Origin of the sequence: Pseudomonas huaxiensis (assembly GCF_003231275.1) — a bacterium.
Classification (GTDB): Bacteria; Pseudomonadota; Gammaproteobacteria; order Pseudomonadales; family Pseudomonadaceae; genus Aquipseudomonas; species Aquipseudomonas huaxiensis.
In genome coordinates, this window is sequence record NZ_QKVL01000001.1 from 57,029 (window position 1) to 112,897 (window position 55,869).

The following is a 55,869-nucleotide window of genomic DNA, read 5'->3' on the forward strand; positions in this document are numbered from 1 at the left end:
AAGAGAAACTCAGGGTCGCCTGCACGATCAACGGCGCCATGCAGTTGGGCAGCACCGTGATGAACATCAGTCGCGGCAGGCTGGCACCGGCCAGGCGTGCGGCGGTGACGTAGTCGCGGTTGAGTTCGCCCATCACCGCCGCGCGGGTCAGGCGCACATAGGACGGCAGCGAGACGATGGCGATGGCGATCACCGTGTTGACCAGGCCAGGGCCGAGGATGGCGACGATCGCCACCGCCAGCAGCAGCGACGGCAGGGCCAGCATCACGTCCATCAGGCGCATGATCGAGGCGCCGAGGGCCTTGGGAAAGAAGCCCGCGAGCAGGCCGAGGATGATCCCCGGGATCAGCGAGATGACCACCGATGACAGGCCGATCAGCAGCGACAGCCGCGAGCCCTGGATCAGTCGCGACAGCAGGTCGCGGCCGAGTTCGTCGGTGCCGAGGATGAACTGCCAGTTGCCGCCTTCGAGCCACACCGGCGGGGTCAACAGGAATTCGCGGTACTGCTCGCTGGGGTTGTGCGGCGCGACCCAGGGCGCGAACAGCGCACAGAAGACGATCAGGCACATGAACAGCAGGCCGGCCACTGCGCCCTTGTTGCGCGAGAAGGCGTGCCAGAACTCTTTGTACGGCGACGGATAGAGCAGGCTCTGGTCGATGGGGCTGGAGGCATTGACGGGTGTTGGCGCGGGAGTATTCATGATGAGGGCCTCAGCGCTGGTGACGGATGCGTGGATTGACCAGGCCGTAGAGGATGTCGACGACGAAGTTGACCAGGATGACCAGGCAGGCGATCAGCAGAATGCCGTTCTGCACCACCGGGTAGTCGCGGGCGCCGATGGCTTCGATCAGCCACTTGCCGATGCCCGGCCAGGAAAAGATGGTTTCGGTAAGGACCGCGCCGGCCAGCAGCGTGCCGACCTGCAGGCCGAACACGGTCAGCACCGGGATCAACGCGTTGCGCAAACCGTGGACGAACACCACCCGCGCCGGCGACAGGCCTTTGGCCCGGGCGGTGCGGATGTAGTCTTCGCGCAGCACTTCGAGCATCGAGGAACGGGTCATCCGCGCGATCACCGCAAGCGGGATGGTGCCCAGCACGATGGCCGGCAGGATCAGGTGCATCAGGGCGTCCTTGAACGCGCCTTCTTCGTCGCTGAGCAGGGTGTCGACAAGCATGAAGCCGGTCTTCGGCTCGATGTCGTAGAGCAGGTCGATGCGCCCGGAAACCGGGGTCCAGCCGAGGTTGACCGAGAAGAACATGATGAGAATCAGGCCCCACCAGAAGATCGGCATCGAATAACCGGTGAGCGATAGCCCCATCACCCCGTGGTCGAAGATAGAGCCCCGCTTGAGCGCGGCGATGACCCCGGCCAGTACGCCGAGAGTGCCGGCGAACAGCAATGCGGCCAGGGCCAGTTCGAGGGTGGCGGGGAACAGCGCGAGAAACTCGTTCCATACGCTTTCGCGGGTGCGCAGCGATTCGCCCAGGTCGCCCTGGGCCAGCTTGCCGACGTAGTCCAGATACTGCTCCGGCAGCGGCTTGTTCAGACCCAGCCGCTCCATGGCCTGGGCGTGCATTTGCGGGTCGACCCTGCGCTCGCCCATCATCACTTCCACCGGGTCACCCGGGATGAGTCGTATGAGCGCGAAAGTCAGTAGCGTGATGCCGAAAAATGTCGGGATCAGCAGTCCCAGACGCCGGGCAATGAAACTAAACATCTTCTGGTGTTCCTCGTCAGCCGGTCAGGCGGGCCGCCTTTGCCGTTGTAAGGCTGTGGGCGGCATTATTGTTCTGGCTTTGTACGAAAAGTGCCTGCGCGACGCTCGGCGACTTTTTGTACAAAGCCTACTTCACCAGGGTGGTAGCGAAGTTATTGTTGGTCAGGGGGCTGATGATGTAGCCCTCGACGTTCCGACGCATGGCCGTGAACATCTTCGGATGGGCCATGGTTATCCACGGCCGGTCCTCATCGTACACGGCCAGCGCCCGGTTATAGAGCGCCTCGCGCTGTTGCGGGTCGGTCACCTGGCGGGCCTGGGTGATCAGCGCCTGGAATTTTTCGTTGCACCATCGAGCATAGTTCTCGCCATTTTTGGCTGCCTCGCAACTGAGCAGCGGGGTGAGGAAGTTGTCCGGATCGCCGTTATCGCCGGCCCAACCGGTGGACACCATGTCGTGCTCACCGTTCTTCGCCCGGCGCAGCATTTCCGCCCATTCCATGACCCGGATCTCGACCTTCAGGCCGATCTGCGCCAGGTCGGCCTGGAGCATTTCCGCGCTGAGCCGCGGGTTGGGATTGGTCGGGCCGCCGCCGTTGCGGGTGAACAGGGTCAGTACCGTGCCTTCCGGGACACCGGCCTCCTTGAGCAATGCCCGGGCTTTGGCGAGGTCGCGGGGCGGGTTGCGGTTGTCGTGGTTGTAGCCCATCAGCGTCGGGGGATAGGGATTGACCGCCAGCAGCGCGTTGCCCTTGCCGAACAGTTGATCGACGTGGGTTTGACGGTCAAAGGCGATATCGATCGCCTTGCGCACCCGCACATCGCTCAGGTAGGGGTGCTGGGTGTTGAAGGCGATATAGCCGGTGACCAGCGACTCCAGTTCGGCGACCTTGAGCATTGGATCGGCCTTGAGCGCGGGCACGTCGTCGGGCTTTGGATAGAGCGCGATCTGGCATTCGTTGGCGCGCAGTTTCTGCACGCGCACGTTGTTGTCATTGGCGATGGCGAACACCAGCGTCTCGCTCGGCGGCGCGCCACGGAAGTAGTCGGGGTGGGCCTTGTAGCGGACCTGCGCGTCCTTGTTGTAGCGCAGCAAGACGAAGGGGCCGGTGCCGACCGGTTTGCTGTTGAGGTCGCCGGTCTTGCCGGCCTTGAGCAACTGGTCGGCATATTCGGCGGAATAGATGGAGGTGAAGGCCATGGCCAGGTCGCGAAGAAACGGCGCTTCGGGGCGGGTCAGGGTGAAGACCACGGTGTACTCATTGGCCTTTTCCACGCTTTTCAGCAGTTCGCGAAAACCCATGCTCTCGAAATAAGGGAAGCCGATGCTGGTCTTGTCGTGCCACGGGTGGTTGGGGTCGAGCTGGCGCTGGAAGCTCCAGAGCACATCGTCGGCGTTCATCTCGCGGGTCGGGGTGAACCAGTCGGTATGGTGGAATTTCACGCCCCGGCGCAGGTGGAAGGTATAGATCAGGCCGTCGTCGCTGATGTCCCAGCGTTCGGCCAGGGCCGGCTGGATATCGGTGGTTCCGGGTTTGAAGTCCACCAAGCGGTTGAACAGGGTTTCGGCGGCGGCGTCGGCAGTCACCGCGGTGGTGTACTGGGCCATATCGAAACCTTCCGGGCTGGCCTCGGTGCAGACCACCAGCGGCTTGGCACAGAGGCTTGCCGAGGTGCTCAGCAACAGGGCCGCCAATGCGACCTGAAGGGAAGAGGGATTCATGCAGGCTCCTTTTCTCGGTTCCCGTCTGCGCCCCGGCCGGTGTCGTGGCCGGGGCGCAGGATTGCTCAGAGAATGTCGAAGGGGATGGTGGTGACGACGCGCAGTTCGTCCGCGTTGCCATCAATCTGCGCCCGGCTCGCCCGGTGCGCGCTGTAGGTGGCACGGACGCTGGTGTCTTTAAGCGCGCCGTCCTGCACCGCATAGCTCACGCCAATGCCCCATTCCTCGTGGTGTTCGCCATCGAGCTTGCGTACATCGTAGCCGCTGCCGCGGTAGTGGGTCCCGTCGATGCCCCAGCCGCGGGCGTTGTAGAGGTTCAGGCGCGCTCCCGGAATGCCGTAGGGGGCCAGGTTGAGCACGTAGCTGAGCTGCACGGATTTCTCGTTGGGGCCGTTGAAGTCGGAGTACAGCGAGTTGGCCAGGAAGATCCCGTTGGTGTCGTGCAGGTAGTCGAAGTACTCGTTGCCGTTCACTTGCTGCCACGACAGGCCGAGGGTGTGGGCCTTGTGCGTCAGGGCGAAGGACAGGCTGAACGTGTCGTTGTCGATCGGCCCCTGTTTGCCGCGGCCCTGGTCGCGGGTGCCGTAGTAGTTGAGGCCGGTGGTCAGGCCCAGCGCGGCGGTGTCGCCCAGGTCGTGGGAGGCTGCGACGTAGTACTGGTTCCAGATGTCTTCGACATTGGCGAAGTACAGGCTGGTGGTCAGGCTTCTCATGGGTTGGTAGGTGAGGCCGGCCATGCTGACCCGGTCGGCCCGGACACCGATGGCCGAATATTCCGTGGTGAATTTGCTCTTGCCCTGTTCGGTTCGGCTCGAGACGCGCTCGAAGCGGCCGAGGTCGAACGACAGGTTGTGGAATTCCGCGCTGTGCAGGCTGACACCGTCGAAGCTCGACGGCAGTGCGCGGTTGCCGATGGCGGCGATCACCGGCGTGTTCACCGTGTGGCGGCCCGCCGTCAGGGTGGTGTGGGAGAAGCGGGCCTTCAGGTTGGCCAGGCCGATCTTGCTCCACTGGCCGATGACATCGCCGTCACTGTGGGTCAGGGTGCGGTTGTTGGGGCCGGCCACCGCAGCGCGGCCTCGCTCAAGGGCAATGGCATTGTAGCCCGCCACCTGGACGCCGAATCCCACGGGGCCCTGGCTGAAGCCCGAGCTGTAATCGAGAATGGTGCCCTGCACCCAGTTATCGCGGCTGTGGCTGTCGTGGCGGGTGCCGTCGCTCTTGTAGTAGCGGAACTGCGGCCCTTTGGTCGCGCGCTCGCGGGAGTACCAGTTGCGGGTCGAGCCGGAGAGGCTCTGTCCTTCGAAGAACCCGCTGGCTTCGGCCTGTGCGTTGTTCTCCTTGAGGGTGAATGGCAGGTAATCGTGGCTGAGGGATTCGGCCCGGGCCTGATTGGCCAGGCCGCAGAAAGTAAGAGCGACGATGGAGATGGAAAGTGCTTTCAAGGCGATGCTTCCTTTTGTTCTTGTAAGAGCACCGGCGAGTCTTGTGGACCCACTGGTCATTGCACGGGATCGGGCCGGGTAGGCCTTGATCCGGCGAGGACCGGCATCACTCGATGCCAACATCCAGGAAGGTGGTGCGACCGAACGGGCTCACCAGGTAATCCTTCACCTTCGTGCTTACCGGCTGGCTGACCGTTGAGTGGGCGACGGGGGTGATCGGCACTTGCTGCTTGAGGTAGTGCTGGGCCTGGCGGTACAGCTCGGAGCGCTGCTCGCGGTCGGTGACCGACTTGGCCTGTTTCACCAGGGCGTCGTATTGCGGGTCGCACCACATGGAGTGGTTGTGGCTGCCGATGGCGTCGCAGCTATAGAGCGTGCCGAGCCAGTTATCCGGGTCGCCGTTGTCGCCGGTCCAGCCGATCAGAATGGTGTCGTGCTCGCCGTCCTTGGCGCGCTTGAGGTATTCGCCCCATTCGTAACTGACGATTTTCACCTTGAGCCCGAGCTTGCCCCAGTCGTCCTGGAGCATCTGCGCCATCAGCTTGGCGTTGGGGTTGTAGGGGCGTTGTACCGGCATGGCCCAGAGGGTGATTTCGGTGCCTTCCTTGACCCCGGCATCGCGCAGCATCTGGCGCGCTTTTTCCAGGTCGTGAGGGGGATCGGCGATGGTTTCGTCGTAGGACCATTGGGTTGGCGGCATGCTGTTCGCCGCGACCTGCCCGGCGCCCTGGAACACCGTCCTGATGATCGCTTCCTTGTCCACCGCCATGTCCAGGGCCTGGCGCACTTCGAGTTGGTCGAACGGCTTTTTCTGGGTGTTGTAGGCGATGTAACCGAGGTTGTAGGCGGGCTTCTCGATCAGGTTGATGGTCTCGTCGCGGCGCAGGGCCTCAAGGTCGGCGGGGCGCGGGTGGATGGTCACCTGGCATTCGCCCTTGCGCAGCTTCTGGACACGCACCGACGGGTCGGTGTTGATGGAGAAGATCAGGGTGTCGAGCTTCACCTTCTCCGGTGCCCAGTAGTCCGGATTGCCGCGGTAGCGGACCTGCGCGTCCTTCTGGTAGCGGTTGAACACGAAAGGCCCGGTGCCGATCGGCTTGTGGCTGATGTCCGCCGGCGTGCCGCGGCTGAGCAGTTGTTCAGCGTACTCGGCCGAGAGGATCGACGCGAAGCTCATGGCCAGGTTCTGGATCAGCGAGGCATCGACCTGATTGAGGGTGAAGACCACGGTCATCGGCCCGGTTTTCTCGACCTTGGCGATGGTCTTGTCCAGGCCCATGGCGCTGAAGTAGGGGAACTCGGTGCCGTAGGCCATGCGGAACGGGTGGGTTGTGTTGAGCATGCGGTTGAAGGTGAACAGCACGTCGTCGGCGTTGAAGTCGCGGCTCGGGGTGAAGCCTTTGTTGCTGTGGAATTTCACGCCGGGGCGCAGGTTGAAGGTGTAGATCAGGCCGTCGTCGGAGATGCTCCAGTCGGTCGCGAGCGCGGGCAATACGCCGGTGGCGCCGCGCTCGAACTCCACGAGGCGGTTGTACAGCGGTTCGGCGACGTCATTGTCGGTGCCGCTCTGGTACTGCGCGGAGTCGAACCCGGACGGGCTGCCTTCGGAACAGAACACCAGATTGCCCTTGTTGCCGTCGGTCATGCCGAGAGGCGAATGAACCAGCACGCCGGCACCAAGAAGGGCGGCGAAGAGGGAGGTCAGGCGCATGGGTATCCCCTTGTCTTGTCGTTGTCGTTGGAGTTTTCCGCGACACATGGCGAGCCTTCGCTCACGTGCTGCGGCGCCAGTCCCACGGTAAGGGCGGGAAAGGACGACGACGAGTGACACAGGGCGCAAATTGGGGTGGGACGTTTCTGAGTGGTTTGACGAAATTTCAGTGGCTTGGTGGCGAACTATCCACGGGGAGTGTGTTTGGCGCGGCAACCATTCACCTGAACGGTCGCGATGGGCCGCAGGGCGGCCCTTGGAACGCGTTTATGGCTTCACGCTGACGCCATAGAAATCATTGAGCGCAAACGGACTGATCTTGAAATCCTCCACCGACTTGCGCATCGGTTGGTAGACCGTGGAGTGGGCGATCGGGGTGATCGGCACCTGGTCCTTGAGGATGTGCTGGGCCTGTTTGTACAGCTCGATGCGTTTGTTCTGGTCAGTGGTGGTCTTGGCTTGCTTGACCAGCTTGTCGTAGTCGGTGTTGCACCAGTGGGAGAAGTTGTTGCCGTTGACCGCGTCGCAGCCGTACAGGGTGCCGAGCCAGTTGTCCGGGTCGCCGTTGTCGCCACTCCAGCCGATCAGCATGGCGCCGTTCTCGCCGTCCTTGGAGCGCTTGATGTACTCGCCCCATTCGTAGCTGACGATGCGCGCCTTGATGCCGATCTTCGCCCAGTCGGCCTGGAGCATTTCGGCCATCAGCTTGGCGTTGGGGTTGTACGGTCGCTGGACCGGCATGGCCCACAGAGTGATTTCGGTGCCTTCCTTGACCCCGGCTTCCTTGAGCAGTTGTCGGGCTTTTTCGGGGTTGTATTCGGTGCCCTTGATGGTCTCGTCGTAGGACCACTGGGTCGGCGGCATGGCGTTGACCGCCAGTTGTCCCGCGCCCTGATACACCGAGTCGATGATCTGCTGTTTGTTCACCGCCATGTCCAGCGCCTGGCGCACCTTGAGCTGGGCCATTGGGTTGGGCTCGTTGCTGCCCTTGATCTTGTCCATCACGTTGTAGGCGATATAGCCGAGGTTGAAGCCCGCCTGGGACGGCATCTGCAGGTTCGGGTCGGCCTTCAGGGCTTCGAGGTCGGCGGGGCGCGGGAAGAGGGTGACCTGGCACTCGTTCTTCTTCAGCTTCTGCATGCGCACCGAGGCGTCGGTGGTGATGGCGAAGATCAGGTTGTCGATCTTCACCTCGTCCGGGCTCCAGTAGTCCTTGTTGCCCTTGAAGCGGATCTGCGCGTCTTTCTGGTACTTGCTGAACACGAACGGGCCGGTGCCGATCGGCTTCTGGTTGAGGTCTGCGGCCTTGCCCTGCTTGAGTAACTGGTCTGCGTATTCGGCGGACTGGATCGAAGCGAAGCTCATGGCGATGTTCTGGATGAATGCGGCATCGACGGCGGCGAGGGTGAACTTCACGGTGTGGTCGTCGACCTTCTCCACCTGCTTGATGTTTGCGTCCATGCCCATGTCGGTGAAGTACGGGAACTCGGTGGGGTAGGCCTTGCGGAACGGCATGTCCTTGTCGAGCATGCGGTTGAAGGTGAACAGCACGTCGTCGGCGTTGAATTCGCGGGTTGGCTTGAAGTAGTCGGTGGTGTGGAACTTGACCCCTTCGCGCAGGTGGAAGGTGTAGGTCAGGCCGTCATCGGCGACGTCCCAGCTCGTTGCCAGAGCGGGAATGACCTTGGTGCCGCCGCGCTCGAACTGGGCCAGGCGGTTGAACATGGTTTCCGAGGACGCGTCGAAATCGGTGCCGGTGGTGTACTGCGCAGGATCGAAGCCGGCGGGGCTGCCTTCGGAGCAGTAGACGAGATTACTGGCAGCTTGCGCGGCGGGCGTGGCGGCGAGCAGGCCTGCGCCGACCAGGAACGGAATGACTGCGGTTTTCAGCATGGTGGCCTCATTGTTGTCATTTTTTTGAGCGGACGGCCTCGTGAGCCGACCTGCGGATATTTATGCCAACGATTGAGGATAGCTGTTTGGTGGGAAAGTGAAGTGAAGGGGCGGGGGGCAATGCCGGTCAGTCAAACCTGTTGAGGCCCTTCGCGAGCAAGCTCGCTCCTACACTGCTCGCGAAGGGCTGCAAAACAGCACCAACAGGATTATCTGACTGGCATCAGGCCGGGAGGCTTTTTTGCTTTGGGGGCCTCATCACAGGGACCGGCCTTGCACCGGTCCCCGTAGATAACCCCGTTTAAGGCATCTGCACTTCAATAGTGCCATCCGCGCTGATGCTCACCTGCGCAGTGCCGGCCTCGACCTGCGGCGACGGTGCGGCTTCGGCATCCATGCTGGCCTTCATCATCATCGGCGCACGCATGTACGGCTGTGGATAGCCGCTGCTGTTGAGGTTCAGGCTGACCACTTTGTAGCCTTTGCCGCCCAACGCTTCGGTGGCGATCTGGGCACGGGCCTTGAAGGCGTCGACCGCATCCTTGAGCAGCTCATCTTCGCTGGTCTTGCGTGTTGCTGGCGCAACGGCGAAGTCCATGCCGCCCATTTTCAGGGTTTGCAGCAGCTCGCCGGTAAGGCCGGAGAGGGCCGGGAAGTTGCCGCTTTCCAGGCGCAGTTCGGCGCGCTCACGCCAGCCGGTGATCTTCTGGCCTTTGTCGTCGTAGATCGGGTAGGCGTTTCGGCTACCCTGGCTGATCTTCACGTCCTTGGCCTGACGGGCCTTTTCCAGCGCCTTGTTCAGCGTGGTGGTGATCTCGGCGGCGAGTTTCGCAGGGTCAGTGTTCTGTGCTTCGCTGTACAGGGTCACGACCATCAGGTCGCGGGTCACTTCCTTGCTGGCTTCGGCACGCAGCGATACCTGGTTGTAACGCGGTTCTTCCGCCAGAACGGGAAGGCTGGCCAGGAGACTGGCGGCCAGCAGGACCTTGGCGCTACGGCTGGGGGTATGCATGGATAACTCCTTGAAAAATGGGCGTGGCCGATACGATCCTGTGCCACGCAGACCCTGTCTGACCTTGAAAATAGCAGCAAGGTTCCAGAAGGCCATCATTTATGCCGGTGTGGCGAGTTGCCGCATTGCTGCAGACCAGGGCGTCGCTTGGGTATACTCGCGGCGGTTTACCTGGAGCACTCATCAGGAGAGCTCATGCTCGCCCCCGAAAAAATGCTGTCCGCCACCCGCCAGAACCTCTGGCGTCTGACGCTTGTCCGCACCCTGGTACTGGCCGCGCAGGCCGGTTCGGTCGGGGTCGCCTACTGGACTGAACTCCTCCCGCTGCCCTGGCTGGCCCTGAGCGTCACCCTCGGGTTTTCCATGGTGCTGTGCCTGGTCACCGCTCTGCGTCTGCGCGCCTCGCTGCCGGTTACCGAGCTGGAATACGCGGTGCAACTGGCCTGCGACCTGTTGATCCACAGCGCCTTGCTGTATTTCTCTGGCGGATCGACCAACCCCTTCGTTTCCTATTACCTCGTACCGCTGGCAATTGCTGCGGTGACGTTGCCGTGGGTCTATTCGCTGATCCTCTCGGGCATCGCGCTGGTGGCTTACACCCTGCTGCTGATGCAGTTCTATCCGCTGGAAACCTTCCCCATGGCGCGGGAGAAGATGCAGATCTACGGCATGTGGTTGAGTTTCGCCCTGGCCGCGGCGGTGATCACCTTCTTCGCCGCGAAGATGGCCGAGGAACTGCGCCGTCAGCAGCAGTTCCAGGCCCAGCGCCGCGAAGAAGGGTTGCGCGACCAGCAACTGCTGGCCGTGGCCACCCAGGCCGCGGGCGCTGCCCACGAACTGGGCACGCCGCTGGCGACCATGAGCGTGCTGATCAGCGAGATGCGCCAGGACCATACCGACCCGTTGTTGCAGGAAGACCTCGGCGTGCTCCAGGAACAGGTCAAGCAGTGCAAGTACACCTTGCAGCAGTTGGTGCGCGCCGCCGAAGCCAACCGGCGCATGGTGGTGGAGGATCAGCCGGTGACCTTCTGGCTCGACGAATCGCTCAATCGCTGGCACCTGATGCGCCCCGAGGCCAGCTACCGCTTCCAGCGTCTTGGCCAGGGCGATGTGCCGCGTCTGGCGCCGCCTCCGGACCTGACCCAGGCCCTGCTGAATTTATTGAACAACGCCGCGGATGCTTGTCCCGATGGGCTGGAAGTGCACCTGGATTGGGATGCTTCCGACATCGTCATCAGCATCCGCGACCACGGCCCCGGCGTCCCGGTGGCCATCGCCGAACAGATCGGCAAACCCTTCTTTACCACCAAGGGCAAGGGCTTTGGCCTGGGCCTGTTCTTGAGCAAGGCCAGCGTGACCCGTGCTGGCGGCTCGGTAAAACTCTATAGTCACGAAGAAGGCGGTACGCTCACTGAGCTACGCTTGCCGCGTGACGCGCGAGGAGATGTGTGATGAGTGATGAAATCCAGGTTGAAGGTGAAGAACTGCCGCACCTGCTGCTGGTCGACGACGACGCGACCTTTACCCGGGTGATGGCCCGTGCCATGAGCCGCCGCGGTTTCCGCGTCAGCACCGCCAGCTCTGCGGAGGAAGGATTGGTGCTGGCCCAGCAGGACATACCGGACTACGCCACGCTGGACCTCAAGATGGAAGGCGACTCCGGCCTGGTGCTGCTGCCCAAACTGCTGGAGCTTGATCCGGAAATGCGCGTGGTGATCCTCACGGGTTATTCGAGCATCGCCACTGCGGTGGAGGCCATCAAGCGCGGCGCCTGCAATTACCTGTGCAAGCCGGCGGACGCCGATGACGTGCTGGCGGCGCTGCTGTCCGAGCACGCTGATCTGGACAGCCTGGTGCCGGAAAACCCGATGTCGGTGGACCGCCTGCAGTGGGAGCACATCCAGCGCGTGCTGGCCGAGCATGAAGGCAATATCTCCGCCACCGCCCGTGCCCTGGGCATGCACCGGCGGACCTTGCAGCGCAAGCTGCAGAAGCGGCCGGTTCGACGCTGATCTTTTTTGGGGCTGCGCTGCGGCCCCAAAAATCTGCCTATTTCCTGCAATTCATCCGGAAACCCCCGTCCCTGACGCCTGTGCTGGCGTATTATTAGCCACCTAACGACAGGCCACGGAACTCCCCCGCATGCTCGCCCTTTTCATCCAGACGCTGAACATCACCGCCCCGGTGTTCGCGATGCTGTTCATGGGCGTGCTGCTGCGCCGCATCAACGCGATCAACGACGGCTTCATCCAGACCTCGTCGGCCCTGGTGTTCAACGTCTGCATGCCGGCGCTGCTGTTTCTCGGCATTTACCACGCCGACCTCGAAGCCGCAGTCAAACCCGGCCTGCTGCTGTACTTCATCGCCGCCACCTTAGGCAGTTTCGCCTTGGCCTGGCTGATTGCCATCTGGCGCTGTCCCCGGGAAGATCGCGGCATCTACACGCAGGGTGCGTTTCGCGGCAACAACGGGGTAGTCGGGTTGGCGCTGGCGGCCAGCATGTACGGCGACTACGGTATCTCGCTCGGCGCGATCCTCGCCGGGCTGGTGATCCTGCTCTACAACTCGCTGTCGTCGGTGGTGCTGGCGGTGTACAGCCCGACGGTCAAGTCCGATCCGTGGAGCATCCTCAAGAGCATCCTGCGCAATCCGTTGATCATCAGCGTGCTGGTGGCGACGCCTATGGCCTACGCCAAGGTGCCGTTGCCCAACTGGCTGCTGACCTCGACGGACTACCTGGCTCAGATGACCTTGCCGCTGGCGTTGATCTGCATCGGCGGGACGCTGTCGCTGGCCTCGTTGCGGGTTAGTGGCCGGATGGCGGTCAGTGCCAGCCTGGTGAAAATGGTCTGGCTGCCGCTGATATTCACCTTCGGCGGCTGGCTATGCGGCTTTCGCGGGGCGGAACTGGGCATCCTGTTCCTCTATATTGGCAGCCCGACCGCGGCGGCCAGTTATGTAATGGCCAGGGCGGCCAATGGCAATCATGAGTTGGCGGCGTCGATCATCGTGATTACCACCCTGGCGGCTGCGCTTACAACCAATATCGGAATCTTCCTCTTGCAGTGGGGAGGATGGATCTAGATTCTCCGGGTACAACAATTCCAACACAGCCTCTTACGTCTGAGGACACTTCATGCAAGACCAGATCACGCCCGAGCGTTTACACCGCGGGCTGAAAAACCGTCATATCCAACTGATCGCCCTGGGCGGGGCGATCGGTACGGGCCTGTTCCTCGGCATCGCCCAGACCATCCAGATGGCCGGCCCGTCGGTGCTGCTGGGTTACGCGATCGCCGGCATCATCGCCTTCTTCATCATGCGCCAGCTTGGCGAAATGGTCGTGGAAGAGCCGGTATCCGGGACGTTCAGCCACTTCGCCCACAAATACTGGAGCCCGCTGGCTGGCTTCATGTCGGGCTGGAACTACTGGGTGCTCTATGTGCTGGTCGGCATGGCCGAACTGACGGCGGTGGGCATCTATGTCCAGTACTGGTGGCCGGACTTCCCGACCTGGGCCACGGCGGCGATCTTCTTCGTCGTCATCAACCTGATGAACGTGAGTCAGGTGAAGGTCTACGGCGAAATGGAGTTCTGGTTTGCCCTGATCAAGGTCGTGGCCATCCTCGGCATGATCGGCTTTGGTGGCTACATGCTGTTCAGTGGTACCGGTGGCCCGGATGCCAGCGTCGCCAACCTCTGGCAACACGGCGGCTTCTTCCCCAACGGCGCCACTGGCCTGATGATGGCCATGGCTGTGATCATGTTCTCGTTCGGTGGTCTGGAACTGGTGGGTATCACCGCTGCCGAGGCCGACAATCCGCGCCACAGCATTCCGCGCGCCACCAATCAGGTGATCTACCGCATCCTGCTGTTCTATATCGGCGCCCTGGCCGTGCTGCTGGCGCTGTACCCGTGGCAGAAAGTGGTGAGTGGCGGCAGCCCGTTCGTGATGATCTTCCACGACCTGGACAGCAATCTGGTGGCGACCGTGCTCAACCTGGTGGTGCTGACTGCCGCGTTGTCGGTCTACAACAGCTGCGTGTACTGCAACAGCCGCATGCTGTTCGGCCTGGCGACCCAGGGCGATGCGCCGAAGAAACTGCTCAAGGTCAATGCCAAGGGCGTTCCGCTGGCGGCGCTGGGCATCTCCGCGCTGGCCACCGGCCTGTGTGTGCTCATCAACTACTACATACCGCGTGAGGCCTTTGGCCTGTTGATGTCGCTGGTGGTGTCGTCGCTGGTGATCAACTGGGGGATCATCAGCATCACTCACCTGAAATTCCGCAAAGCCAAGGCTGCCCAGGGTCAGGAAACCTTCTACAAGAGTCTCGGCTACCCACTGACCAACTATCTGTGCCTCGCCTTCCTGGCGTTCATTCTGGTGGTGATGTGGATGACCGAAGGGATCCGTATCTCTGTCGAGTTGATCCCGGTCTGGCTGCTGGTGCTGTGGGGCGCTTACAAGCTGACCCGCGGCCGCAAGACCGCCAAGGCCTGACGGTCTTCGGGAGGTGATCGATCAGCCTGGCTGTTGCCAGGTGTCGATCACTTCCTGCGCCGCGCGGAACGCGTCGATTGCCGCCGGCACACCCGCATAGACTGCGCAATGCAGCAACGCTTCGCGAATCTCGTCCACCGTACAGCCATTGTTCAAGGCACCACGCACGTGGCCCTTGAGTTCCTGAGGGCACTTGAGCGCAGTGAGCGCGGCCAGGGTGATCAGGCTACGGGTTTTCAGCGGCAGGCCTTCGCGGCTCCAGACGCTGCCCCAGGCGTGTTCATTGACGAACTCTTGCAGCGGCGCGGTGAACTCGGTGGCGTTGCCCAGTGCACGGTCGACGAAGACGTCGCCCATCACCTGGCGGCGAACCTGTTCGCCGGTTTTCTTCGTATCGCCCATCTTGTTTTCCTTAGTGTTGGCGGCGCCAGGCGCGCAGGGTGGTGTAGAGCAACACGGCCCCCAGCGCTGGCAGGACATAGAACAACATCAGTTGCTCCAGGCGGTTGGCCAGCGGCATGCCGGTGGTGAAGGCCACCACGTGCAGACCATAGGCCAGATACAGGCAGAGAAACACCAGACCTTCGGCGCGTGTGATCCGGTACCCGGAATAGAACACCGGCAGGCTCAAGGCGGCGACGCCGAGCATCACGGGCAGGTCGAAGGCCAGGGCGTTGGGCGAGATCGACAGCGGTTCCGGGGTCAGCACGGCGGTCAGGCCGAGTACACCCAGCAGGTTGAACAGGTTGCTGCCGATCACGTTGCCCACGGCGATTTCCCGTTCACCGCGAATAGCTGCGATCAACGAAGTCGCCAGTTCCGGCAGCGAGGTGCAGACGGCGACAACGGTCAGGCCGATGATGCGTTCCGACAAGCCAAGGTCTGTGGCGACTTCCACTGCCGCTTCCAGCAGCAGGTGCCCGGCCAGACTGAGCAGACCTAGACCGATGGCCATCAGCATCAGGGTGCCGCCCCAGAAGCCCACGCCTTGCTGCGGCTGATGCCCCGGCGCGTGGTGGATGCGAGTGTGGTGGCGTGACTGGCGCCACAGGATCGCCAGATACGCCACAAGCCCGAGCAACAGCAGTGCGCCTTCCCAGCGTTCGAGCGCTTCGTTCAGCGCCAGCACGTACACCAGCAGGCTGGCGCCGATCATCAACGGGATATCCAGGCGCACCAGTTGCCGCGACACACGCAGCGGAATGATCAGTGCGGCCAGGCCAAGGGTGACGAGAATGTTGAAGATATTGCTGCCGATCACACTGCCCACCGCCACATCGGGGGCGCCGGTGTAGGCGGCTTGCAGGCTGACGGTCAGTTGCGGCGCGCTGCTGCCGAACGCCACCAGGCTCAGGCCAATGATCAGCGGGCGCACTTGCAGGCTGGCGGCCAGGCGCAGGGCGCCGCGCACCAGCAGCTCGGCGCCGAGCACCAGCAGGATAAGGCCGCTGCACAGTTGCAGCAGGCTGAAGGTGGGTAAAGCGGCCAGGTTGAAAATGATCGGGCTCCGAAAACAGGATCAGTCGCTGAGGCTTTGTACCCGGACGCGCGCCGTTCCGCTACGGATCATGTCCAGCTTCTGCGCGGCGGCCTTCGACAGATCGATCAGTCGGCCGCGGGTATGCGGGCCGCGGTCATTGATGCGGACCACGACAGAGCGTTCGTTTTTCAGGTTGGTGACCCGCACCCGGGTGCCGAAGGGCAGGCTGCGGTGCGCGGCGGTCAGGCCGTGCTGGTCGAAGGGTTCGCCACTGGCAGTGCGTTTGCCATGATGGCGGGAACCATAATAGGAAGCGGTGCCGGTTTCATCGTAGCCGCGCGGGTCGATGTCATGGCTGGCACAGCCGGCGAGCAAGGTGAACAGCGCGAGGGCGCTGAGGGGACGCCACATGTGGGTCTGGTGCTCCGTGTAGGGCTGATCGCTGGCAAGCCAGCTCCCACAAGTCCTGTGGGAGCTGGCTTGCCAGCGATGGGGCCGCATCGCGGCCCCGCTTGAAAGAATTACCCTTCGAGCTTGCTCTTGAGCAATTCGTTCACCTGTTGCGGGTTTGCCTTGCCTTTCGAGGCCTTCATGGCCTGACCGACAAAGAAGCCGAACATCTTGCCGCGCTTGGCTTCATCCGCCGCCCGGTACTGCTCGACCTGCTCGGCGTTGGCGGCCAGCACTTCGTCCAGTACCTTCTCGATCGCACCGCTGTCCGTCACCTGCTTCAGACCGCGCGCTTCGATGATCTGGTCGGCATCGCCTTCACCGGCGGCCATCGCTTCGAACACGGTCTTGGCAATCTTGCCGCTGATGGTGTTGTCGCGGATGCGTTGCAGCATGCCACCCAGTTGCTCGGCGCTGACCGGCGCCTGGTCGATCTCGACACCCAGCTTGTTCAGCAGGCTGCCCAGTTCCACCATGACCCAGTTGGCCGCCAGCTTGGCGTCGCCACCAATGGCCGCAACCTTCTCGAAGTAGTCCGCCTGCTCACGGCTGGAAGCCAGCACGTTGGCATCGTAGGCCGACAGACCGTACTGGCTCTGGAAACGCTCGACTTTCTGTGGTGGCAGCTCCGGCAGGGTGGCGCGAATGCCTTCGAGGAAGGCCGACTCGATCACCACCGGCAGCAGGTCCGGATCGGGGAAGTAACGGTAGTCGTTGGCTTCCTCCTTGCTGCGCATGGAGCGGGTTTCGTCCTTGTTCGGGTCGTACAGGCGGGTTTCCTGGGTGACCTTGCCGCCGTCTTCGATCAGGTCGATCTGGCGCTGGATTTCGCTGTTGATCGCGCGCTCGATGAAGCGGAACGAGTTGACGTTCTTGATCTCGCAGCGAGTGCCGAACTCGACCTGGCCTTTCGGACGGATCGAGACGTTACAGTCGCAACGCAGCGAACCTTCGGCCATGTTGCCGTCGCAAATGCCCAGGTAGCGCACCAGCGCGTGGATCGCCTTGACGTAGGCCACGGCTTCCTTGGCGCTGCGCATTTCCGGCTCGGATACGATTTCCAGCAGCGGCGTGCCGGCACGGTTCAGGTCGATGCCGGTAAAGCCGCTGAAGTCTTCGTGCAGGCTCTTGCCGGCGTCTTCTTCCAGGTGCGCGCGGGTGATGCCGATGCGCTTGACGGTGCCGTCTTCCAGAGCGATGTCCAGGTGGCCCTTGCCGACGATCGGCAGCTCCATCTGGCTGATCTGGTAGCCCTTGGGCAGGTCAGGGTAGAAGTAGTTCTTGCGCGCGAACACGTTGTGCTGGCCAATTTCGGCGTCGATGGCGAGGCCGAACATGCAGGCCATGCGCACCGCTTCCTGGTTCAGCACCGGCAGTACGCCGGGCATGCCCAGGTCGATCAGGCTGGCCTGGGTGTTCGGCTCGGAACCGAACGTGGTGGCGCTGCCGGAGAAAATCTTCGACTGGGTGGCGAGCTGGGTGTGAATCTCCAGCCCGATAACAACTTCCCATTGCATGTGTCTGTCCCTCAGAAGCCGTTAGGTGCGCGAGTGTGCCAGTCAGTCACTTGCTGATAGCGGTGCGCGACGTTGAGCAGGCGGCCTTCCTGGAAGTACGGCGCCAGGAGTTGCACGCCCACCGGCAGACCGTCGACGAAACCGGCCGGCATCGACAGGCCCGGCAGACCGGCCAGGTTGGCGGTGATGGTGTAGACGTCTTCCAGGTACGCGGCGACTGGATCGGCGTTCTTGGCGCCGATCTTCCAGGCCAGGTTCGGCGTGGTCGGGCCAAGGATCACGTCGACGCCTTCGAAGGCGGCCATGAAGTCGTTCTTGATCAGGCGACGGATCTTCTGGGCCTTCAGGTAGTAGGCATCATAGTAGCCGGCCGAAAGGGCATAAGTGCCGACCATGATCCGGCGCTGCACTTCGCTGCCGAAGCCTTCGCCACGGGAACGCTTGTACAGGTCGGTGAGGTCTTTCGGGTTCTCGCAGCGGTGGCCGAAGCGCACGCCGTCGAAGCGCGACAGGTTCGAGGAGGCTTCGGCCGGGGCGATCACGTAGTACGCCGGAATGGCGTGCTGCATGTTCGGCAGGCTGATTTCCTTGATGACTGCGCCGAGCTTTTCCAGCTCCTTGACGCTGGCCTGGACCAGTTCAGCGATGCGTGGGTCGAGGCCGGCGCCGAAGTATTCCTTCGGCAGACCGATGCGCAGCCCTTGCAGCGAGGCGTTCAGGCCGGCGCTGTAGTCCGGGACCGGCTCATCGATGCTGGTGGAGTCTTTCGGATCGAAACCGGCCATGCCTTGCAGCAGCAGGGCGCAGTCTTCGGCGGTGCGGGCCAGCGGGCCGCCCTGGTCGAGGCTCGACGCGTAGGCGATCATGCCCCAGCGCGAAACACGGCCGTAGGTCGGCTTGAGGCCGGTCAGGCTGGTCAGCGCAGCGGGTTGGCGGATCGAACCGCCAGTGTCGGTGGCGGTAGCAGCCGGCAGCAGGCGGGCAGCCACGGCCGCAGCCGAACCACCGGACGAACCGCCAGGCACGTGTTCCAGGTTCCACGGGTTCTTCACCGCGCCGTAGTGGCTGGATTCGTTGGCCGAACCCATGGCGAATTCGTCCATGTTGGTCTTGCCCAGGGTCACGGTGCCGGCCTCGGCCAGCTTGCTGACCACGGTGGCGTTGTAGGGGGCCTTGAACGAATCGAGCATCTTCGAGCCGCAACTGGTACGGATGCCCTGGGTGCAGAACAGGTCCTTGTGGGCGATCGGCGCGCCCAGCAGTGCACCGTTCTCGCCGGCGGCGCGACGGGCGTCGGCGGCACGGGCCTGGCTGATGGCCAGGTCATCGGTGACACTGATGAAGCTGTTGATCTGTGGGTCGAGCTGATGAATACGGGCCAGCAGCGCGCGGGTCAGCTCTTCGGAGGAAAAGGCTTTGTCGGCGAGTCCGCGAGCGATCTCGGCCAGGGTGAGTTGGTGCATGGCAGGCTCTATTCCCTTACTCGATGACTTTCGGAACCAGGTACAGGCCGCTGTCCGTCGCCGGGGCGATGGCCTGGTAGCTGTCTCGCTGGTTGCTTTCTGTTACAACGTCGGCGCGAAGGCGCTGGCTGGCTTCCAGAGGGTGAGCCAAAGGCTCGATACCGGTGGTGTCGACGGCCTGCATCTGGTCGACCAGTCCCAGAATACTGTTCAGGGCATCGGTAGTGCGTGGCAGATCGGCTTCGTTCAGGCCCAGTCGGGCCAGGTGAGCGATCTTTTCCACGTCGCAGCGTTCAAGCGCCATGGGGATCTCCTGGGGAAAGAAAAACGGAATGGGTCCGCGATGAGGAACATGTAGGCGCACACGTGGTCATAAGGCCCGATCGTGTGCTGGCTTGCTCGGAAAAACTGCCAATTTAACATATTGGCGCCTTGCCCAAAATCCCCGCCGTTGTTAGAGTTTGCCGCACTTTTTTACCCACGCGTTGCCAGGGTCCCTTTCCCATGTTCAAGAAACTGCGTGGCATGTTTTCCAGCGATCTTTCCATCGACCTGGGCACTGCCAACACCCTTATTTACGTGCGTGAGCGCGGTATCGTCCTGAATGAGCCCTCGGTTGTGGCCATTCGTACCCACGGCAACCAGAAAAGTGTCGTCGCTGTCGGCACCGAAGCAAAGCGCATGCTGGGTCGTACTCCCGGCAACATTGCTGCCATTCGTCCGATGAAGGACGGCGTTATCGCCGACTTCAGCGTCTGCGAAAAGATGCTGCAGTACTTCATCAACAAGGTTCACGAAAACAGCTTCCTGCAGCCTAGCCCTCGTGTGCTGATCTGCGTGCCGTGCAAATCGACCCAGGTCGAGCGCCGCGCCATCCGCGAATCGGCCCTCGGTGCCGGTGCCCGTGAAGTCTTCCTGATCGAAGAGCCAATGGCCGCTGCCATCGGTGCCGGTCTGCCAGTAGAAGAAGCCCGTGGCTCGATGGTCGTCGATATCGGTGGTGGTACCACTGAAATCGCACTGATCTCCCTGAACGGTGTGGTTTACGCCGAATCCGTCCGCGTTGGTGGCGACCGCTTCGACGAAGCCATCGTGACTTACGTGCGCCGCAACTACGGCAGCCTGATCGGTGAATCCACCGCCGAGCGTATCAAGCAGGAAATCGGTACCGCCTATCCGGGCGGCGAAGTGCGCGAAGTCGATGTCCGCGGCCGTAACCTGGCCGAAGGCGTACCACGTGCCTTCACCCTGAATTCCAACGAAGTGCTCGAAGCGCTGCAGGAATCCCTGGCGACTATCGTTCAGGCCGTGAAGAGCGCCCTGGAGCAATCGCCTCCGGAACTGGCGTCCGACATCGCCGAGCGTGGCCTGGTCTTGACCGGTGGTGGCGCGCTGCTGCGCGACCTGGACAAGCTGCTGGCTCAGGAAACCGGTCTGCCGGTGATCGTTGCCGAGGATCCGCTGACCTGTGTCGCCCGTGGCGGCGGTCGCGCCCTGGAAATGATGGACAAACACACCATGGACCTGCTCTCCAGCGAGTGATTCGCCGGATTGCAACCCTGTCGACCGGTTTACAGGTAGCGCTTGCAGTGCTACCTGTATTGCCGGCTGGCGTCCGTCTGGACGTCGTTTCCATCCATCCGCAATCCAGGCCGGTGCGTTGCCGTATGAATGACCTCCTGAATCGTCGTCAACGAGGAGCGGCCTATTAAACCGCTTTTCGCCAAAGGCCCGTCGCTGGGCGTACGCCTGCTCGTGCTGGTCGTGCTGTCGATCGCCCTGATGGTGGTCGATGCCCGCTTCCCCGTGCTCAAGCCCGTGCGCAGTCAAATGTCGCTGGTGCTGATGCAGTCCTACACCATCACCGATCTGCCGCAGCGCCTGTGGCAAGGCGTGGCCAGCCAGTTTGGCAGCCGCACCGAACTGATCGCCGAGAACGAAAAACTCAAGACCGAAGCCCTGCTCCTGCAAGGTCGCCTGCAAAAGCTGGCAGCCCTGACCGAGCAGAACGTGCGTCTGCGCGAGTTGCTCAACTCCTCGGCGCTCTTCAATGAGAAGGTCGAGGTCGCCGAACTGATCGGCATGGACCCGAACCCGTTCACTCACCGAATTCTGATCAACAAAGGCGAGCGCGACGGTGTCGTGCTCGGCCAGCCGGTGCTCGACGCCCGCGGCCTCATGGGCCAGGTGGTCGAATTGATGCCGTACACCTCGCGGGTGCTGCTGCTGACCGACACCACCCACAGCATCCCGGTGCAGGTCAACCGCAACGGGCTGCGTGCCATTGCCAGTGGTACCGGCAACCCGGAGCGCCTTGAACTGCGTCATGTCGCCGACACCGCCGATATCAAGGAAGGTGACCTGCTGGTGAGTTCCGGCCTGGGTCAGCGTTTCCCGGCCGGTTATCCGGTGGCTACGGTGAAGGAAGTGATCCACGATTCCGGGCAACCGTTCGCCATCGTTCGCGCGGTGCCGACTGCTGCCCTGAACCGCAGCCGCTATCTGCTGCTGGTGTTCAGTGACAGCCGCACACCTGAAGAGCGTGCCAACGACGCTGCCCAGGCCCAGGCCCTGGACGCCGCTGGTCACCCGGCGCCCGCCACTGACGCCGCACATGCTGCGCCGGCCACCACGCCTGCAACACCTGCCGCCCCCGCTACCACGACCCCGGCTGCGTCCCATGCCCCGGCGGCCACACCAGCGGCCGCGCCAACGCCGGCTGCCGCTGCTGCACCCGCAAGCCATGGCACGCCAACGACCCCCTCCCGGGAGAGACATTGATGGTCAGTACACACAGCAAGAATGGCTGGGTGGTCTGGTTGACCTTCCTGGTTGGCCTGCTGCTCAGCGTGTGGCCGATGCCGCCGTTCATGGATATCTTCCGTCCGCTGTGGCTGGCCCTGCTGCTGGCCTTCTGGACGTTGAACCTGCCCACCAAGGTCGGCATGACCACCGCGTTTCTGCTCGGTCTGGCGGAGGACGTGCTCTACGGCACGCTGCTGGGGCAGAACGCCCTGGTACTGACCCTGATCACCTTCCTGGTGCTCAGCCTGCAACAGCGCTTGCGCATGTTCCCCATGTGGCAGCAGAGCCTGACCATCCTGGTGATCTTCGGTGTCGCTCAGCTGGTACAACTGTGGCTCAGCGCCCTGACCGGCAATCGCCAGCCCACGCTGGCGCTGGTCTGGCCCGCAGTAACCAGTGCCTTGCTCTGGCCATGGATCAGCTTCGGCCTGCGCGGTCTGCGCAGCCGTTTGAGCATCTACTGAAGCATCCTGCTTTTCGACGCTGACAGGGAGACGTCACGATGACCCCGCTGTACCTGGCCTCCGGTTCGCCGCGCCGCCGTGAGCTGCTGACCCAGATCGGCATTCCCTTCACCGTCGTCAGTGCCTCGATTGACGAAACCCCGCTGCCCGATGAGTCGGCAAGCGCCTATGTCGAGCGCCTTGCCCTCGGCAAGGCGGCTGCTGGCCTGGCCCTGCTGACCGCCAGCGGCACCCGCGAGCCTCTGGCCGTGCTCGGTGCCGATACCGCCGTGGTCCTCGACGGCAGGATTCTTGGCAAGCCTGTCGACCGTGAAGATGCCCTGGTCATCCTGGCCTCGCTTTCCGGACGTGAACATCAGGTGCTGACTGCCGTCGCCGTGAGCGATGGCCAGCGCAGCGAAAGCCTGTGCGTCACCAGTCGCGTTACCTTCGGACCGATCAGCGCAGAGCAGGCGCAGGCCTACTGGAGCAGCGGCGAGCCGCGGGACAAGGCCGGTGCCTACGCGATCCAGGGCCTCGGCGCGGTATTCGTGCAGAACCTTCAGGGCAGTTACTCGGGGGTGGTCGGGCTTCCAGTCGCCGAAACCGCCGAATTGCTCGCCCGTTTCGGCATTCCCTGCTGGCAGGGCCTGCCGACAGCAGAATGAGGATGCACTGAGACCGTTTATTGCTCGCCAGTCTCCGTCGGGCAATCCATCATTACCGCAAAGAACTTTGACGAGAGCCTGCCATGAGTGAAGAGATTCTGATCAACATCACACCGATGGAATCACGCGTGGCGGTGGTGGAAAACGGCGTTCTCCAAGAGGTGCATGTCGAGCGCACCCAGCGCCGAGGCATTGTCGGCAATATCTACAAGGGCAAGGTGGTACGGGTACTGCCGGGCATGCAGGCGGCCTTCGTCGATATCGGCCTGGACCGTGCGGCCTTTATTCATGCCTCGGAAATCTCTCTGCGTGAAGGCACCACGGTCGAAAGCATCAGCGCCCTGGTACATGAGGGGCAAAGCCTGGTGGTGCAAGTGACCAAGGATCCCATCGGGTCCAAAGGCGCCCGCCTGACCACCCAGTTGTCGATCCCTTCCCGCTATCTGGTCTACATGCCGCGCACCAAGCACGTCGGCATTTCCCTGAAGATCGAAGACGAAGCTGAACGTGACCGCCTGAAGAAGGTGGTCAGCGACTGTGTCGCCCAGGAAAACATCCAGGACTCCGGCGGCTTCATCCTGCGCACCGCGGCGGAAGGCGCCGGGGCAGACGAAATTCTCATGGACATCCGCTACCTGCGACGCCTGTGGGATCAGATCGGCGCGCAGATCAAGACGGTGGGGGCGCCTACCGAAATCTACGAAGACCTGGGGCTGGCGCTGCGGACTCTGCGGGACCTGGTGAATCCGAAGATCGAGAAGATCCGCATCGATTCCCGGGAAACCTTCCAGAAAACCACGCAGTTCGTTGGCGAACTGATGCCGGAAATCGCCGATCGTCTGGAGCATTACCCTGGTGAGCGTCCGATTTTCGACCTGTACGGCGTCGAGGATGAAATCCAGCGTGCCCTCGAGCGCAAGGTGCCGCTCAAGTCCGGCGGCTATCTGGTGATCGACCCGGCCGAGGCCATGACCACCATCGATGTGAACACCGGTGCCTTCGTCGGCCATCGCAACCTCGAAGAAACCATCTTCAAGACCAACCTCGAAGCCGCCACCGCCATCGCCCGGCAACTGCGCCTGCGCAATATCGGCGGGATCATCATCATCGACTTCATCGACATGGAAGACGAAGAGCATCAGCGCCAGGTGCTGCGCACCCTGGAAAAGCAGCTCGAACGCGACCATGCGAAGACCAACATCATTGGCCTCACCGAGCTGGGCCTGGTGCAGATGACCCGCAAACGCACCCGCGAAAGCCTTGAGCAGGTGCTATGCGAGCCGTGTAGCAGTTGCCAGGGGCGCGGCAAGCTCAAGACGCCGGAGACTATCTGTTACGAGATTTTCCGGGAAATTCTTCGCGAGGCGCGGGCCTATCAGGCCGAAGGCTATAGAGTGCTCGCCAATCAAAAGGTGGTGGACCGCCTGCTGGACGAAGAATCGGGGAATGTCGCCGAACTCGAAGCCTTTATCGGGCGAACCATTCGTTTCCAGGTGGAGTCCATGTATTCCCAGGAACAATACGATGTGGTGCTGCTCTGACTCGCTCTGATTTCGCGCTGGTTTCTTTTGTGCTGGCAAACCCGGTACGTCGGGCCATAGTTATGGGACGACTCGGGGGGCCATTGGCATGGAGCGTCTGATCCGCGTTCTTGCTGCACTGACCCGCTGGGGTCTGGGTGCCTGTGCGTTGCTGGCGGTGCTGGTTGCACTCTATGTCAGCCTCGGCCGCGAGCTGATTCCGCTGGTTGCCGAGTACAGTAGTGAAGCCCAGGACAAGGCCGAGGCCGCCCTCGGCTTGCCCGTGCACATTGGCGCGCTGGAAGGGCGCTGGAGTGGTCTGGCGCCGATTCTGGTGGTGCATGACGTGCAAGTGGGCGAGGGCAATTCGGCCCTGCGCCTGGATGCGGTGAAGGTGGTGCCCGACCTCTGGTCCAGCCTGACCCGGCGCGAGCTGCGCCTTGCCCGTGTCGAACTCGGCGGGCTGCAACTGAACCTGCATGAAAACGAAGACGGTCGCTGGTCGCTCAAGGGCCTGCCGGTCCAGGACGACGCGCCGCTCGACGTCGAGCAACTGCTGCAGCGCATGCAGATGGTCTCGAAAATCTCGGTGCTCGACAGCCAGGTGACGCTGGAACCCATCGATCACGACCCCATGACCCTGACCTACGTCGGCCTCAGCCTGCAGACCGGCAGTGTGCGCCAACGCCTTGATGCCCGCATGACCTTGCCGGATGGCCAGCCGATGGCCCTGCGTCTGGATAGCCGCGTCCGTCCGGCGAAATGGCGCGAAGGTGAAGTCGATGCCTACCTGAGTCTGCCGCAGAGCGATTGGGCCAAGTGGTTGCCGGCCCGTCTGCTCGGCCAGTGGCAGGCGCCCGAAGTGCGCGCCGGTGGTGAGCTGTGGGTCGGTTGGGGTAAAGGGCAGTTGCAGAGCGCAACGTTGCGCCTGAACGCCCCTCAGGTGCGCGCGGCTTACGCAGCGCGCAAGCCGGTCACCCTGGAAAACCTGGCACTCAATGCCTGGCTGCGCCGCAGTGAGCAAGGCGTGAAGGTGACCGTCGACTCCCTGGCCATGAACCTCGGCAAGACGCGTTGGGAATCCCATCTGCAAATCAACCAGACCGCCGCGGGTGCGGAGGGTGAGTTGTGGGAAATCCAGGCTGATCGTCTCGACCTCACTCCACTCACGCCTGTGATTCAGGCCCTCGGTCCGTTGCCGACAGCCGGAATGGCGGTGGTCGACGGACTGAAAGTGACGGGTGGCCTGCGCAATGTTCGCCTGGAAGTCCGCCCTGAAGCCGAGGGCGATCGTCGTTTCAGCTTCGCCGCAAACCTCGACCGCGTTGGCTTCGACGCCTACCACGGCGCGCCGGCGGCGGGGAATGTCAGCGGTGCCATCAGCGGTGACCTCGGCCACGGCGAACTACGCCTGGATACCGATAAATTCATGCTGCATCTGGTGCCGATCTTCGCCGACCCCTGGCACTACCTCAAAGCCAATGCCCTGCTGACCTGGAAGCTCGACAAGGAAGGTTTCACCCTGATCGCGCCCTATCTCAAAGTGCTCGGCGAAGAAGGCAAGATCGCCGGCGATTTCCTGATTCGGCTGTTTTTCGAAGAAGCCAGTGAAGACTACATGGACCTGCGGGTCGGTCTGGTCGATGGCGACGGTCGCTACACGCCCAAATACCTGCCGGAAGTCCTCAGTCCATCCGTTGATCACTGGCTGCGCACGGCGATCCTCAAGGGCGCCGTGGACGAAGGCTATTTCCAGTACCAAGGGTCGTTGAGTCACGGTGCGCCCGACCATTCCCGCAGTATCAGCCTGTTCTTCAAGGTGCGCGATGCCACGCTGGACTTCCAGCCCGGTTGGCCAAAGGTCAGCAAGGTGGATGGTGATGTGTTCATCGATGACCACGGAGTGCGGATCAAGGCCAGCGACGGGCAACTGCTCGACACCCGGGTGAGCAATGTTGTGGTCGACATCCCCCATGTGGCGGAGGGTGAACACAGCCATTTGTATCTGGATGGCGATTTCGACGGCGGCCTGAGCGATGGCGTGAAGATTCTCCAGGAGGCGCCTATCGGTACCGGCGCGACCTTCGCCGGCTGGGAAGGCGAGGGTGACCTCAAAGGCTCCGTCAAACTCGACATTCCACTGACCCACGATGTGGCGCCGAAGGTGGTCGTGGACTTCCGCACCGATAAAGCCCGCCTGAAACTAGCCGAGCCAGCCCTTGAACTGACCCAGCTCAAGGGCGATTTCCGCTTCGACCTGGACGCCGGCTTGAGCGGCAAGAACATTACCGCCAAGGCGTTCGACAAGCCGATCACCGCGCAGATTTTCGCCGAGGGCAAGCCCGGGCAACTGCAGACCCGTATCACCGCCAAGGGGCAGATTGCCCTGAAGTCGCTGACCGACTGGCTGAAGTTCAGCCAGCCTCTGCCGCTTTCCGGTGAGTTGCCCTATCAATTGCAGGTGTCGCTGGGCAGTCGCGACAACCTGTTGAGCGTCGATTCGAACCTCAAGGGCCTGACCATCGACCTGCCAGCGCCGTTCGGCAAGGCCGCCAACGACACCCGCGACAGCCAGTTCCGCATGACCCTGCAAGGACCGGAGCAGCGCTTTGATGCGACCTACACCGATCTGGCCAACATGGTCTACGCGGCGCCTGCCGGGAAACTGGACCAGGGGCGCGGCGAGTTGGCGCTGGGGGCGGGCAACAGCCAGTTGCCGACTGCGCAGGGACTGCGGATCAAAGGCACGGTCAGCGAAGTGGATGTCGAGGCCTGGCAAAAGCAACTGGCCAGCCTGGCCGGCGATGATCCGGGCACCAGTGCCCGCCAGTTTCTGCGGGGTGTGGACCTGAGCATCGGCAAGCTCAAGGTCTACAGCTTCGATCTCAACCAGGCCGTGGTGCGCCTGGACCGCAACAGCGACAACTGGGCGCTGCGCCTGGACAGCAAGGAAGTCATCGGCAATGCACGGGTTCCCGATGCCAAGGCCGCGCCGATCGCCGTCAACCTGCAAACCCTGCACCTGCCGGCCGCCGACCCGGCCGAAGAGACCGCGCCGGATGCCCCGGATCCGCTGGCAACAGTGGACCCGCGCAAGATCCCGGCGCTGGACCTGAGCATCGCCAAGCTGTTCCGGGGTGACGATCTGCTGGGCAGTTGGTCGCTCAAGCTGCGCCCCACCAGTAAAGGCGTGGCAATCAACGATCTCGATCTGAACCTCAAGGGCCTGATGGTCGATGGTTCTGCGGGCTGGGAGGGTGTCCCGGGCGCCAGCAGCAGTTGGTACAAGGGCCGTCTGGAAGGTGCCGACCTGGGCGATGTGCTCAAGGCCTGGGACTTCGCCCCAACGGTCACCAGCCGCGATTTCCACATGGATGTCGATGGTCGCTGGCAAGGTTCGCCAGCCTGGGTCAGCCTCAAGCGGTTCTCCGGCAGCATGGATGCGAGCCTGCGCAACGGCCAGTTCGTTGAAGTCGATGCCAGTGCCCAGGCGCTGCGGGTGTTTGGTCTGCTCAATTTCAACTCGATCGGCCGGCGTTTGCGCCTGGACTTCTCCGACCTGCTCGGCAAGGGGCTGAGCTATGACCGGGTCAAGGGCGTGCTGGTGGCCAGCGAAGGCGTTTACGTCACCCGCAGCCCCATTGCCATGACCGGCCCGTCCAGCAACTTCGAGCTGGAGGGCACGCTGGATATGGTTCGCGACCGCATTGATGCCAACCTCATGGTGACCCTGCCGGTGACCAACAACCTGCCGCTGGCCGCGTTGATCGTCGGGGCGCCGGCCATTGGTGGCGCGCTGTTCCTGGTGGACCGGTTGCTGGGTGACCGGGTCGCGCGTTATGCCAGCGTCCACTATCGGGTCGAAGGTCCGGTGAAAGAGCCTAAAATGACCTTCGTCAAACCCTTTGAAAAATCCAACTAAGGCCCGGACATGACCTTCGCCGTCATTCAGATGATCAGTCAGGACGATATCGCCGCCAACCTGGCCCGCGCTCGCGCCCTGTTGGAACAGGCCGCTGCCGGTGGTGCGCGGCTCGCTGTGCTGCCGGAAAACTTCGCCGCCATGGGCCGTCGTGACAGTGCCGCGATCGGCCGGGCCGAAGCTCGGGGCGAAGGGCCGATCCTGCCGTGGTTGAAACAGACCGCCCGCGACCTCAGGTTATGGATTGTGGCGGGCACCTTGCCGCTGCCGCCCGTCGGCCAGCCCGAGGCCAAAGCCCATGCCTGCTCCCTGCTGGTGGACGAGCACGGCGAGCTGGTTGCCCGCTACGACAAGCTTCATCTGTTCGATGTGGATGTGGCCGACAACCGTGGCCGCTACCGTGAATCGGACGACTACGCCCATGGTGCGCACGTGGTGGTGGCAGATACGCCGGTCGGCAAAGTGGGCCTGAGCGTTTGCTACGACCTGCGTTTCCCCGAGCTTTACAGCGCGCTGCGTGAGGCGGGTGCGGAACTGATCACTGCACCAGCGGCGTTTACCGCGGTGACCGGCGCGGCGCATTGGGAAGTGCTGATTCGGGCGCGGGCGATCGAAACACAGTGTTATGTGCTGGCCGCCGCCCAGGGAGGCGTCCATCCAGGCCCGCGTGAAACCCACGGACAGGCGGCGATCGTCGACCCTTGGGGGCGGATCCTCGCCGAACAGGCCCGCGGCGAAGCGGTGCTGCTGGCGACACGCGACAGTATTGAACAAGCGTCCATCAGGGCGCGGATGCCGGTGGCCTCGCACCGGCGCTTTTTCTCGCGGGACGCACTGCGGCCCGCGCACACCTCGGAGTGACTATGAGCGAGTTGTTAACACGTGTCAGCGAGCAGCTGCTGACCCCCGGCGACCTGACCCTCGACAGCCTGCAATCGGTGCTGGGCGAGTTGGCCGGGCCGGGTATCGACGCCGCCGACCTGTACTTCCAGGGCCAGATTTCGGAGTCCTGGGCGCTGGAAGACGGCATCGTCAAGGAAGGCAGTTTCAACCTCGACCAGGGTGTGGGCGTGCGTGCTCAGTCCGGGGAGAAAACCGGTTTTGCCTACAGCAACGCAATCAATCTCGAAGCCCTGACCTCCGCCGCCCGCGCCGCTCGCTCCATTTCCCGGGCCGGGCAGAACGGTACGGTCCAGGCGTTCCGCAGCCAGGACGTCACTGCGCTCTATGCGGCAGACAATCCACTGGAAGTGCTGAGCCGTGCGGAGAAGGTCGACCTGCTCAAGCGCGTCGACGCCGCCACGCGTGCGCTGGATCCGCGTATTCAACAGGTCAGCGTGAGCATGGCCGGGGTCTGGGAGCGCATCCTGATTGCCGCCGCTGACGGCAGTCTGGCCGCAGACATTCGCCCGCTGGTGCGTTTCAACGTCAGCGTCATCGTCGAACAGAATGGTCGCCGCGAGCGCGGTGGCCACGGTGGTGGCGGTCGCACCGATTACCGCTATTTCACCGACGATCGGGTCATGTGCTTTGCCCGCGAAGCGCTGCGCCAGGCGCTGGTCAATCTGGAGGCCGTCCCGGCGCCAGCGGGCACCTTGCCTGTGGTGCTGGGCTCGGGCTGGTCCGGTGTGCTGCTGCACGAAGCGGTTGGTCATGGCCTGGAAGGCGATTTCAACCGCAAGGGCAGTTCGGCCTACAGCGGCCGGCTGGGCGAGATGGTCGCGTCGAGCCTCTGCACCATCGTTGACGACGGCACCCTGGAAGGGCGTCGCGGTTCGCTGAGCGTCGATGACGAAGGCGTTCCGACTGAATGCACCACGCTGATCGAGAACGGCAAGCTGGTCGGCTACATGCAGGACAAGCTCAACGCCCGTCTGATGGGCATGGCGGTGACCGGCAACGGCCGGCGCGAATCCTACGCCCATCTGCCGATGCCGCGCATGACCAACACCTACATGCGCGCCGGTGAGAGTGATCCGGCGGAGATCATCGCTTCGGTCAAGCGCGGTCTGTACTGCGCCAACCTCGGCGGTGGCCAGGTGGATATCACCAGCGGCAAGTTCGTGTTCTCCACCAGCGAGGCCTACCTGATCGAAGACGGCAAGATCACTACGCCGGTCAAGGGCGCGACGCTGATCGGCAACGGGCCGGAAGCGATGAGCCGGGTGTCGATGGTTGGCACCGACCTGTCGTTGGACAGTGGCGTAGGAACGTGTGGGAAAGATGGTCAGTCGGTGCCGGTTGGCGTGGGCCAGCCGACCCTGAAGATCGATGCGATCACCGTGGGTGGCACGGGCGCATAAAGATGAAACCGGGCGGGCAGGGCGCCTGCCCGGTGGCGGAACTCAGCGCAGGCCGCGCTGAACTTCGTCGAGTTCGCGAATGTACTTGAAGATCTTGCGCGAGGCGGATGGCGCCTTGTTCGTCTTCTGCTCGTGCTGGGCCTGGCGGATGAACGAACGCAGTTGCTGGCGATCGGCTTCCGGGAACTCCTGGACAAATTTTTCCAGGACCTCGTCGGTGCCTTCGATCAGCCGGTCACGCCAGCGCTCGAGGTTGTGGAAGCGCTCGTTGTACTGGCGGGTGGAGGCGTCGAGCTGCTCAAGCAGTGCGTTGATGGCATCGATGTCCTGGTCACGCATCAGCTTGCCGATGAACGACCGGTGACGCCTTTTGGCCTCGTTTGCCGTGTGCTTCTTGTGCTCTTCGAGAGCCCTGCGCAATTCATCGGTCAGAGGCAGTTTGGCCAGGGTGTCGGGCTTGAGCGTGGTGAGGCGCTCGCCCATATCGACCAGCGCCTGCATCTCGCGCTTGATCTGGGTTTTGCTTTTTTCGCCTTCGTCGAAGGCATCGTAAGAATCAACCATGGGGGGCAGTCCGCTGAGAAACGCCGCCATGATAACCAGTCGGGGGCCGCTTGTCCGGCCCGGTCGCTCGATGACCCTCGCCGAACGCCGTATTTGAGTGGAGAAAACCATGAGTGCAGTCCAGAGCGTAGGTCCGCAAGCCCTGCCGGCCTTGCAGGAGCAGGTCGAGCAGATCATCGCCGAAGCGAAGCGCCAGGGCGCCAGTGCCTGTGAAGTGGCGGTATCGCTGGAGCAGGGGCTATCGACCTCGGTACGTCAGCGTGAAGTGGAAACGGTGGAATTCAACCGCGACCAGGGCTTCGGCATCACCCTCTACGTCGGCCAGCGCAAAGGCTCGGCCAGCACCTCGGCCAGCGGCAGCGAGGCGATTCGCGAGACGGTCGCCGCAGCCTTGGCCATCGCCAAACACACCTCTGAAGATGATTGCTCGGGGCTGGCCGATCCGGCGCTGATGGCCCGTGATCTCCAGGACTTCGATCTCTATCACGCCTGGGATATCACCCCCGAGCAGGCCATCGAAAAGGCGCTGGCCTGCGAGGCCGCCGCCTTCGATGCCGATGCGCGAATCAAGAACGCTGATGGCACGACCCTCAATACCCATCAGGGGTGCCGGGTCTACGGCAACAGCCACGGTTTCATCGGCGGTTACGCCTCGACACGCCACAGCCTGAGCTGCGTGATGATCGCCGAAGGCGACGGGCAGATGCAGCGTGACTATTGGTACGACGTCAATCGCCAGGGCGAATTGCTCGCCGATCCACGCAGCATCGGTCAGCGTGCGGCCCAGCGCGCGGCCAGCCGCCTGGGTGCGCGGCCGGTGCCGACTTGCGAAGTGCCGGTGCTGTTCTCCGCAGAACTGGCCGGTGGTCTGTTCGGCAGCTTCCTCTCGGCGATTTCCGGCGGCAATCTGTACCGCAAGTCGTCGTTCCTCGAAGGTACCCTCGGCCAGCAATTGTTCCCGAGTTGGTTGACCCTCGACGAGCGTCCACACCTGCCTCGCGCACTGGGCAGCGCCTCGTTCGACGGCGACGGTCTGGCGACCTACGCCAAGCCGTTTGTCGAAAATGGCCAGTTGGTTTCCTACGTGCTCGGCACCTATTCCGGTCGCAAGCTGGGCCTGCCCAGCACCGCCAACGCGGGCGGCGTGCACAACCTGTTCGTCACCCACGGCGTCGAGGACCAGGCAGCCCTGATCCGCCGCATGGGTCGCGGCTTGCTGGTAACCGAGTTGATGGGCCATGGCCTGAACATGGTGACCGGTGATTATTCCCGTGGTGCAGCGGGCTACTGGGTGGAAAATGGCGAGATCCAGTTCGCCGTTCAAGAGGTGACGATCGCCGGCAATATGAAAGACATGTTCCAGCAGATTGTCGCCATCGGCAGTGATCTTGAAACCCGTAGCAACATCCACACCGGCTCGATTCTGATCGAGCGCATGACCGTCGCGGGAAGCTGAATATCCCCACAAGGTCAGTTCACCAACGGTGTTTCTGAAAGCCCGGCCTCTGCGCCGGGTTTTTTGTTTCTGCAGAAACGAGCTTGAACTGATTCTATTTATCAATTAATAATGAATATCATTACCCAGGTGATGATGTTCATGAAATCCGTCCTTCACGAATTGCCCTACCTCGAAAACTGGCGCTGGCTGAGCCGGCGTATCCGCTGTGCGCTCGAGCCCGACGAGCCGCGCGTGATCGAACACTATCTGGCCGAAGGTCGCTATCTGGTCTGTTGTACCGATACCTCGGCCTGGACCGTGGCCCTCACTTCTTTCCGTCTTCTGCTCGATACCGCCTGCGACCGCATGTTGCCGTGGCATTGGCGCTGCCTGTGTCTCGACCAGGCGTGGCGACCGCTGCTGCAACTGCGCAAGCTCGATGGCGGCGAGCACGGCCAGCGTTGGCAGCCGCTGGCCCTGCAACTGGCGAATTGCACGCTGTTGCCTTCGATTTCTTCCGCTGAACTGATGCAAGGACTTGATGATGAGTAATACCCGTATCGAGCGTGACAGCATGGGTGAACTGCAGGTGCCGGCCGAGGCCCTGTACGGTGCCCAGACCCAGCGCGCGGTCAACAACTTCCCGATCAGCCAGCAACGCATGCCGGCGCAGTTCATTCGCGCACTGCTGCTGGCCAAGGCCGCGGCAGCCAAAGCCAACATCCAGCTCGAGCAAGTGAGCCGGGAGCAGGGCGAGGCGATCGTCGCGGCGGTCGAGCAACTGCTCGCCGGCGACTTCATGCAGCACTTCCCGGTGGATGTGTTCCAGACCGGCTCCGGCACCAGCTCCAACATGAACGCCAACGAAGTGATCGCGACCATCGCCAGCCGCGTGCTGGGCGACACAGTCAACCCGAACGATCACGTCAACTGTGGCCAGAGCAGCAACGACATCATCCCGACCACCATCCACGTCAGTGCCGCGCTGGCGTTGCACGAGCAACTGCTGCCCGCGCTGAACCACCTGGTCAAGGTGATCGAGGCCAAGGCCGAGCAGGTTCATCCGTTCGTCAAGACCGGTCGCACTCACCTGATGGACGCCATGCCGGTACGCATGAGCCAGGTGCTCGGCGGCTGGGCGCAGCAGATCAAGGCCAGCATCGGCCATCTGCAGGATGTCCTGCCGAGCCTGCAGGCGCTGGCGCAAGGCGGTACTGCGGTCGGCACCGGGATCAACGCTCACCCCGAGTTCTCCGGCCTGTTCGCCAAGCAACTGAGCGGTCTGACCCAGGTCGAGTTCGTGCCAGGTGAAAACCTGTTCGCACTGATCGGCTCCCAGGACACCGCAGTGGCGGCGTCCGGTCAGCTCAAGGTCACTGCGGTGGCGCTGATGAAGATCGCCAACGACCTGCGCTGGATGAACTCCGGTCCGCTGGCCGGCCTCGGCGAGATCGAGCTGGAAGGTCTGCAGCCGGGCTCTTCGATCATGCCGGGCAAGGTCAATCCGGTGATTCCGGAGGCCACCGCAATGGTCGCCGCCCAGGTCATCGGCAACGACGCCACCATCGCTGTCGCCGGCCAGTCCGGCAACTTCGAGCTGAACGTGATGCTGCCGGTCATTGCCCTGAACCTGCTCAGCAGCATCGAGCTGATGGCCAATGCCAGCCGTCTGCTGGCTGACAAGGCGATCGCCAGCTTCAAGGTCAACGAGCCCAAGCTCAAGGAAGCGTTGGCGCGCAACCCGATCCTGGTTACCGCGCTGAACCCGATCATCGGCTACCAGAAGGCCGCCGAAATCGCCAAGACCGCTTACAAACAAGGGCGTCCGGTCATCGACGTCGCGCTGGAACATACCGAGCTGTCGCGTACCCAGCTGGAAGTCCTGCTGGATCCGGAAAAGCTCACCGCCGGCGGCATCTGACGCCGTTCACTGCTTTGGAGGTTTGCCATGCAGCATTGGAAACGCACCACAGAAATCGCCAACCGCCTGTTCAATCAGGGCGATCTGGTCGATGCCCGCGAGCTGTACTTGCAGGCCCTGGCCCTGGCCCAGGTGCTCTTCGAACGCTGGCATGACGCCGACGAAGCAGTGGCCGCCTGCGTGATTTCTCATCACAACCTGGCGGACCTTCATCTGCGCCTGAAGCAGCCGCAGGAAAGCGCCGAGTATCTCTGTGCGATCCATCAGCGGCTGCTGGGCGCCAGCCAGGACATGCGCCTGTCGCAGAGCCTGCGCGAAGCAGCCCTGCGCCAGAGCGGAAAGACCTACACCGAACTGCTGAGTTTCATCAGCGAATACGGCCAGTATCCGCGCACCGAGCGCCTGCTTTACCGGCAGGAACCGCAGCCCGGCGTGCTGGCTGGTCAGGACCCCGTGACCCCACGAGCCTTCCAACAAGGAATTCACTAAATGCCTTACACCTTGCCTGCATTGCCTTACGCCTACGATGCGCTGGAACCGCACATCGACACCCAGACCATGCAAATCCACCACACCAAGCACCATCAGACCTACATCAACAACCTCAACGCCGCGGTTGATGGCACGGAGTGGGCTGAGTGGCCGGTGGAGAAACTGGTGGCTGCCGTCAAGCAACTGCCGCAAAACCTGCAGGCGGCGGTCATCAACCAGGGGGGCGGGCATGCCAACCATTCGCTGTTCTGGACCGTGATGTCGCCAACCGGTGGCGGCGTGCCACAAGACAGCGTGGCCAAGGCCATCGATGAGCAGCTTGGTGGCTTCGACGCCTTCAAGGATGCGTTCACCAAGGCGGCGCTGACCCGCTTCGGCAGTGGCTGGGCGTGGCTGAGCGTGACTCCCGAGAAGAAACTGGTCGTGGAAAGCAGCGGCAACCAGGACAGCCCGCTAATGAACGGTAATACGCCGATTCTTGGCCTGGACGTCTGGGAGCACGCCTACTACCTGCTGTACCAGAACCGTCGTCCGGAGTACATCAACGCCTTCTACAACGTGGTCGACTGGGCCGAAGTAGAGCGGCGTTACGTTGCTGCCCTGGCGTGAGTGACAGACGGATGCGTTCGGATGTCTTGTCCATAGGCAGTGTGCGCTTGTTCCGTCTGGCCCTGGGTACCTTGCTGCTGTTGGTCGGCACGGCGTTGCTGGTCGTCAAAGGCATTGCCTGGCTCGATCTGGAACCGCGGATGTTGCGGGCGCTGGAAGGCGGGGCGCTGTGTGCATTGGGCACGGCGCTTGGCGCGGTGCCGGTGCTGGTGATTCGAAATATGCCTGTGGCGCTGGCCGATACCCTCCTGGGGTTCGGTGCTGGCGTCATGCTGGCTGCCACGGCGTTCTCGCTGATCATTCCGGGGCTCGACGCTGCTCAGGCAGTGGGCTTCGGCAAGTGGGGCGCGGGCGGTCTGATCAGTTTCGGGCTGCTGTTGGGCGCGTTGTGCCTGTACCTCGTTGACCTCAAGGTTTCCGGGGTATCGCCTGATGCGCTGGTGGCGTCGAGTACTCAGCCGGTGGTGCCTGCGCGGATCTGGGTGTTTGTGATCGCGATCATTGCCCACAACATTCCGGAAGGTATGGCCATCGGCGTTTCTGCCGGCGGCGGCATGCCGGATGCGGACAGCCTGGCGATGGGCATTGCCCTGCAGGACGTGCCGGAAGGCCTGGTGATTGCGTTGGTGCTGGCGGGAGCCGGGATGGCGCGATTCAAGGCGTTCCTGATCGGTGCGGCATCCGGGTTGGTAGAGCCGGCGGCGGCACTGTTGTGCGCCTGGCTGGTGAAAGTGGCTGAACTGCTGCTACCGCTGGGTCTGGCCTTTGCGGCCGGAGCCATGTTGTTGGTGGTGACCCAGGAGATCATTCCCGAGTCACGGGCCAACGGGCATCATCGCCTGGCCAGTTTGGGGCTGTGTATCGGCTTTTGCCTGATGATGGTGATGGATACCGCGCTGTCCTGACAGCGCGGTTTACTCGCCTTCGTCGAACCGGTTGTTGATCAACTCGATCAGCGCGCCCAGCGCTGTTTCGCCATCTTCCCCTTCGGTGAGCAAATGCACCTTGGTGCCTTTGCCCGCCGCCAGCATCATGACCGCCATGATGCTCTTGCCATCGACCAGCTTGTCGGGGGCGCGCCCAATCTTCACGGTTGAGGAATACTTGCCCGCCACGCCAACGAACTTGGCTGCTGCACGGGCATGCAGCCCCAGCTTGTTGATGATCTCGATTTCGGTTGCGGGCATCGCGGGAGGGATCCTGTGGACTAGAGGTCGCGGTGGCGGACCTGAACGTTCTTCAATATGGGTTGCAGCAACTGCCCCAGTCGTTCGGTCAGGTAGACCGAGCGATGGTGGCCGCCAGTGCAGCCAATGGCAATGGTGACATAGGCGCGATTGCTGGCGGCGAAGCGGGGCAGCCATTTGAGCAGGTAGGAGGAGATGTCCTGGAACATTTCCTCCACATCCGGCTGCGCGGCCAGATAGTCGATGACCGGTTGATCCTGCCCGGAGTGCTCTCGCAGTTCGGGTTTCCAATAAGGATTCGGCAGGCAGCGAACGTCGAATACCACGTCGGCATCGACCGGCATGCCGCGCTTGAAGCCAAAGGACTCGATCAGGAATGCGGTGCCCGGCTCAGGTTGGTTGAGCAGGCGAAGCTTGATCGAGTCACGCAGTTGATAGAGGTTGAGGCTGGTGGTGTCGATCTTCAGGTCGGCGAGATCGGCAATCGGGCTTAGCAACTCGCTTTCGACCCGGATTGCCTCGGCCAGCGAGCGGTCCTGGTTGGTCAGCGGGTGGCGTCGACGGGTCTCCGAAAAACGCTTCAGCAGGGTTTCTTCATCGGCGTCGAGATACAGCACATCGCACTGGATATGGCGCGCACGCGCGTCGTCCAGTAGTTCCGGAAAGCGTGTCAGGTGGCTTGGCAGGTTGCGCGCGTCGATGGACACCGCAACCCGCGGCTGCAGCAATTCGGTATTGATCAGGGCGCTTTCCGCCAACTGCGGTAGCAGGCCGGCGGGGAGATTGTCGATGCAGTAGAAGCCGTTGTCCTCAAGGACGTCGAGGGCGGTGCTCTTGCCCGAGCCAGATCGGCCGCTGACGATGACGAGGCGCATGCTCAGGGCTCGTTCTGCACGTCCAGGACGACCTGGTACAGGGCGGTACTGCTGTTGGCCGCACGAAGCCGATCGCGGACATCCTTGCGATCGAGCATGCTGGCAATCTGGCGCAACAGTTCAAGGTGGGCGTCGGTGGCAGCCTCGGGCACCAGCAGAACGAACAGCAGGTCTACCGGGGCGCCATCGATGGCGTCGAAATCTATGGGGGCATCCAGGTGAAGCAATGCGCTGACAGGGCTTGCACAACCCTTGAGGCGGCAATGGGGAATGGCGATGCCATTGCCAAATCCTGTCGACCCGAGTTTTTCTCGGGCAATCAGGGCTTCATAAACGGTCTGGCCGTCCAGATCAGGAACTTCTTTCCCGATCAGGTTGCCGATCTGTTCAAGTGCGCGCTTTTTACTGCCGCCCGGCACGTTCACGAGGGAACGGCCGGGGGTCAGGATGGATTCAAGTCGGATCATGGATGAGGGGGATCAGCGTGCAGCCGTACCTTGCAGCAGGCTTTGCTGTTTTTCCTTGTGTTTTTTCAGTTGGCGGTCGAGCTTGTCGGCCAAGGAGTCGATCGCGGCATACATGTCTGCGTCTTCGGCGTTTGCTACCACTTCACCACCGGGAATCTGCAGGGTGGCCTCCACTTTCTGTTGGAGTTTCTCGACTTTCAGGATCACCTGCACATTGGTGATCTTGTCGAAATGGCCCTCCAGGCGCTTGAGCTTCTGCTCCACATATTCGCGCAGCGGCTGAGTGACTTCTACATGTTGTCCACTGATGTTGACTTGCATACTGCTTCTCCTTTGTTGCCGTGCATAAAGAGGCAGGTGTTGCGCCTGCCACTGAATTGCGATGGCACACCTCAGGGAAGGTCACATCAATCGCTTGCGCTCACTCGACGGTGCGATGCCGAGGGATTCGCGGTACTTGGCGACGGTGCGACGTGCTACCTGGATGCCTTGTGCCTCCAGTAAACCAGCGATCTTGCTGTCACTCAATGGCTTTTTCTGATTTTCCGCGGCAACCAGTTTTTTGATGATTGCGCGGATCGCCGTGGACGAGCATTCACCGCCTTCGGAGGTGCTGACGTGGCTGGAGAAAAAGTACTTCAGCTCATAGATTCCGCGGGGCGTGTGCATGTATTTCTGCGTGGTGACCCGGGAAATCGTCGATTCGTGCATGCCCACCGCTTCGGCGATGTCGTGTAGTACCAGCGGTTTCATCGCCTCGTCGCCGTGGTCGAGGAAGCCGCGCTGGTGTTCGACGATCTGGGTCGCCACCTTCATCAGCGTCTCGTTGCGGCTTTGCAGGCTTTTGATGAACCAGCGGGCTTCTTGCAACTGGTTGCGCATGAAGGTGTTGTCGGCGCTGGTGTCGGCGCGGCGAACGAAGCCGGCATATTGCGGGTTGACCCTCAGTCGCGGTACCGCTTCCTGGTTCAGCTCCACCAGCCAGCGATCGCTGTCCTTGCGCACGATCACATCGGGAACCACGTACTCGGGTTCGCTCGACTCGATCTGCGAGCCAGGGCGTGGATTCAGGCTCTGGACCAGTTCGATCACCTGGCGCAGCTCGTCTTCCCTGAGCTTCATGCGGCGCATCAGCTGGCTGTAGTCGCGGCTGCCGAGCAGGTCGATGTAATCGCTGACCAGTCGCTTGGCCTCGGCCATCCACGGTGTATTGGCGGGCAGTTGGCGCAATTGCAGCAACAGGCATTCGCCCAGGTTGCGTGCGCCGATACCGGCGGGTTCGAACTGCTGGATGCGGTGCAGGACGGCTTCGATCTCGTCCAGCTCGATATCCAGTTCAGGGTCGAAGGATTCGCAAACTTCTTCCAGCGTCTCGTCGAGGTAGCCCTGATTGTTGATGCAGTCGATCAGGGTTACAGCGATCAGTCGGTCGGTGTCCGACATCGGTGCCAGGTTCAACTGCCAGAGCAGGTGGCTTTGCAGGCTCTCGCCGGCCGATGTGCGGGTGGTGAAGTCCCACTCGTCATCGTCGTTGCTTGGCAGGCTGCTGGCGCTGGTCTGGTAGATGTCTTCCCAGGCGGTATCGACCGGTAGTTCGTTGGGGATGCGCTCGTTCCATTCGCCTTCTTCGAGGTTTTCCACGGTGGGCGTGGATTGCTCGAAGCTGCTCTCCTGGGACTCGGCAACAGGCTTGGACTCGGCGTTGTCGGCCATTGGGTCGCTGTTGTCGAAGTCTTCGCCTTCTTCCTGGCGCTCGAGCATCGGGTTGGACTCCAGGGCTTCCTGGATTTCCTGCTGCAGATCCAGTGTGGAGAGCTGGAGCAAACGGATAGCCTGTTGCAACTGCGGGGTCATCGTCAGTTGCTGGCCCATTCTTAGGACGAGCGATGGTTTCATGGCTGGGGCTTAACACCTTATTCGCCGGCGCGCATGCGCCATCAACTACAGGGGCGCTCAGGCGCCAATTCTAAGCAAGATATATGCCTGAAACTGTAGCGTTTGCCTAGAGCGCTGTAACAATTAAGCCGCAATCGTGGCTGAATTGCAGCGCTCGGACCACTCCGATACGCGAGCCTACAGACGGAACTCGTGGCCCAGGTAAACCTCTTTGACGAGCTGGTTGGCCAGGATGGTTTCCGAGTCGCCTTCGGCGATCAGTTGGCCATCGTTGACGATGTAAGCAGTTTCGCAGATATCCAGCGTTTCACGGACGTTGTGGTCAGTGATCAGAACGCCAATGCCCTTGGCTTTCAGGTGGTGGATGATCTGCTTGATGTCGCCGACCGAGATCGGGTCGACGCCGGCGAAAGGTTCATCGAGCAGGATGAACTTCGGTGCGGTTGCCAGGGCGCGGGCGATTTCCACGCGGCGACGCTCGCCGCCGGACAGGCTCATGCCGAGGTTGTCGCGGATGTGGCTGATGTGGAATTCCTGCAGCAGGCTTTCCAGCTCCTTGCGACGACCTTCGCGATCCAGTTCCTTGCGGGTTTCCAGGATCGCCATGATGTTGTCGGCCACCGACAGTTTGCGGAAGATCGAGGCTTCCTGGGGCAGATAGCCGATGCCGGCGCGTGCGCGGCCGTGCATTGGCTGGTGGCTGACGTCCAGATCGTCGATCAGTACGCGGCCCTGATCGGCCTGGACCAGGCCGACGATCATGTAGAAACAGGTGGTCTTGCCGGCGCCGTTAGGGCCGAGCAGGCCGACGATCTGGCCGCTGTCGATCGACAGGCTGACGTCACGCACGACTTGCCGGCTCTTGTAGCTCTTGGCCAGGTGCTGGGCTTTAAGGGTTGCCATTACTCGGCCTTCTTCTTCGGCTGGATCACCATGTCGATACGCGGACGTGGCGTCGAAACCTTGCCGCCGCGACCGGCGGTGGCGACCTGGGTCTTGGTGTTGTAGACGATCTTCTCGCCTTCGGTCGTGTTGCCTGCGTTGACAACCTTGGCCTGGTCAGTCAGCACCACCAGGTCTTTTTGAGCCTGGTACTGGATCTGCTTGGCGTAGCCTTGCATCTTGTCCGGCTTTGCGGCGTCCTGCTGCTGTTCGAAATAAGCCAGGGTGCCCAGCGAAGTCACCACATCGATGTCGCCGTTTGGCGCGCGTGTCAGGGTCACGACGTTGCCTTTGATCATCATCGAACCTTGAGTGATGATCACGTCACCTTTGTAGGTGGCGATACCTTGTTTGTCGTCCAGTTGGGCGTCGTCGGCCTGGATGCGAATGGGTTGATCGCGGTCGTTAGGCAGGGCCCAGGCACTCGCGCTTCCCAGTGCTGCGCTCAGGCTGAGCAAAAAGGGGAGGGTTTTAACGAGCCTCATACTGTCCTCTTACGTTGGACAGCAGGTCCATCCTGCCGTCTTTCAAATACGCTTTCATTCCCTTGCCCGTAGTCACGCCACCGGCGCCGTCGATTCTAACGTCTTGCTCGGTTTGCGCATATTGCTTCTGCGGGAATACCGTCATGCGGCTGGAGGTAATGATGGTTGTGCGGTTCTGGTCGTCGGTGCGGGCAACCCGTACCGAGTCGATCAATTCAACTTCGGTGCCGTCCGGGTTGACCTCGCCACGAGCACTCTGCACGTGCCATGGGTAGGCCGTGCCGCGATACATCTGCAGGTCTGGCGTAGTCAGCAACGTGACTTCGCTGGCCTTGAGGTGCTCGACCTTGTCCGCGGTCATTTCGTATTGCAGCTTGCCGTCAGGCAGGTACTGCACGCTGTGGGCGTTGATCGCATAGTAGTCGATAGCGCTTTCGTCGACCTGGGCAACGGGCTGGTCGAGGAAGCTCTCCGGACCGATATTCCAGTAGCCGACCGCTGCGAGCAGCGCGGCCATCACGCTGAACAGCGCGATATTGCGGATTTTCTTGCTGAACATGGCTGGCTCTACAGGTAATGGGCGTTTGCCGCTTCCAGGTTGCCCTGGGCTTGCAGGATCAGTTCGCAGAATTCGCGAGCCGCACCTTCGCCGCCGCGGGCCTGGGTGACGCCATGGGCGTGTTCGCGCACGAACGACGCGGCGTTGGCGACCGCCATGCCCAGGCCGACCCGGCGAATCACCGGCAGGTCAGGCAGGTCGTCGCCCAGGTAGGCGACCTCTTCATAGCTTAGGCCGAGCTGGCCGAGAAGTTCGTCCAGCACCACCAGTTTGTCCTCGCGACCCTGATACAGGTGCGGGATACCAAGATTCTTCGCGCGGCGCTCGACCACCGGGGTCTTGCGGCCGCTGATGATCGCGGTGGTCACGCCCGAGTTCATCAGCATCTTGATGCCTTGACCGTCGAGGGTGTTGAAGGTCTTGAATTCGCTGCCGTCTTCGAGGAAATACAGGCGGCCATCAGTCAGTACGCCATCCACGTCGAAAACGGCCAGCTTGATGGCCTTGCCACGTTGCAACAGGGTATTCATCACATCACTCCGGCGCGCAGCAGGTCGTGCATGTTCAGGGCTCCGACCGGGCGGTCGGCCTTGTCGACCACTACCAGTGCGCTGATCTTGTGGTCTTCCATGATCTTCAGGGCCTCGGCGGCGAGCATGTCGGCGCGGGCGGTCTTGCCGTGGACGGTCATGACCTCTTCGATCAAGGTCTTGTGCACGTCGATATTGCGATCCAGGCTGCGGCGCAGGTCGCCGTCAGTGAAGATTCCGGCCAGGCTGCCATCCGCTTCGGTCACGACAGTCATGCCCAAACCTTTGCGGGACATTTCAAGGAGCGCGTCCTTGAGCAGGGTGCCGCGTTGAACCTCGGGCAGTTCGTCGCCGGCGTGCATCACGTTCTCGACCTTGAGCAGCAGGCGGCGACCCAGCGCGCCACCCGGATGGGAGAAGGCGAAGTCTTCGGCGGTGAAGCCGCGGGCCTCGAGCAGGGCGATGGCCAGGGCGTCGCCCAGCACCAGTGCTGCGGTGGTCGAGGAGGTTGGCGCCAGGTTGAGCGGGCAGGCTTCCTGGGCGACGCGGGCGTCGAGGTTGACCTCGGCGGCCTTGGCCAATGGCGATTCAGGGTTGCCGGTGAGGCTGATGAGCTTGATGCCCAGGCGCTTGATCAGCGGCAACAGGGTAACGATTTCGGCGGTGGAGCCGGAATTGGACAGCGCCAGGATGATGTCGTCCCGGGTGATCATGCCCATGTCGCCATGGCTCGCCTCGGCGGGGTGGACGAAAAATGCCGTGGTTCCGGTACTGGCCAGGGTCGCGGCAATCTTGTTGCCGATGTGGCCGGATTTGCCCATGCCCACCACCACAACGCGGCCCTTGCTCCCCAGGATCAGTTCGCAAGCCTTCACGAAGTCGGCGTCGATATGGGCCAGCAGGCCTTCTACCGCTTCGATTTCGTAGCGGATGGTGCGCTGTGCGGATTGGATCAGGTCGGTGGATTGGCTCATGTCGGAAATCGGGTTGCCTGATGAAAAGGCCGGGATTATAGCGGGAATGCACGAAAGCCTCACCTGCGGATTACCCGGCGTACGCCTGTTTGAGCGATTTGTCGCGTGCAGGTTCCACACCACAATGGCGCATGATGGCCTGTACAGGGCCTGAACAGGCATCGCGATGGCCTTGGGAAGGGCCTGCCAGCGATGCTATAGTTCGCCACCAGTTCGGCCCGCTCGATACTTGCGTGCCTCCATGAAGGAGGCGTGCGTCTGAGTGACGTGGCTGCATCGCAAGGAGTCTAGATGAGCGTTGATAACGCCTACGCGGTCGAGTTGAAGGGTGTGACCTTCAAGCGCGGCTCGCGCAGCATCTTCAATAATGTCGACATACGCATTCCCAAGGGCAAGGTCACCGGAATCATGGGGCCTTCGGGGTGTGGCAAGACCACGCTGCTGCGTCTGATGGGCGCGCAACTGCGGCCCGCCAGCGGCGAAGTCTGGGTCGCGGGGCAGAACCTGCCGACGCTGTCGCGCAGTGATCTGTTCGATGCCCGCAAGCACATGGGCGTGCTGTTCCAGAGTGGCGCGCTGTTCACCGACCTCGACGTGTTCGAGAACGTCGCATTCCCGCTGCGCGTCCATACGAAGCTGTCCGAGGAAATGATCCGCGACATCGTCCTGATGAAACTTCAGGCGGTGGGGCTGCGCGGCGCCATCGAGCTGATGCCGGACGAGCTGTCCGGTGGCATGAAGCGCCGGGTGGCGCTGGCCCGGGCGATTGCGCTGGACCCGCAGATACTCATGTACGACGAGCCATTCGTCGGTCAGGACCCGATCGCCATGGGCGTGCTGGTGCGCCTGATCCGCCTGCTCAACGACGCCCTGGGTATCACCAGCATCGTGGTCTCTCACGATCTGGCGGAAACTGCGAGTATCGCCGACTACATTTATGTCGTGGGTGACGGCCAGGTACTCGGCCAGGGCACGCCCGAGGAACTGATGAACTCGGACAACCCGCGTATTCGCCAATTCATGAAAGGTGACCCCGACGGGCCGGTGCCTTTCCATTTTCCTGCGCCAGACTACCGCGCCGATCTCCTGGGGAAGCGTTAGATGCGCAGAAAATCCTTACTCGAACGTATCCGCCGTTTTGGCCGTTCGGCCATCGACGTGGTCGCGGTCATGGGGCGTTCGTGCCTGTTCCTGCTGCACGCCCTCGTGGGGCGCGGCGGTATCGGTGGTGGTTTCCAGTTGCTGGTTCGCCAGTTGTACTCCGTTGGCGTGATGTCGCTGGCGATCATCGTGGTTTCCGGTGTGTTCATTGGCATGGTGCTGTCGCTGCAAGGCTTCAGCATCCTCGCCAAGTATGGTTCGGAGCAGGCCGTGGGGCAGATGGTTGCCCTCACGCTGCTGCGTGAGCTCGGGCCGGTGGTGACTGCCTTGCTGTTTGCCGGACGTGCCGGTTCGGCGCTGACCGCCGAGATTGGCAACATGAAGTCCACCGAGCAGCTTTCCAGCCTGGAAATGATCGGCGTGGATCCGCTCAAGTACATCGTCGCGCCACGGTTGTGGGCCGGTTTCATTTCTCTGCCGCTGCTGGCGATGATCTTCAGCGTCGTCGGGATCTGGGGCGGCTCGTGGGTCGCGGTGGACTGGCTGGGCGTTTACGAAGGCTCGTTCTGGTCGAACATGCAGAACAGCGTGTCCTTCACCGACGACGTGCTCAACGGCGTTATCAAGAGCGTCGTGTTTGCCTTTGTCGTTACCTGGATTGCCGTATTCCAAGGCTATGACTGTGAGCCCACTTCAGAGGGGATCAGTCGAGCCACCACCAGAACCGTGGTCTATGCCTCGCTGGCAGTCCTGGGACTGGACTTTATTCTGACCGCCTTGATGTTTGGAGATTTCTGATGCAAAACCGCACCCTGGAAATCGGTGTCGGCCTGTTCCTCCTGGCCGGGATCCTGGCGCTGCTCCTGCTGGCCCTGCGCGTCAGCGGCCTGTCCGCCAGCCCCAGCAGCGATACGTATAAACTTTATGCAAATTTCGACAATATCGCCGGTTTGACTGTCAGAGCAAAAGTGACCATGGCCGGTGTGACCATCGGCAAGGTCACGGCCATCGATCTGGACCGCGATACCTATACCGGTCGGGTGACCCTGCAGCTGGAAAAAAGCGTAGACAACCTGCCTACCGACTCCACTGCATCGATCCTGACTGCCGGGCTGCTCGGCGAGAAGTACATTGGCATCAGTGTCGGCGGGGAAGACGCCGTGCTCAAGGACGGCGGTGTCATTCATGACACCCAGTCGGCGCTGGTACTGGAAGATCTGATTGGCAAGTTCCTGCTCAATACCGTAGGCAAAGAAGCTAAATAAGGAGTTTCCATGATTTCCATCCTGCGACGCGGCTTGCTGGTGTTGCTGGCGGCCATGCCACTGCTGGCCGTTGCGGCGACTCAGTCGCCCAAAGAAGTGATCCAGACCACCACCACGCAATTGTTGTCCGACCTCAAGGCCAACAAGGAGCAGTACAAGACCAATCCCGGTGCGTTCTACGAGGCACTGAATGCCAACCTGGGTCCGGTGGTGGATGCCGACGGCATCTCGAAAAGCATCATGACCGTGAAGTACTCGCGCAAGGCGACCCCGGAGCAGATGCAGCGCTTCCAGGAAAACTTCAAGCGCAGCCTGATGCAGTTCTATGGCAACGCCTTGCTGGAGTACAACAACCAGGGCATCACCGTCGGCAACGAGAAAAACGACGGCGAGGGGCGCGCAAGCGTCGATATGACGGTCAAGGGCAACAATGGCGCCGTCTATCCCGTGTCTTACACCCTGACCCAGCTCAACGGCGAATGGAAGGTGCGTAACGTCATCGTCAACGGCATCAACATCGGCAAGCTGTTCCGCGATCAGTTCGCCGATGCCATGCAGCGCAACGGCAACGACCTGGACAAGACTATTGATGGCTGGGCCGGCGAAGTCGCCAAGGCCAAGGAAGCCACTGCGGATGCAGCGGAGAAGCAAGCGCAATGAGTGGTGGCACTGTGCAATTGGTCGAGCCGGGCGTATTGGGCCTGGCCGGCACCCTCGATTACCGGTCCGGCCCGGTCCTGCGCGAGCAGGGCAAGGCGCTGATCGCATCGAGCCCGGCCAGCCAGTTGGTGCTCGATTGCACCGGTGTCGAGCGCTCCAGCAGTGTCGGACTGTCGTTGTTGCTGGGCTTCATGCGTGATGCCCAGGCGACCGGAAAGCAGTTCGAGGTCCGCGGCATGCCCCACGGCATGCGGGAAATCGCTGAAGTGTACGGTCTGGACGAGCTGCTGACGCTGCAGTGACGACCACGCGAATCGTGGCCCCTCTGTCAGAGTCCTCGTTTACGGGGTTCGCAGGCGAGGGGCTTTTTTGTATGATGGCCGACCCGCGCGCACAGGGCGCCGATCGAGGTTGAGCATGCAGGCCGTAGAAGTTAAGAACTTCCTTGAAGAAAAGTTGCCGGACACCCGGGTCGAAGTTGAAGGCGAAGGCTGCAACTTCCAATTGAACGTAATCAGCGACGAGCTGGCGGCATTGAGCCCGGTCAAGCGTCAGCAGCAGATCTATGCTCACCTTAACCCGTGGATCACCGATGGCAGCATCCACGCGGTCACCATGAAATTTTTCAGCAGCGCAGCCTGGGCTGAGCGCACCTGAGCCACCTGTGGCGGCGAGAATCCAAATGGACAAACTGATTATTACTGGCGGCGCTCGTCTTGACGGCGAGATCCGCATCTCCGGTGCCAAGAACGCGGCCCTGCCGATTCTGGCCGGCACCCTGCTGTGCGACGGCCCGGTTACCGTGGGTAACCTGCCGCACCTGCACGACATCACCACCATGATCGAGCTTTTCGGTCGCATGGGCATCGAGCCTGTGATCGACGAGAAGCTGGCGGTGGAAATCGATCCACGCACCATCAAGACCCTGGTCGCGCCGTACGAGCTGGTGAAAACCATGCGCGCTTCGATCCTGGTGCTGGGCCCGATGGTTGCCCGTTTCGGCGAAGCCGAAGTCGCTCTGCCTGGCGGTTGCGCCATCGGCTCGCGTCCGGTTGACCTGCACATCCGCGGCCTGGAAGCCATGGGCGCGAAGATCGAGGTCGAAGGCGGCTACATCAAGGCCAAGGCGCCTGAAGGTGGCCTGCGCGGTGCGCACTTCTTCTTCGACACCGTCAGCGTGACCGGCACCGAGAACATCATGATGGCCGCCGCACTGGCCAAAGGCCGCAGCGTGCTGCAGAACGCTGCGCGCGAGCCTGAAGTGGTCGACCTGGCCAACTTCCTGATCGCCATGGGCGCCAAGATTCAGGGCGCTGGCACCGACACCATCACCATCGATGGCGTCGAGCGCCTGGGTTCGGCGACCTACCGCGTGATGCCCGACCGTATCGAGACCGGTACCTACCTGGTTGCCGCTGCCGTTACTGGCGGTCGCGTCAAGGTCAAGGACACCGATCCGACCATCCTCGAAGCCGTCCTGGAAAAACTCAAGGAAGCCGGCGCCGAGATCACCACCGGTGAAGACTGGATCGAGCTGAACATGCACGGCAAGCGGCCGAAAGCCGTCAACCTGCGTACCGCTCCGTACCCGGCGTTCCCGACCGACATGCAAGCGCAGTTCATCTCGCTCAACGCTATTGCCGAAGGCACTGGCGCGGTGATCGAGACGATCTTCGAAAACCGCTTCATGCACGTCTACGAGATGCACCGCATGGGCGCGCAGATCCAGGTCGAAGGCAACACCGCCATCGTCACCGGGACCAAGACCCTCAAGGGCGCGCCAGTAATGGCCACCGACCTGCGGGCTTCCGCCAGCCTGGTGCTGTCGGCGCTGGTCGCCGAAGGTGACACCCTGATCGATCGCATCTACCACATAGATCGTGGCTACGAGTGCATCGAGGAAAAACTGCAGATGCTGGGCGCGAAGATCCGCCGCGTACCGGGCTAGTCTGCCTGCGGCGCAAGGATGCGCCACGAATTGAATTGAACGCCGCCGGTTGCCTGCATGGGCCGGCGGCTTTAAGCCGCATAAGGACCGACGTTTCCCATGTTGACCATCGCGCTGTCCAAGGGCCGCATTCTCGACGACACCCTGCCGCTGCTGGCGGAAGCGGGCATCGTCCCGACCGAGAATCCGGATAAAAGCCGCAAACTGATCATCCCCACGACCCAGGACGATGTACGCCTGCTGATCGTGCGGGCCACCGACGTGCCGACCTATGTCGAGCATGGTGCCGCCGATCTGGGTGTGGCCGGCAAGGACGTGCTGATGGAATACGGCGGCCAGGGCATGTATGAGCCGCTGGACCTGAAGATCGCCTGCTGCAAGCTGATGACCGCGGGTGCCATCGGCGCGCCGGAGCCGAAAGGCCGCCTGCGCGTGGCGACCAAGTTCGTCAACGTTGCCAAGCGCTACTACGCCGAACAGGGCCGTCAGGTTGACATCATCAAGCTGTACGGCTCGATGGAGCTGGCACCGCTGGTCAACCTCGCCGACAAGATCATCGACGTGGTCGACACCGGCAACACCCTGCGCGCCAACGGCCTGGAGCCCCAGGACGTCATCGCTACCATCAGCTCCCGCCTGGTGGTCAACAAAGCATCCATGAAGATGCAGCACGCCCGTATCCAGAGCCTGATCGACACCCTGCGTCAGGCGGTGGAATCGCGACACCGCGACTGACCTCTGCGCGCGACGTTCGGTCGCGCCCGTCTATCCGCGTCATAGCCAATTATCTCGGGTGCCCGCGCGTATGGACTGGTAGCTTAAGGGCGCCTGAGCATTCGCCAATTACCGAGGCCTTAGCTATGACCACGTCCACTGCAATTCGCCGACTCAATGCCGCTGACCCGGATTTCGCCCGACATCTGGATCATCTGCTGAGCTGGGAAAGCGTGTCCGACGACGCGGTCAACCAGCGGGTCCTCGACATCATCAAGGCCGTGCGCGAGCGCGGCGATGCGGCGCTGGTGGAGTTCACCCAGCGTTTCGACGGCGTCGACGCCAAATCCATCGATGACCTGATTCTCGGCCGCGAGCGCCTGGAACTGGCCCTGACCCGGATTACCCCGGAGCAGCGCCAGGCCCTGGAAAAGGCCGCTGAGCGCGTGCGTATCTACCACGAGCGGCAGAAGCAGGACTCCTGGATCTACACCGAAGCCGACGGTACCGTCCTCGGCCAGAAAGTCACCCCTCTGGACCGTGCTGGCCTGTACGTACCGGGCGGCAAGGCATCGTACCCGTCGTCGGTATTGATGAACGCCATTCCGGCCAAGGTTGCCGGCGTCAAGGAAGTGGTGATGGTGGTGCCAACCCCGCGTGGCGAGATCAATGAGCTGGTGCTGGCGGCGGCGTGTATCGCCGGCGTCGACCGGGTCTTTACCATCGGCGGCGCCCAGGCGGTCGCGGCCCTGGCTTACGGCACCGAGAGCGTGCCGCAGGTGGACAAGGTGGTCGGCCCGGGCAACATCTACGTTGCCACCGCCAAGCGCCATGTATTCGGCCAGGTGGGCATCGACATGATCGCCGGCCCTTCGGAAATCCTCGTGGTCTGCGACGGCCAGACCGATCCGGACTGGATCGCCATGGACCTGTTCTCCCAGGCCGAGCACGACGAGGACGCCCAGTCGATCCTGGTCAGCCCGGATGCCGGGTTCCTCGACCGTGTCGCCGCCAGCATCGACAAGCTGCTGCCGACCATGGACCGTGCCGAGATCATCCGTACCTCGATCAACGGCCGTGGCGCGCTTATCCATGTCCGTGACATGGAGCAGGCGATCGAAGTCGCCAACCGTATCGCTCCGGAACACCTGGAGTTGTCGGTCGCCGATCCACAAGCCTGGCTGCCGCAGATTCGCCACGCCGGCGCGATCTTCATGGGCCGCCACACCAGCGAAGCGCTGGGCGACTACTGCGCCGGGCCGAACCACGTGCTGCCGACCTCCGGCACCGCGCGTTTCTCCTCGCCGCTGGGGGTGTATGACTTCCAGAAGCGCTCGTCGATCATCTTCTGCTCCGAACAGGGTGCTTCCGAACTGGGCAAGACCGCGTCGGTCCTGGCCCGCGGAGAATCCCTCAGCGCCCACGCGCGCAGTGCCGAATACCGCATCCTTGCCGACCAAGAGGGCAACTGAACATGAGTAAATTCTGGAGCCCCTTCGTCAAGGACCTGGTGCCTTACGTCCCGGGTGAGCAGCCGAAGCTGACCAAACTGGTCAAGCTCAACACCAACGAAAACCCCTATGGCCCGTCGCCGAAGGCGCTAGACGCCATGCGCGCCGAGCTGAACGACAACCTGCGCCTGTACCCGGACCCGAACAGCGACCTGCTCAAGCAGGCCGTTGCCCGTTACTACGACGTGCAGCCCAGCCAGGTGTTTCTCGGCAACGGCTCGGACGAAGTGCTCGCGCACATTTTCCACGGCCTGTTCCAGCACGACGCGCCGTTGCTGTTCCCGGATATCAGCTACAGCTTCTATCCAGTCTACTGCGGCCTGTACGGCATTCCCTTCGAGCCAGTGGCGCTGGACGAGCAGTTCCAGATCCGCGTCGCGGACTACCGCAAGCCCAATGCCGGGATCATCTTCCCCAACCCCAATGCGCCGACCGGCTGCCTGCTGGCGCTGGACGCCATCGAGCAACTGCTCAAAGCCAACACCGAGTCGGTGGTGGTGGTGGATGAGGCTTACATCGACTTCGGCGGCGAGACCGCCATCAGCCTGGTGGATCGCTACCCGAACCTGCTGGTGACCCAGACCCTGTCCAAATCGCGCTCCCTGGCGGGGCTGCGGGTCGGCCTGGCGGTGGGCCATCCGGACCTGATCGAGGCGTTGGAGCGGATCAAGAACAGCTTCAACTCCTACCCGCTGGATCGCCTGGCCATCGTTGGCGCGGCGGCCGCTTTCGACGACCGCGAGTATTTCGAAGAAACCTGCAACAAGGTCATCGCCAGCCGCGAGAAGCTGGTGAGCGAACTGACTGCCCGTGGTTTCGACGTGCTGCCGTCGGCGGCCAACTTCATCTTCACTCGCCATCCGCAGCAGGATGCCGGTGAACTGGCGGGCAAACTGCGGGAGCAAGGGGTGATCGTGCGTCACTTCAAGCTGCCGCGGATCAGCCAGTTCCTGCGTATCACCATCGGTACCGAAGAGCAGAATCAGGCGTTGCTTGACGCTTTGAACTGATCTGGTGGCCGCATCGCGAGCAAGCTCGCTCCTACAGAGATGATGGAACTCTGTAGGAGCGAGCTCGTCGGGGCGCCGAACCGTCGCGATGCCTCATCCCCGTTTGCTTTCCACTGAAACAACCCGTTACTCTTGCCTTCCTTAAATTCATCCGATGATTGGACGTAAGCCCTTTTATGACCCAGCTCATCAAGCGTTCCCTCGTCGAACAAGCTGTCGAACAACTCCGCCAGCGCATCACCAGCGGCGCCTGGTCGGTTGGCCAGCGCCTGCCGACCGAGCCTGAACTGGCCGCCGACCTCGGCATAAGCCGCAACACCGTGCGCGAAGCTGTACGCGTGTTGGCCTTCAGCGGATTGGTGGAAGTGCGCCAGGGTGACGGCAGTTATCTGAAGACCGCCTCGGACCCGCTTCCGGCGGTGCAGGCGTTGTCCAGTTGCAGCCTGGAGCATGCGCGGGAGGCGCGGCACCTGCTGGAAGCCGAAGCGATCGGCCTCGCGGCACTTCGGCGCACCGAGCAAGACCTGGTCGGCCTGCATGAAGCCCTGCGCGCCAGCGGCAATCACTTCCACGGTGATCTGGGCGATTACATCTGTTGCGATCTGGCCTTCCACCAGCGTCTGGTGGATGCCGCGCACAACCCGGCGTTAAGCGAGTTGTATCGCTACTTCTCCAGCGTGGTGGCGATGAAGCTGGAACACAGCATGAGCAGGTCGCCGCGCAATCAGGCGGTGTTCGATCTGCATGAAGCGATTCTCGACGCCGTCGAACGACAAGATCCGGAGCGGGCCAAGGCCCTGAGCCGGACACTGATCAATGAACCCTGACTTCGAGACTGCCATGGGCCAAGACCTTTCCCACAAGCCCGCGCCCCAGGGGCCGGTGCTTGATGACCTTTTGATTGATGCCGAAGCCGACGACGATCTCCAGCCGCCCGTGCGCTTGCCAAAGCCGTGGCTGTTGCTGCTGGGTCTGGTGCTGGTGGCGTTGAACCTGCGTCCGGCGCTGTCGAGCATGTCGCCGTTGCTCGGGAATGTTTCCGCCAGCCTCGGCCTCAGTGGTTCCCAGGCCGGCCTGCTGACGACCCTGCCGGTGCTCTGCCTGGGCCTGTTCGCGCCGTTGGCGCCGGTCCTGGCGCGGCGTTTTGGCAGCGAGCGGGTGGTCCTGTTCATCCTGCTCTGCCTGGCGGGCGGCATTGCCTTGCGCAGCAGCTTCGGCAGCATCGGGCTGTTCGGTGGCAGCCTGATTGCCGGGGCCAGTATCGGGGTGATCGGCGTGCTGCTGCCGGGCATCGTCAAGCGCGACTTTCCGGCCCATGCCGGGACGCTGATGGGCGTCTACACCATGGCCCTGTGCCTGGGCGCGGCGCTGGCGGCCGGGGCCACGGTGCCTTTGAGTCATTACTTCGGCGACAACTGGACTCTGGGCCTGGGCTTCTGGCTGGTGCCTGCGGTGGTAGCCGCACTGTTCTGGTTGCCCCAGGCGCGCCAGGGGCATGGCGTACATCATGTGGCCTATCGCGTGCGCGGCTTGTGGCGCGATCCGCTGGCCTGGCAGGTGACCCTGTATATGGGCCTGCAATCGTCGCTGGCCTATATCGTCTTCGGCTGGCTGCCATCGATCCTCATTGGCCGCGGCCTCAGCCCGACTGAGGCGGGGCTGGTGCTGTCCGGCTCGGTGATCGTGCAACTGGTCAGTGCCCTGACCGCGCCGATGCTGGCAACCCGCGGCAAGGACCAGCGCCCGGCGATCGTCGTGGTGATGGCGCTGACCCTGGCCGGTCTGTTCGGCTGCCTGTATGCGCCTCTTGGCGGGTTATGGGGCTGGGCGGTGGTGCTCGGGATTGGCCAGGGCGGCACCTTCGCCCTGGCGCTGACGCTTATCGTGCTGCGCTCGCGGGATGCCCATGTCGCCGCCAACCTGTCGAGCATGAGCCAGGGCGTGGGTTACACCCTGGCCTCGGCGGGGCCCTTCGCGGTCGGGCTGGTGCATGACCTGACCGGCGGCTGGGCCGCGGTAGGCTGGATCTTCGCGGTGCTGGGCGGTGGAGCGATCCTCTTCGGCCTCAAGGCGGGCCGCGCGTTGCACGTGCGGGCTATCAGCGAGCGGATCTGACCCATCAAGGATTGCAGTCAGCCTTGATGGCCGCTGCGTGGTTCACATTGGGCCGTGAGGGCTCGATATACCACTCCGACTTCTTTGGATACTTGACCAGCAGGCACACCAGTTGGCGGCGCATGCTGCCGACCTGCCGTTCGTTGTCGCGCCACTCGGGGTCATTGCCGTTGCGGGCGAGCAGTTCCTGATACAGGGCTTCGGTTTCATTTTCGCCGATGGTGCGGCCATGGGCCGTCGGAATGACCTTCAGCGACCATTCCAGCTTTTTGGTGGTGGCGTTGGTGTAGCTGCTCCATTCGCTTGACTCGATGTATTTGCCGGGCGTGTTGGCAGGCACCGTCTGCTGGGCAATGGCCTGATCGCTCTCGACATAGGCGAAGCGCGCGGTGGCGGGCTTGGTGAAGTCGACGCGCACAATGGGCACGATGAAACCCGCCGCGGCCAGTTTTTTCTGGAAGTTGCGGGCGCTGGTGAGACCGTCCTCGGGCTTTTGCGGCTTGGTGTCACCGTAGGTGGAGTAGTTGAAGTTGCTGTTCGGATTGTAGACGAAGGCGTCGATGTACTTCTTCGTGTCGGAACCATCCGAGGTCTCGGAGGCGTTGCGCATCATGAACTCGTTGGTAAGCGTGCGTACGGCAAGGGGCGCGGTGTTGTTGGCTTTCGCCCGGGACTCATGGATCCGGATCATTTCGTCCCACTGCGCCGGGTCGTCGGCGTTGAACGAGCACTGGACGCGCTGGACCGTCGTATTGCCGTAGGCTTTCTGCCATTCGGTCAGACTTTTCACACCTTTTTCGGGACACGTTCCGTAGGCGGTCGTGGCATTCAGGTTGGCAGTCCCGACCTGGCCGGCAGTGGCGGGTTGTCCCTTGCCGTAATCGCCGCAGCCATGCCATTTGCGATCCGGCCCGGTGCCGGCATCGAACGGGTAGATGCAGACGAATCCTTCCTGCTTGACCGGCGCGGCTAACCGCTCGGCATCCACCGGGTTGCGGATGATCATCCCGGCAGGATGGACGAGGGTGTTGATGCTCAGGTCGCTACGCAGCCAGGTCCAGGAGGTGGCGCCGGTCTTGACGGCGTAGGGGCTGTAGTCCCAGGGATTGAATGGCCCGTCGTTGACCATCCGCAAGGTCACGCCGCTGCAGTAGTAGTGGCCGCGTGGTGCGCCGCTGCCGACTTCCTTGCAGGCGTTGTCCAGCGTGTTGTAGTTGCGGTTGATCCGCTCCACGGTGGCCTGGGCGGACCGTTGCGGATCAGTCTCCTGCGCCTGTACCCACAGGCTGGCGCCCAAGGTCGAGAGTACGAACAGAATGCTGCGGGTAAGCATGGGCAAGTCCCTCTTTCGCAGGCCTTTGACTGGGTGATCCGGTCATTGCGGAAAGGCTGGCTGAGGATAGGAGGCGGGACGTTTCGGCGACTACTGACAGAAATATCAGTTCTGACGAGTGGTTGTAGCGTGCGCCCGAGGGACAGGCATTCACCCGGTCAATGCTGCTGGCCTGACGCCAGCAATCGGTCTATGGTGCAACGCTGATCTTTGCGGAGACGGCCGTCATGAGCGACGCCAACAGTGAGCTGATTACCCGTTTTTACCAGGCCTTCCAGCGCCTGGATGCCGAGGCCATGGTTGCCTGCTACAGCGACGATATCGTGTTCAGCGACCCGGCCTTCGGCACACTGCGTGGCCGGGATGCCGGTGACATGTGGCGGATGCTCACCACCCGGGCCAAGGATTTTTCCCTGACCTTCGATAATGTGTGCGCCGATGAGCGGGGGGGCTCCGCCCATTGGGTCGCCACTTACCTGTTCAGCCAGACCGGTCGCATCGTGGTCAACGACATCCACGCCAGTTTCGTCATTCGCGACGGCAAGATCTGTCAGCACCATGATGTCTTCGATTTCTGGCGCTGGTCTCGCCAGGCACTGGGCACACCGGGTGTGCTATTGGGCTGGACGCCGTTCCTGCGCAACAAGGTTCACCAGCAGGCGCTCAAGGGCCTGAAGGCATTCCAGCGCGGTT

General features: G+C 62.5%; 57 protein-coding genes (3 of these 57 cut by a window edge). 31 read left to right on the plus strand and 26 right to left on the minus strand.

The genetic code is table 11. The features are described from left to right. The 7 genes from DM374_RS00275 to DM374_RS00305 form a co-directional block, all read right to left on the minus strand. Positions 1-703, minus strand: the 5' portion of a protein-coding gene (locus tag DM374_RS00275; RefSeq protein ID WP_110968075.1) for an ABC transporter permease subunit. It extends 224 nt beyond the left edge of the window; the window shows 703 of its 927 coding nt (coding positions 1-703); it begins with the start codon at positions 701-703; the stop codon falls past the left edge of the window. 10 nt (positions 704-713) lie between these two features. Then, on the minus strand, positions 714-1,724 hold the full coding sequence (locus DM374_RS00280; protein WP_110968076.1) for an ABC transporter permease subunit: 1,011 nt from the start codon (positions 1,722-1,724) through the stop codon (positions 714-716). Between the two features lie 127 nt (positions 1,725-1,851). Then, the gene (locus DM374_RS00285) at positions 1,852-3,447 is read right to left on the minus strand and encodes an ABC transporter substrate-binding protein (RefSeq protein WP_110968077.1); all 1,596 of its coding nucleotides are present in this window, start codon (positions 3,445-3,447) and stop codon (positions 1,852-1,854) included. A 65-nt stretch (positions 3,448-3,512) separates the two neighbouring features. Then, positions 3,513-4,847 carry an OprD family porin gene (locus DM374_RS00290; protein ID WP_404821279.1) on the minus strand — a complete coding sequence of 445 codons (1,335 nt, stop codon included), beginning with the start codon at positions 4,845-4,847 and terminating at the stop codon, positions 3,513-3,515. A 151-nt stretch (positions 4,848-4,998) separates the two neighbouring features. Then, positions 4,999-6,603 (minus strand): ABC transporter substrate-binding protein, encoded by a 1,605-nt coding sequence (locus DM374_RS00295; protein WP_110968079.1) that lies wholly within the window; start codon positions 6,601-6,603, stop codon positions 4,999-5,001. Between the two features lie 267 nt (positions 6,604-6,870). Then, complete coding sequence (locus DM374_RS00300) at positions 6,871-8,496, minus strand: ABC transporter substrate-binding protein (RefSeq protein ID WP_110968080.1); 1,626 nt, start codon at positions 8,494-8,496, stop codon at positions 6,871-6,873. A gap of 301 nt (positions 8,497-8,797) precedes the next feature. Then, positions 8,798-9,508, minus strand: a complete 711-nt coding sequence (locus tag DM374_RS00305; protein WP_110968081.1) for an SIMPL domain-containing protein — start codon at positions 9,506-9,508, stop codon at positions 8,798-8,800. 195 nt (positions 9,509-9,703) lie between these two features. Between DM374_RS00305 and DM374_RS00310 the strand changes: the two genes are divergently transcribed. The 4 genes from DM374_RS00310 (at position 9,704) to DM374_RS00325 (ending at position 14,009) form a co-directional block, all read left to right on the plus strand. After that, positions 9,704-10,960, plus strand: a complete 1,257-nt coding sequence (locus DM374_RS00310) for an ATP-binding protein (protein WP_110968082.1) — start codon at positions 9,704-9,706, stop codon at positions 10,958-10,960. Further along, the gene (locus DM374_RS00315) at positions 10,960-11,520 is read left to right on the plus strand and encodes a response regulator transcription factor (RefSeq protein ID WP_095159582.1); all 561 of its coding nucleotides are present in this window, start codon (positions 10,960-10,962) and stop codon (positions 11,518-11,520) included. The genes DM374_RS00310 and DM374_RS00315 overlap by 1 nt, the downstream gene beginning before the upstream one ends. Before the next feature lie 130 nt (positions 11,521-11,650). Further along, complete coding sequence (locus DM374_RS00320; protein WP_110968083.1) at positions 11,651-12,592, plus strand: AEC family transporter; 942 nt, start codon at positions 11,651-11,653, stop codon at positions 12,590-12,592. A 52-nt stretch (positions 12,593-12,644) separates the two neighbouring features. Then, on the plus strand, positions 12,645-14,009 hold the full coding sequence (locus DM374_RS00325; RefSeq protein ID WP_110968084.1) for an amino acid permease: 1,365 nt from the start codon (positions 12,645-12,647) through the stop codon (positions 14,007-14,009). Positions 14,010-14,030: 21 nt separating this feature from the next. Here DM374_RS00325 and DM374_RS00330 read toward each other — a convergent pair whose 3' ends face one another. From DM374_RS00330 to gatC, 6 genes are all read right to left on the minus strand, one after another. After that, positions 14,031-14,411: a carboxymuconolactone decarboxylase family protein gene (locus DM374_RS00330; protein ID WP_110968085.1), complete on the minus strand. Its 381-nt coding sequence runs from the start codon at positions 14,409-14,411 to the stop codon at positions 14,031-14,033. Positions 14,412-14,421: 10 nt separating this feature from the next. Further along, a complete protein-coding gene (locus DM374_RS00335) occupies positions 14,422-15,447 on the minus strand; it encodes a calcium/sodium antiporter (RefSeq protein ID WP_404821280.1) in 1,026 nt (341 codons plus the stop codon). Positions 15,448-15,528: 81 nt separating this feature from the next. Then, positions 15,529-15,900, minus strand: coding sequence for a septal ring lytic transglycosylase RlpA family protein (locus tag DM374_RS00340; protein ID WP_110968087.1), 372 nt, complete (start codon positions 15,898-15,900; stop codon positions 15,529-15,531). Positions 15,901-16,010: 110 nt separating this feature from the next. After that, positions 16,011-17,456: an Asp-tRNA(Asn)/Glu-tRNA(Gln) amidotransferase subunit GatB gene (gatB, locus tag DM374_RS00345; protein WP_110968088.1), complete on the minus strand. Its 1,446-nt coding sequence runs from the start codon at positions 17,454-17,456 to the stop codon at positions 16,011-16,013. Between the two features lie 11 nt (positions 17,457-17,467). Further along, positions 17,468-18,919: an Asp-tRNA(Asn)/Glu-tRNA(Gln) amidotransferase subunit GatA gene (gene gatA, locus DM374_RS00350; RefSeq protein ID WP_110968089.1), complete on the minus strand. Its 1,452-nt coding sequence runs from the start codon at positions 18,917-18,919 to the stop codon at positions 17,468-17,470. Between the two features lie 16 nt (positions 18,920-18,935). Then, complete coding sequence (gatC, locus tag DM374_RS00355; protein ID WP_095159590.1) at positions 18,936-19,223, minus strand: Asp-tRNA(Asn)/Glu-tRNA(Gln) amidotransferase subunit GatC; 288 nt, start codon at positions 19,221-19,223, stop codon at positions 18,936-18,938. Between the two features lie 200 nt (positions 19,224-19,423). Between gatC and mreB the strand changes: the two genes are divergently transcribed. The 8 genes from mreB to tldD all read left to right on the plus strand — a co-directional run bounded on the left by mreB (position 19,424) and on the right by tldD (position 30,580). Then, positions 19,424-20,461: a rod shape-determining protein MreB gene (gene mreB / locus DM374_RS00360; RefSeq protein WP_008371426.1), complete on the plus strand. Its 1,038-nt coding sequence runs from the start codon at positions 19,424-19,426 to the stop codon at positions 20,459-20,461. 165 nt (positions 20,462-20,626) lie between these two features. Then, positions 20,627-21,700, plus strand: a complete 1,074-nt coding sequence (mreC, locus tag DM374_RS00365; protein ID WP_110968090.1) for a rod shape-determining protein MreC — start codon at positions 20,627-20,629, stop codon at positions 21,698-21,700. Then, entirely contained in the window at positions 21,700-22,188 is a 489-nt protein-coding gene (gene mreD / locus DM374_RS00370; protein ID WP_095159592.1) for a rod shape-determining protein MreD, read from the plus strand. Before mreC ends, mreD begins: the two co-directional genes overlap by 1 nt. Positions 22,189-22,226: 38 nt before the next feature. Continuing rightward, positions 22,227-22,835, plus strand: coding sequence for a Maf family protein (locus DM374_RS00375; RefSeq protein ID WP_110968091.1), 609 nt, complete (start codon positions 22,227-22,229; stop codon positions 22,833-22,835). A gap of 83 nt (positions 22,836-22,918) precedes the next feature. Next, positions 22,919-24,376, plus strand: coding sequence for a ribonuclease G (gene rng / locus DM374_RS00380; RefSeq protein WP_095159594.1), 1,458 nt, complete (start codon positions 22,919-22,921; stop codon positions 24,374-24,376). Positions 24,377-24,464: 88 nt separating this feature from the next. Continuing rightward, entirely contained in the window at positions 24,465-28,277 is a 3,813-nt protein-coding gene (locus tag DM374_RS00385) for a YhdP family protein (RefSeq protein WP_110968092.1), read from the plus strand. 9 nt (positions 28,278-28,286) lie between these two features. Further along, the gene (locus tag DM374_RS00390) at positions 28,287-29,138 is read left to right on the plus strand and encodes a carbon-nitrogen hydrolase family protein (RefSeq protein WP_110968093.1); all 852 of its coding nucleotides are present in this window, start codon (positions 28,287-28,289) and stop codon (positions 29,136-29,138) included. 2 nt (positions 29,139-29,140) lie between these two features. Further along, positions 29,141-30,580, plus strand: a complete 1,440-nt coding sequence (gene tldD / locus DM374_RS00395; protein WP_110968094.1) for a metalloprotease TldD — start codon at positions 29,141-29,143, stop codon at positions 30,578-30,580. 42 nt (positions 30,581-30,622) lie between these two features. Here tldD and yjgA read toward each other — a convergent pair whose 3' ends face one another. Next, a complete protein-coding gene (gene yjgA / locus DM374_RS00400) occupies positions 30,623-31,144 on the minus strand; it encodes a ribosome biogenesis factor YjgA (protein WP_095159598.1) in 522 nt (173 codons plus the stop codon). Positions 31,145-31,253: 109 nt separating this feature from the next. Here yjgA and pmbA point away from each other — a divergent pair, with 109 nt between their 5' ends. The 6 genes from pmbA (at position 31,254) to DM374_RS00430 (ending at position 36,509) form a co-directional block, all read left to right on the plus strand. Beyond that, on the plus strand, positions 31,254-32,600 hold the full coding sequence (pmbA, locus tag DM374_RS00405; protein ID WP_110968095.1) for a metalloprotease PmbA: 1,347 nt from the start codon (positions 31,254-31,256) through the stop codon (positions 32,598-32,600). Positions 32,601-32,732: 132 nt separating this feature from the next. Next, entirely contained in the window at positions 32,733-33,134 is a 402-nt protein-coding gene (locus DM374_RS00410; RefSeq protein WP_110968574.1) for a FagA protein, read from the plus strand. After that, positions 33,127-34,503: a class II fumarate hydratase gene (locus DM374_RS00415; protein ID WP_110968096.1), complete on the plus strand. Its 1,377-nt coding sequence runs from the start codon at positions 33,127-33,129 to the stop codon at positions 34,501-34,503. The genes DM374_RS00410 and DM374_RS00415 overlap by 8 nt, the downstream gene beginning before the upstream one ends. A 27-nt stretch (positions 34,504-34,530) precedes the next feature. Beyond that, positions 34,531-34,992: a tetratricopeptide repeat protein gene (locus DM374_RS00420; RefSeq protein WP_095159601.1), complete on the plus strand. Its 462-nt coding sequence runs from the start codon at positions 34,531-34,533 to the stop codon at positions 34,990-34,992. After that, the gene (locus DM374_RS00425; protein WP_095159602.1) at positions 34,993-35,604 is read left to right on the plus strand and encodes a superoxide dismutase; all 612 of its coding nucleotides are present in this window, start codon (positions 34,993-34,995) and stop codon (positions 35,602-35,604) included. Between the two features lie 11 nt (positions 35,605-35,615). Continuing rightward, positions 35,616-36,509 carry a ZIP family metal transporter gene (locus DM374_RS00430; protein WP_110968097.1) on the plus strand — a complete coding sequence of 298 codons (894 nt, stop codon included), beginning with the start codon at positions 35,616-35,618 and terminating at the stop codon, positions 36,507-36,509. Between the two features lie 9 nt (positions 36,510-36,518). Here DM374_RS00430 and DM374_RS00435 read toward each other — a convergent pair whose 3' ends face one another. The 10 genes from DM374_RS00435 to DM374_RS00480 all read right to left on the minus strand — a co-directional run bounded on the left by DM374_RS00435 (position 36,519) and on the right by DM374_RS00480 (position 43,519). Next, on the minus strand, positions 36,519-36,791 hold the full coding sequence (locus DM374_RS00435) for an HPr family phosphocarrier protein (RefSeq protein ID WP_095159604.1): 273 nt from the start codon (positions 36,789-36,791) through the stop codon (positions 36,519-36,521). Between the two features lie 20 nt (positions 36,792-36,811). Next, the gene (gene rapZ / locus DM374_RS00440) at positions 36,812-37,666 is read right to left on the minus strand and encodes an RNase adapter RapZ (protein WP_095159605.1); all 855 of its coding nucleotides are present in this window, start codon (positions 37,664-37,666) and stop codon (positions 36,812-36,814) included. 2 nt (positions 37,667-37,668) lie between these two features. Beyond that, positions 37,669-38,133: a PTS IIA-like nitrogen regulatory protein PtsN gene (gene ptsN / locus DM374_RS00445; RefSeq protein ID WP_095159606.1), complete on the minus strand. Its 465-nt coding sequence runs from the start codon at positions 38,131-38,133 to the stop codon at positions 37,669-37,671. A gap of 12 nt (positions 38,134-38,145) precedes the next feature. Beyond that, entirely contained in the window at positions 38,146-38,454 is a 309-nt protein-coding gene (gene hpf, locus DM374_RS00450; protein ID WP_110968098.1) for a ribosome hibernation-promoting factor, HPF/YfiA family, read from the minus strand. 81 nt (positions 38,455-38,535) lie between these two features. Beyond that, on the minus strand, positions 38,536-40,029 hold the full coding sequence (locus DM374_RS00455) for an RNA polymerase factor sigma-54 (RefSeq protein ID WP_110968099.1): 1,494 nt from the start codon (positions 40,027-40,029) through the stop codon (positions 38,536-38,538). 177 nt (positions 40,030-40,206) lie between these two features. Next, a complete protein-coding gene (gene lptB / locus DM374_RS00460; RefSeq protein WP_095159609.1) occupies positions 40,207-40,932 on the minus strand; it encodes an LPS export ABC transporter ATP-binding protein in 726 nt (241 codons plus the stop codon). Next, a complete protein-coding gene (gene lptA, locus DM374_RS00465) occupies positions 40,932-41,456 on the minus strand; it encodes a lipopolysaccharide transport periplasmic protein LptA (RefSeq protein WP_110968100.1) in 525 nt (174 codons plus the stop codon). The genes lptB and lptA overlap by 1 nt, the downstream gene beginning before the upstream one ends. Next, a complete protein-coding gene (lptC, locus tag DM374_RS00470) occupies positions 41,443-42,015 on the minus strand; it encodes an LPS export ABC transporter periplasmic protein LptC (protein ID WP_095159611.1) in 573 nt (190 codons plus the stop codon). Before lptC ends, lptA begins: the two co-directional genes overlap by 14 nt. A gap of 8 nt (positions 42,016-42,023) precedes the next feature. Then, complete coding sequence (locus DM374_RS00475; RefSeq protein ID WP_110968101.1) at positions 42,024-42,545, minus strand: KdsC family phosphatase; 522 nt, start codon at positions 42,543-42,545, stop codon at positions 42,024-42,026. Next, positions 42,545-43,519 (minus strand): KpsF/GutQ family sugar-phosphate isomerase, encoded by a 975-nt coding sequence (locus DM374_RS00480; RefSeq protein ID WP_095159613.1) that lies wholly within the window; start codon positions 43,517-43,519, stop codon positions 42,545-42,547. The genes DM374_RS00475 and DM374_RS00480 overlap by 1 nt, the downstream gene beginning before the upstream one ends. A 291-nt stretch (positions 43,520-43,810) precedes the next feature. Between DM374_RS00480 and DM374_RS00485 the strand changes: the two genes are divergently transcribed. The 12 genes from DM374_RS00485 (at position 43,811) to DM374_RS00540 (ending at position 53,843) form a co-directional block, all read left to right on the plus strand. Further along, positions 43,811-44,620, plus strand: coding sequence for an ATP-binding cassette domain-containing protein (locus DM374_RS00485; RefSeq protein WP_095159614.1), 810 nt, complete (start codon positions 43,811-43,813; stop codon positions 44,618-44,620). Next, positions 44,621-45,418, plus strand: a complete 798-nt coding sequence (gene mlaE / locus DM374_RS00490; protein WP_095159615.1) for a lipid asymmetry maintenance ABC transporter permease subunit MlaE — start codon at positions 44,621-44,623, stop codon at positions 45,416-45,418. Next, entirely contained in the window at positions 45,418-45,885 is a 468-nt protein-coding gene (gene mlaD, locus DM374_RS00495; RefSeq protein WP_110968102.1) for an outer membrane lipid asymmetry maintenance protein MlaD, read from the plus strand. Before mlaE ends, mlaD begins: the two co-directional genes overlap by 1 nt. Positions 45,886-45,894: 9 nt before the next feature. Further along, positions 45,895-46,545: an MlaC/ttg2D family ABC transporter substrate-binding protein gene (locus tag DM374_RS00500; RefSeq protein WP_110968103.1), complete on the plus strand. Its 651-nt coding sequence runs from the start codon at positions 45,895-45,897 to the stop codon at positions 46,543-46,545. Then, positions 46,542-46,847, plus strand: coding sequence for an STAS domain-containing protein (locus DM374_RS00505; RefSeq protein WP_110968104.1), 306 nt, complete (start codon positions 46,542-46,544; stop codon positions 46,845-46,847). The genes DM374_RS00500 and DM374_RS00505 overlap by 4 nt, the downstream gene beginning before the upstream one ends. Before the next feature lie 115 nt (positions 46,848-46,962). Beyond that, complete coding sequence (locus DM374_RS00510; RefSeq protein ID WP_095159619.1) at positions 46,963-47,202, plus strand: BolA family protein; 240 nt, start codon at positions 46,963-46,965, stop codon at positions 47,200-47,202. A 25-nt stretch (positions 47,203-47,227) separates the two neighbouring features. After that, complete coding sequence (gene murA / locus DM374_RS00515; protein ID WP_095159620.1) at positions 47,228-48,493, plus strand: UDP-N-acetylglucosamine 1-carboxyvinyltransferase; 1,266 nt, start codon at positions 47,228-47,230, stop codon at positions 48,491-48,493. A 99-nt stretch (positions 48,494-48,592) separates the two neighbouring features. Beyond that, positions 48,593-49,228, plus strand: coding sequence for an ATP phosphoribosyltransferase (hisG, locus tag DM374_RS00520; RefSeq protein ID WP_110968105.1), 636 nt, complete (start codon positions 48,593-48,595; stop codon positions 49,226-49,228). A 125-nt stretch (positions 49,229-49,353) separates the two neighbouring features. Beyond that, positions 49,354-50,679 (plus strand): histidinol dehydrogenase, encoded by a 1,326-nt coding sequence (gene hisD, locus DM374_RS00525; RefSeq protein WP_110968106.1) that lies wholly within the window; start codon positions 49,354-49,356, stop codon positions 50,677-50,679. 2 nt (positions 50,680-50,681) lie between these two features. After that, entirely contained in the window at positions 50,682-51,728 is a 1,047-nt protein-coding gene (hisC, locus tag DM374_RS00530) for a histidinol-phosphate transaminase (protein WP_110968107.1), read from the plus strand. Positions 51,729-51,904: 176 nt separating this feature from the next. Continuing rightward, positions 51,905-52,555 (plus strand): FadR/GntR family transcriptional regulator, encoded by a 651-nt coding sequence (locus tag DM374_RS00535; RefSeq protein WP_110968108.1) that lies wholly within the window; start codon positions 51,905-51,907, stop codon positions 52,553-52,555. A gap of 13 nt (positions 52,556-52,568) precedes the next feature. Continuing rightward, positions 52,569-53,843 carry a CynX/NimT family MFS transporter gene (locus tag DM374_RS00540; RefSeq protein WP_225422438.1) on the plus strand — a complete coding sequence of 425 codons (1,275 nt, stop codon included), beginning with the start codon at positions 52,569-52,571 and terminating at the stop codon, positions 53,841-53,843. Between the two features lie 4 nt (positions 53,844-53,847). Here DM374_RS00540 and DM374_RS00545 read toward each other — a convergent pair whose 3' ends face one another. Continuing rightward, positions 53,848-55,176 carry a DUF2599 domain-containing protein gene (locus DM374_RS00545; RefSeq protein WP_110968110.1) on the minus strand — a complete coding sequence of 443 codons (1,329 nt, stop codon included), beginning with the start codon at positions 55,174-55,176 and terminating at the stop codon, positions 53,848-53,850. A 227-nt stretch (positions 55,177-55,403) separates the two neighbouring features. Here DM374_RS00545 and DM374_RS00550 point away from each other — a divergent pair, with 227 nt between their 5' ends. Further along, positions 55,404-55,869 carry the 5' portion of a nuclear transport factor 2 family protein gene (locus DM374_RS00550; protein WP_110968111.1) on the plus strand. The gene runs 2 nt beyond the window's last position, so only the first 466 of its 468 coding nucleotides appear in the window; the start codon lies at positions 55,404-55,406; the stop codon is cut by the window's right edge — 1 of its three bases falls inside, at position 55,869. Next, positions 55,868-55,869: a 2-nt sliver of a DUF2599 domain-containing protein gene (locus DM374_RS00555; RefSeq protein ID WP_110968112.1), read on the minus strand. Its footprint extends 1,255 nt past the window's final position; only 2 of the gene's 1,257 nt are visible here; its start codon lies off the right edge, out of view; the stop codon is cut by the window's right edge — 2 of its three bases fall inside, at positions 55,868-55,869. The two genes, DM374_RS00550 and DM374_RS00555, sit on opposite strands and share 4 nt — an antisense overlap.

Excerpts from the sequence above, each read along its gene's own strand:
- DM374_RS00500 (WP_110968103.1), top strand. The coding sequence starts at position 45,895 with ATGATTTCCATCCTGCGACGCGGCTTGCTGGTGTTGCTGGCGGCCATG.
- rapZ (WP_095159605.1), bottom strand. The coding sequence starts at position 37,666 with ATGCGCCTCGTCATCGTCAGCGGCCGATCTGGCTCGGGCAAGAGCACC.
- DM374_RS00280 (WP_110968076.1), bottom strand. The coding sequence starts at position 1,724 with ATGTTTAGTTTCATTGCCCGGCGTCTGGGACTGCTGATCCCGACATTT.
- DM374_RS00480 (WP_095159613.1), bottom strand. The coding sequence starts at position 43,519 with ATGAGCCAATCCACCGACCTGATCCAATCCGCACAGCGCACCATCCGC.
- mreB (WP_008371426.1), top strand. The coding sequence starts at position 19,424 with ATGTTCAAGAAACTGCGTGGCATGTTTTCCAGCGATCTTTCCATCGAC.
- yjgA (WP_095159598.1), bottom strand. The coding sequence starts at position 31,144 with ATGGTTGATTCTTACGATGCCTTCGACGAAGGCGAAAAAAGCAAAACC.
- rng (WP_095159594.1), top strand. The coding sequence starts at position 22,919 with ATGAGTGAAGAGATTCTGATCAACATCACACCGATGGAATCACGCGTG.
- gatB (WP_110968088.1), bottom strand. The coding sequence starts at position 17,456 with ATGCAATGGGAAGTTGTTATCGGGCTGGAGATTCACACCCAGCTCGCC.
- tldD (WP_110968094.1), top strand. The coding sequence starts at position 29,141 with ATGAGCGAGTTGTTAACACGTGTCAGCGAGCAGCTGCTGACCCCCGGC.
- DM374_RS00310 (WP_110968082.1), top strand. The coding sequence starts at position 9,704 with ATGCTCGCCCCCGAAAAAATGCTGTCCGCCACCCGCCAGAACCTCTGG.
- mreD (WP_095159592.1), top strand. The coding sequence starts at position 21,700 with ATGGTCAGTACACACAGCAAGAATGGCTGGGTGGTCTGGTTGACCTTC.
- DM374_RS00285 (WP_110968077.1), bottom strand. The coding sequence starts at position 3,447 with ATGAATCCCTCTTCCCTTCAGGTCGCATTGGCGGCCCTGTTGCTGAGC.
- DM374_RS00485 (WP_095159614.1), top strand. The coding sequence starts at position 43,811 with ATGAGCGTTGATAACGCCTACGCGGTCGAGTTGAAGGGTGTGACCTTC.
- DM374_RS00385 (WP_110968092.1), top strand. The coding sequence starts at position 24,465 with ATGGAGCGTCTGATCCGCGTTCTTGCTGCACTGACCCGCTGGGGTCTG.
- DM374_RS00545 (WP_110968110.1), bottom strand. The coding sequence starts at position 55,176 with ATGCTTACCCGCAGCATTCTGTTCGTACTCTCGACCTTGGGCGCCAGC.
- mlaD (WP_110968102.1), top strand. The coding sequence starts at position 45,418 with ATGCAAAACCGCACCCTGGAAATCGGTGTCGGCCTGTTCCTCCTGGCC.
- DM374_RS00505 (WP_110968104.1), top strand. The coding sequence starts at position 46,542 with ATGAGTGGTGGCACTGTGCAATTGGTCGAGCCGGGCGTATTGGGCCTG.
- DM374_RS00325 (WP_110968084.1), top strand. The coding sequence starts at position 12,645 with ATGCAAGACCAGATCACGCCCGAGCGTTTACACCGCGGGCTGAAAAAC.
- gatA (WP_110968089.1), bottom strand. The coding sequence starts at position 18,919 with ATGCACCAACTCACCCTGGCCGAGATCGCTCGCGGACTCGCCGACAAA.
- DM374_RS00330 (WP_110968085.1), bottom strand. The coding sequence starts at position 14,411 with ATGGGCGATACGAAGAAAACCGGCGAACAGGTTCGCCGCCAGGTGATG.
- DM374_RS00415 (WP_110968096.1), top strand. The coding sequence starts at position 33,127 with ATGAGTAATACCCGTATCGAGCGTGACAGCATGGGTGAACTGCAGGTG.
- murA (WP_095159620.1), top strand. The coding sequence starts at position 47,228 with ATGGACAAACTGATTATTACTGGCGGCGCTCGTCTTGACGGCGAGATC.
- DM374_RS00315 (WP_095159582.1), top strand. The coding sequence starts at position 10,960 with ATGAGTGATGAAATCCAGGTTGAAGGTGAAGAACTGCCGCACCTGCTG.
- hisC (WP_110968107.1), top strand. The coding sequence starts at position 50,682 with ATGAGTAAATTCTGGAGCCCCTTCGTCAAGGACCTGGTGCCTTACGTC.
- DM374_RS00430 (WP_110968097.1), top strand. The coding sequence starts at position 35,616 with ATGCGTTCGGATGTCTTGTCCATAGGCAGTGTGCGCTTGTTCCGTCTG.
- DM374_RS00455 (WP_110968099.1), bottom strand. The coding sequence starts at position 40,029 with ATGAAACCATCGCTCGTCCTAAGAATGGGCCAGCAACTGACGATGACC.
- DM374_RS00320 (WP_110968083.1), top strand. The coding sequence starts at position 11,651 with ATGCTCGCCCTTTTCATCCAGACGCTGAACATCACCGCCCCGGTGTTC.
- DM374_RS00425 (WP_095159602.1), top strand. The coding sequence starts at position 34,993 with ATGCCTTACACCTTGCCTGCATTGCCTTACGCCTACGATGCGCTGGAA.
- hisD (WP_110968106.1), top strand. The coding sequence starts at position 49,354 with ATGACCACGTCCACTGCAATTCGCCGACTCAATGCCGCTGACCCGGAT.
- hisG (WP_110968105.1), top strand. The coding sequence starts at position 48,593 with ATGTTGACCATCGCGCTGTCCAAGGGCCGCATTCTCGACGACACCCTG.
- mlaE (WP_095159615.1), top strand. The coding sequence starts at position 44,621 with ATGCGCAGAAAATCCTTACTCGAACGTATCCGCCGTTTTGGCCGTTCG.
- DM374_RS00305 (WP_110968081.1), bottom strand. The coding sequence starts at position 9,508 with ATGCATACCCCCAGCCGTAGCGCCAAGGTCCTGCTGGCCGCCAGTCTC.
- ptsN (WP_095159606.1), bottom strand. The coding sequence starts at position 38,133 with ATGATCCGACTTGAATCCATCCTGACCCCCGGCCGTTCCCTCGTGAAC.
- gatC (WP_095159590.1), bottom strand. The coding sequence starts at position 19,223 with ATGGCGCTTGAACGCTGCGACGTGGAAAAGATCGCTCACCTGGCCCGA.
- DM374_RS00475 (WP_110968101.1), bottom strand. The coding sequence starts at position 42,545 with ATGAATACCCTGTTGCAACGTGGCAAGGCCATCAAGCTGGCCGTTTTC.
- lptA (WP_110968100.1), bottom strand. The coding sequence starts at position 41,456 with ATGAGGCTCGTTAAAACCCTCCCCTTTTTGCTCAGCCTGAGCGCAGCA.
- pmbA (WP_110968095.1), top strand. The coding sequence starts at position 31,254 with ATGAGTGCAGTCCAGAGCGTAGGTCCGCAAGCCCTGCCGGCCTTGCAG.
- DM374_RS00510 (WP_095159619.1), top strand. The coding sequence starts at position 46,963 with ATGCAGGCCGTAGAAGTTAAGAACTTCCTTGAAGAAAAGTTGCCGGAC.
- DM374_RS00375 (WP_110968091.1), top strand. The coding sequence starts at position 22,227 with ATGACCCCGCTGTACCTGGCCTCCGGTTCGCCGCGCCGCCGTGAGCTG.
- lptC (WP_095159611.1), bottom strand. The coding sequence starts at position 42,015 with ATGTTCAGCAAGAAAATCCGCAATATCGCGCTGTTCAGCGTGATGGCC.
- DM374_RS00540 (WP_225422438.1), top strand. The coding sequence starts at position 52,569 with ATGGGCCAAGACCTTTCCCACAAGCCCGCGCCCCAGGGGCCGGTGCTT.
- DM374_RS00410 (WP_110968574.1), top strand. The coding sequence starts at position 32,733 with ATGATGTTCATGAAATCCGTCCTTCACGAATTGCCCTACCTCGAAAAC.
- DM374_RS00535 (WP_110968108.1), top strand. The coding sequence starts at position 51,905 with ATGACCCAGCTCATCAAGCGTTCCCTCGTCGAACAAGCTGTCGAACAA.
- DM374_RS00300 (WP_110968080.1), bottom strand. The coding sequence starts at position 8,496 with ATGCTGAAAACCGCAGTCATTCCGTTCCTGGTCGGCGCAGGCCTGCTC.
- DM374_RS00420 (WP_095159601.1), top strand. The coding sequence starts at position 34,531 with ATGCAGCATTGGAAACGCACCACAGAAATCGCCAACCGCCTGTTCAAT.
- lptB (WP_095159609.1), bottom strand. The coding sequence starts at position 40,932 with ATGGCAACCCTTAAAGCCCAGCACCTGGCCAAGAGCTACAAGAGCCGG.
- DM374_RS00295 (WP_110968079.1), bottom strand. The coding sequence starts at position 6,603 with ATGCGCCTGACCTCCCTCTTCGCCGCCCTTCTTGGTGCCGGCGTGCTG.
- DM374_RS00435 (WP_095159604.1), bottom strand. The coding sequence starts at position 36,791 with ATGCCCGCAACCGAAATCGAGATCATCAACAAGCTGGGGCTGCATGCC.
- DM374_RS00390 (WP_110968093.1), top strand. The coding sequence starts at position 28,287 with ATGACCTTCGCCGTCATTCAGATGATCAGTCAGGACGATATCGCCGCC.
- hpf (WP_110968098.1), bottom strand. The coding sequence starts at position 38,454 with ATGCAAGTCAACATCAGTGGACAACATGTAGAAGTCACTCAGCCGCTG.
- DM374_RS00340 (WP_110968087.1), bottom strand. The coding sequence starts at position 15,900 with ATGTGGCGTCCCCTCAGCGCCCTCGCGCTGTTCACCTTGCTCGCCGGC.